This window comes from Algoriphagus sp. 10J20-15, assembly GCF_055809615.1.
In genome coordinates, this window is record NZ_JBVVUG010000013.1 from 1 (window position 1) to 57671 (window position 57671).

The 57671-nt window shown below is 40.6% G+C and carries 49 protein-coding genes and 3 pseudogenes (1 of these 52 running past the window's edge); 23 read left to right on the forward strand and 29 right to left on the reverse strand.

The features are described 5' to 3' along the window. Positions 1 to 152: 152 nt before the first annotated feature. The 14 genes and pseudogenes from AC0L6R_RS06560 to AC0L6R_RS06625 all read right to left on the reverse strand — a co-directional run bounded on the left by AC0L6R_RS06560 (position 153) and on the right by AC0L6R_RS06625 (position 14440). The gene (locus tag AC0L6R_RS06560; protein WP_473270478.1) at positions 153 to 428 is read right to left on the reverse strand and encodes a hypothetical protein; all 276 of its coding nucleotides are present in this window, start codon (positions 426 to 428) and stop codon (positions 153 to 155) included. Then, on the reverse strand, positions 385 to 798 hold the full coding sequence (locus AC0L6R_RS06565) for a hypothetical protein (RefSeq protein ID WP_473270479.1): 414 nt from the start codon (positions 796 to 798) through the stop codon (positions 385 to 387). The genes AC0L6R_RS06560 and AC0L6R_RS06565 overlap by 44 nt, the downstream gene beginning before the upstream one ends. A gap of 192 nt (positions 799 to 990) precedes the next feature. Then, positions 991 to 1587, reverse strand: a complete 597-nt coding sequence (ruvA, locus tag AC0L6R_RS06570; protein WP_283412858.1) for a Holliday junction branch migration protein RuvA — start codon at positions 1585 to 1587, stop codon at positions 991 to 993. Then, positions 1584 to 3855, reverse strand: a pseudogene (locus tag AC0L6R_RS06575) (NADP-dependent malic enzyme). The gene ruvA and the pseudogene AC0L6R_RS06575 overlap by 4 nt, the downstream one beginning before the upstream one ends. 22 nt (positions 3856 to 3877) lie before the next feature. Then, the gene (locus tag AC0L6R_RS06580; RefSeq protein ID WP_473270480.1) at positions 3878 to 4771 is read right to left on the reverse strand and encodes a DUF4837 family protein; all 894 of its coding nucleotides are present in this window, start codon (positions 4769 to 4771) and stop codon (positions 3878 to 3880) included. Beyond that, positions 4725 to 4976 carry a hypothetical protein gene (locus AC0L6R_RS06585; RefSeq protein WP_473270481.1) on the reverse strand — a complete coding sequence of 84 codons (252 nt, stop codon included), beginning with the start codon at positions 4974 to 4976 and terminating at the stop codon, positions 4725 to 4727. Before AC0L6R_RS06585 ends, AC0L6R_RS06580 begins: the two co-directional genes overlap by 47 nt. A 122-nt stretch (positions 4977 to 5098) precedes the next feature. After that, positions 5099 to 6487 carry a LysM peptidoglycan-binding domain-containing protein gene (locus AC0L6R_RS06590; protein WP_473270482.1) on the reverse strand — a complete coding sequence of 463 codons (1389 nt, stop codon included), beginning with the start codon at positions 6485 to 6487 and terminating at the stop codon, positions 5099 to 5101. A 14-nt stretch (positions 6488 to 6501) separates the two neighbouring features. Beyond that, positions 6502 to 7929 carry an Asp-tRNA(Asn)/Glu-tRNA(Gln) amidotransferase subunit GatA gene (gatA, locus tag AC0L6R_RS06595; protein WP_473270483.1) on the reverse strand — a complete coding sequence of 476 codons (1428 nt, stop codon included), beginning with the start codon at positions 7927 to 7929 and terminating at the stop codon, positions 6502 to 6504. 18 nt (positions 7930 to 7947) lie between these two features. Beyond that, positions 7948 to 8148, reverse strand: coding sequence for a Sec-independent protein translocase subunit TatA/TatB (locus AC0L6R_RS06600; protein ID WP_111322719.1), 201 nt, complete (start codon positions 8146 to 8148; stop codon positions 7948 to 7950). Positions 8149 to 8259: 111 nt separating this feature from the next. Continuing rightward, positions 8260 to 9507, reverse strand: coding sequence for a murein hydrolase activator EnvC family protein (locus AC0L6R_RS06605; RefSeq protein WP_473270485.1), 1248 nt, complete (start codon positions 9505 to 9507; stop codon positions 8260 to 8262). A 5-nt stretch (positions 9508 to 9512) separates the two neighbouring features. Further along, positions 9513 to 10253 (reverse strand): lipoprotein insertase outer membrane protein LolB1, encoded by a 741-nt coding sequence (gene lolB1, locus AC0L6R_RS06610; RefSeq protein ID WP_473270486.1) that lies wholly within the window; start codon positions 10251 to 10253, stop codon positions 9513 to 9515. Next, positions 10246 to 11973, reverse strand: coding sequence for a tetratricopeptide repeat protein (locus tag AC0L6R_RS06615; RefSeq protein WP_473270488.1), 1728 nt, complete (start codon positions 11971 to 11973; stop codon positions 10246 to 10248). Before AC0L6R_RS06615 ends, lolB1 begins: the two co-directional genes overlap by 8 nt. A gap of 160 nt (positions 11974 to 12133) precedes the next feature. Continuing rightward, positions 12134 to 13639 (reverse strand): oligosaccharide flippase family protein, encoded by a 1506-nt coding sequence (locus AC0L6R_RS06620; protein ID WP_473270489.1) that lies wholly within the window; start codon positions 13637 to 13639, stop codon positions 12134 to 12136. 15 nt (positions 13640 to 13654) lie between these two features. Beyond that, positions 13655 to 14440 (reverse strand): enoyl-CoA hydratase/isomerase family protein, encoded by a 786-nt coding sequence (locus tag AC0L6R_RS06625; protein WP_283412849.1) that lies wholly within the window; start codon positions 14438 to 14440, stop codon positions 13655 to 13657. 212 nt (positions 14441 to 14652) lie between these two features. Here AC0L6R_RS06625 and AC0L6R_RS06630 point away from each other — a divergent pair, with 212 nt between their 5' ends. The 16 genes and pseudogenes from AC0L6R_RS06630 (at position 14653) to AC0L6R_RS06705 (ending at position 33422) form a co-directional block, all read left to right on the forward strand. Continuing rightward, complete coding sequence (locus AC0L6R_RS06630) at positions 14653 to 16104, forward strand: NADP-dependent isocitrate dehydrogenase (protein WP_283412848.1); 1452 nt, start codon at positions 14653 to 14655, stop codon at positions 16102 to 16104. 353 nt (positions 16105 to 16457) lie between these two features. After that, on the forward strand, positions 16458 to 16784 hold the full coding sequence (locus AC0L6R_RS06635; protein ID WP_473270491.1) for a hypothetical protein: 327 nt from the start codon (positions 16458 to 16460) through the stop codon (positions 16782 to 16784). A gap of 216 nt (positions 16785 to 17000) precedes the next feature. Continuing rightward, a complete protein-coding gene (locus AC0L6R_RS06640; protein WP_473270492.1) occupies positions 17001 to 17342 on the forward strand; it encodes a hypothetical protein in 342 nt (113 codons plus the stop codon). A gap of 5 nt (positions 17343 to 17347) precedes the next feature. Continuing rightward, on the forward strand, positions 17348 to 17749 hold the full coding sequence (locus tag AC0L6R_RS06645) for a glycosyltransferase (protein WP_473270493.1): 402 nt from the start codon (positions 17348 to 17350) through the stop codon (positions 17747 to 17749). After that, a complete protein-coding gene (locus AC0L6R_RS06650) occupies positions 17730 to 18827 on the forward strand; it encodes a DegT/DnrJ/EryC1/StrS family aminotransferase (protein ID WP_473270494.1) in 1098 nt (365 codons plus the stop codon). Before AC0L6R_RS06645 ends, AC0L6R_RS06650 begins: the two co-directional genes overlap by 20 nt. Before the next feature lie 431 nt (positions 18828 to 19258). After that, positions 19259 to 20398 (forward strand): DUF819 family protein, encoded by a 1140-nt coding sequence (locus tag AC0L6R_RS06655; RefSeq protein ID WP_473270495.1) that lies wholly within the window; start codon positions 19259 to 19261, stop codon positions 20396 to 20398. 119 nt (positions 20399 to 20517) lie between these two features. Further along, entirely contained in the window at positions 20518 to 20748 is a 231-nt protein-coding gene (locus tag AC0L6R_RS06660; protein WP_473270532.1) for an RNA polymerase sigma factor, read from the forward strand. Positions 20749 to 20767: 19 nt separating this feature from the next. Then, the gene (locus AC0L6R_RS06665) at positions 20768 to 21151 is read left to right on the forward strand and encodes an RNA polymerase sigma factor (protein ID WP_473270529.1); all 384 of its coding nucleotides are present in this window, start codon (positions 20768 to 20770) and stop codon (positions 21149 to 21151) included. A gap of 87 nt (positions 21152 to 21238) precedes the next feature. Then, positions 21239 to 22258, forward strand: a complete 1020-nt coding sequence (locus AC0L6R_RS06670) for a FecR family protein (protein ID WP_473270496.1) — start codon at positions 21239 to 21241, stop codon at positions 22256 to 22258. Positions 22259 to 22756: 498 nt separating this feature from the next. Beyond that, positions 22757 to 25831, forward strand: a pseudogene (locus AC0L6R_RS06675) (SusC/RagA family TonB-linked outer membrane protein). A gap of 11 nt (positions 25832 to 25842) precedes the next feature. Beyond that, positions 25843 to 27360: a SusD/RagB family nutrient-binding outer membrane lipoprotein gene (locus AC0L6R_RS06680; RefSeq protein WP_283412840.1), complete on the forward strand. Its 1518-nt coding sequence runs from the start codon at positions 25843 to 25845 to the stop codon at positions 27358 to 27360. 61 nt (positions 27361 to 27421) lie between these two features. Further along, the gene (locus AC0L6R_RS06685) at positions 27422 to 28354 is read left to right on the forward strand and encodes an RraA family protein (protein ID WP_473270497.1); all 933 of its coding nucleotides are present in this window, start codon (positions 27422 to 27424) and stop codon (positions 28352 to 28354) included. A gap of 24 nt (positions 28355 to 28378) precedes the next feature. Further along, on the forward strand, positions 28379 to 29653 hold the full coding sequence (locus AC0L6R_RS06690) for a mandelate racemase/muconate lactonizing enzyme family protein (protein ID WP_283412838.1): 1275 nt from the start codon (positions 28379 to 28381) through the stop codon (positions 29651 to 29653). 100 nt (positions 29654 to 29753) lie between these two features. After that, positions 29754 to 30692, forward strand: a complete 939-nt coding sequence (locus tag AC0L6R_RS06695; RefSeq protein WP_473270498.1) for an RraA family protein — start codon at positions 29754 to 29756, stop codon at positions 30690 to 30692. Between the two features lie 53 nt (positions 30693 to 30745). Beyond that, positions 30746 to 32230, forward strand: coding sequence for a mandelate racemase/muconate lactonizing enzyme family protein (locus AC0L6R_RS06700; protein WP_283412837.1), 1485 nt, complete (start codon positions 30746 to 30748; stop codon positions 32228 to 32230). Positions 32231 to 32324: 94 nt separating this feature from the next. Continuing rightward, entirely contained in the window at positions 32325 to 33422 is a 1098-nt protein-coding gene (locus AC0L6R_RS06705) for a bile acid:sodium symporter family protein (RefSeq protein ID WP_473270530.1), read from the forward strand. A 4-nt stretch (positions 33423 to 33426) separates the two neighbouring features. On the opposite strand, the gene AC0L6R_RS06710 is transcribed toward AC0L6R_RS06705, so the two are convergent. From AC0L6R_RS06710 to AC0L6R_RS06725, 4 genes are all read right to left on the reverse strand, one after another. Further along, positions 33427 to 33846 carry a nuclear transport factor 2 family protein gene (locus tag AC0L6R_RS06710; RefSeq protein ID WP_473270499.1) on the reverse strand — a complete coding sequence of 140 codons (420 nt, stop codon included), beginning with the start codon at positions 33844 to 33846 and terminating at the stop codon, positions 33427 to 33429. 116 nt (positions 33847 to 33962) lie between these two features. Next, positions 33963 to 34460: a hypothetical protein gene (locus AC0L6R_RS06715; protein ID WP_473270500.1), complete on the reverse strand. Its 498-nt coding sequence runs from the start codon at positions 34458 to 34460 to the stop codon at positions 33963 to 33965. 68 nt (positions 34461 to 34528) lie between these two features. Continuing rightward, the gene (locus AC0L6R_RS06720; protein ID WP_473270501.1) at positions 34529 to 34825 is read right to left on the reverse strand and encodes a cupin domain-containing protein; all 297 of its coding nucleotides are present in this window, start codon (positions 34823 to 34825) and stop codon (positions 34529 to 34531) included. A 255-nt stretch (positions 34826 to 35080) separates the two neighbouring features. Continuing rightward, positions 35081 to 35947, reverse strand: coding sequence for a cation diffusion facilitator family transporter (locus AC0L6R_RS06725; protein WP_283412832.1), 867 nt, complete (start codon positions 35945 to 35947; stop codon positions 35081 to 35083). A gap of 183 nt (positions 35948 to 36130) precedes the next feature. Here AC0L6R_RS06725 and AC0L6R_RS06730 point away from each other — a divergent pair, with 183 nt between their 5' ends. Beyond that, positions 36131 to 37540, forward strand: a complete 1410-nt coding sequence (locus AC0L6R_RS06730; RefSeq protein ID WP_473270502.1) for a cellulase family glycosylhydrolase — start codon at positions 36131 to 36133, stop codon at positions 37538 to 37540. A 51-nt stretch (positions 37541 to 37591) separates the two neighbouring features. On the opposite strand, the gene AC0L6R_RS06735 is transcribed toward AC0L6R_RS06730, so the two are convergent. The 5 genes and pseudogenes from AC0L6R_RS06735 to AC0L6R_RS06755 all read right to left on the reverse strand — a co-directional run bounded on the left by AC0L6R_RS06735 (position 37592) and on the right by AC0L6R_RS06755 (position 42942). Continuing rightward, positions 37592 to 38827, reverse strand: coding sequence for a multidrug effflux MFS transporter (locus AC0L6R_RS06735; protein WP_473270503.1), 1236 nt, complete (start codon positions 38825 to 38827; stop codon positions 37592 to 37594). Positions 38828 to 39186: 359 nt separating this feature from the next. Further along, positions 39187 to 40941, reverse strand: coding sequence for an arylsulfatase (locus tag AC0L6R_RS06740; protein WP_473270505.1), 1755 nt, complete (start codon positions 40939 to 40941; stop codon positions 39187 to 39189). Between the two features lie 401 nt (positions 40942 to 41342). After that, positions 41343 to 41528, reverse strand: a complete 186-nt coding sequence (locus AC0L6R_RS06745) for a helicase-related protein (RefSeq protein WP_473270531.1) — start codon at positions 41526 to 41528, stop codon at positions 41343 to 41345. A 74-nt stretch (positions 41529 to 41602) separates the two neighbouring features. Next, a pseudogene (locus tag AC0L6R_RS06750) lies at positions 41603 to 42475 on the reverse strand (DEAD/DEAH box helicase); the annotation flags it as partial. A gap of 38 nt (positions 42476 to 42513) precedes the next feature. Further along, entirely contained in the window at positions 42514 to 42942 is a 429-nt protein-coding gene (locus tag AC0L6R_RS06755; protein WP_473270506.1) for a cupin domain-containing protein, read from the reverse strand. Positions 42943 to 43157: 215 nt separating this feature from the next. On the opposite strand from AC0L6R_RS06755, the gene AC0L6R_RS06760 reads away from it, so the two are divergent. The 5 genes from AC0L6R_RS06760 (at position 43158) to AC0L6R_RS06780 (ending at position 48466) form a co-directional block, all read left to right on the forward strand. Then, positions 43158 to 43739, forward strand: coding sequence for a DUF7133 domain-containing protein (locus AC0L6R_RS06760; protein WP_473270507.1), 582 nt, complete (start codon positions 43158 to 43160; stop codon positions 43737 to 43739). Next, a complete protein-coding gene (locus AC0L6R_RS06765) occupies positions 43678 to 45711 on the forward strand; it encodes a DUF7133 domain-containing protein (protein WP_473270508.1) in 2034 nt (677 codons plus the stop codon). Before AC0L6R_RS06760 ends, AC0L6R_RS06765 begins: the two co-directional genes overlap by 62 nt. A gap of 3 nt (positions 45712 to 45714) precedes the next feature. Continuing rightward, positions 45715 to 46815 carry a sugar phosphate isomerase/epimerase family protein gene (locus AC0L6R_RS06770; RefSeq protein WP_473270509.1) on the forward strand — a complete coding sequence of 367 codons (1101 nt, stop codon included), beginning with the start codon at positions 45715 to 45717 and terminating at the stop codon, positions 46813 to 46815. A gap of 68 nt (positions 46816 to 46883) precedes the next feature. Next, positions 46884 to 47666: an SDR family NAD(P)-dependent oxidoreductase gene (locus tag AC0L6R_RS06775; protein WP_283412825.1), complete on the forward strand. Its 783-nt coding sequence runs from the start codon at positions 46884 to 46886 to the stop codon at positions 47664 to 47666. A gap of 257 nt (positions 47667 to 47923) precedes the next feature. Further along, positions 47924 to 48466, forward strand: a complete 543-nt coding sequence (locus AC0L6R_RS06780) for a DUF6705 family protein (protein ID WP_283412824.1) — start codon at positions 47924 to 47926, stop codon at positions 48464 to 48466. 544 nt (positions 48467 to 49010) lie between these two features. Here AC0L6R_RS06780 and AC0L6R_RS06785 read toward each other — a convergent pair. From AC0L6R_RS06785 to AC0L6R_RS06795, 3 genes are all read right to left on the reverse strand, one after another. Continuing rightward, on the reverse strand, positions 49011 to 49544 hold the full coding sequence (locus AC0L6R_RS06785) for a dihydrofolate reductase family protein (RefSeq protein ID WP_473270510.1): 534 nt from the start codon (positions 49542 to 49544) through the stop codon (positions 49011 to 49013). Between the two features lie 12 nt (positions 49545 to 49556). Next, positions 49557 to 51239: a DUF2207 domain-containing protein gene (locus AC0L6R_RS06790; protein WP_473270511.1), complete on the reverse strand. Its 1683-nt coding sequence runs from the start codon at positions 51237 to 51239 to the stop codon at positions 49557 to 49559. A 220-nt stretch (positions 51240 to 51459) separates the two neighbouring features. After that, positions 51460 to 52020, reverse strand: a complete 561-nt coding sequence (locus AC0L6R_RS06795) for a LemA family protein (RefSeq protein WP_473270512.1) — start codon at positions 52018 to 52020, stop codon at positions 51460 to 51462. Between the two features lie 325 nt (positions 52021 to 52345). Between AC0L6R_RS06795 and katG the strand changes: the two genes are divergently transcribed. After that, entirely contained in the window at positions 52346 to 54610 is a 2265-nt protein-coding gene (gene katG, locus AC0L6R_RS06800) for a catalase/peroxidase HPI (protein ID WP_473270513.1), read from the forward strand. Between the two features lie 472 nt (positions 54611 to 55082). On the opposite strand, the gene AC0L6R_RS06805 is transcribed toward katG, so the two are convergent. The 3 genes in view from AC0L6R_RS06805 to AC0L6R_RS06815 are tightly spaced (at most 40 nt apart) and all read right to left on the reverse strand, a layout consistent with a single transcriptional unit that may run on beyond the window. Further along, on the reverse strand, positions 55083 to 55874 hold the full coding sequence (locus tag AC0L6R_RS06805) for a polysaccharide deacetylase family protein (protein ID WP_473270514.1): 792 nt from the start codon (positions 55872 to 55874) through the stop codon (positions 55083 to 55085). Between the two features lie 9 nt (positions 55875 to 55883). Next, the gene (locus AC0L6R_RS06810) at positions 55884 to 56633 is read right to left on the reverse strand and encodes an HNH endonuclease (RefSeq protein ID WP_473270515.1); all 750 of its coding nucleotides are present in this window, start codon (positions 56631 to 56633) and stop codon (positions 55884 to 55886) included. 40 nt (positions 56634 to 56673) lie between these two features. After that, positions 56674 to 57671 carry the 3' portion of a GntP family permease gene (locus tag AC0L6R_RS06815; protein ID WP_473270516.1) on the reverse strand. Its footprint extends 334 nt past the window's final position, so 998 of the gene's 1332 nt are visible here — the last part of the coding sequence; its start codon lies beyond the right edge, outside the window; it ends in the stop codon at positions 56674 to 56676.

Genomic DNA, 57671 nt, shown 5'->3' on the forward strand with positions numbered 1-57671 from the left:
GAAGCTTGAATGTCAAAGGATCTTCCTTGGCCATTGGCATCTATGGTCAAATTATCTCTACGGCCACGCTGCAGTAGAAGCAACCGCTGTGACTCCCAATTTACCAAACTGAAGTTGTGTCTTGACTCCAAAAAGATTTTGGGCACCTTGAATCAGGCGATTTTGGACAGGCATCTCACGTTCCCTATTTCAATGGACTGGATGATATCTTCTTCAAATCCATCAAATTCCAGTTTCATTTGGTTCTGAAAATCAAATGAATTATTGGAATCAAAGTTGGCGCCGATTTTAACTTTTTCTCCCAAAGAACCATTTACCGCCATTTGGATCTGCTGGTCAAAATTGAATCCGCCATTTTGCTGCTGCCTAATGGGTAGCGTAGGATTATCTACTCTTCGAAAGATTGCTCCGAAGTCTAGATCTGACATAGCCTGATGGCACAATATTGATTTCACTCCCTCCAAAAAGTCGGTCAAATGAAGGGCTTACTGTGAGCGGAGGAATTAATCCTCTTCCTTCTACTGCACTTTCTCCATCGCCACCCCGTGAACGGCTTCGCCAATAATCCTGCCTGACTTTATATTCTTGAATCTTAGAAAATTGCTCGAAATCGTATTCTTGCTCATTCCCTACACGGACTGTATCAATCTGTTCAACCACATTGTACCGAAGTGCAGAGTCAATTTTCACTTCTACATTTTGGGTAATAGGACTAGCCTGTAAAAATGGTATTTGGGACTGTAGGAAAGGATTCCGCGTTGGGAATAGAGGATTTGTCCTCAGGTTTTGCCAAAGCAAATACGAGGGGGTTAGTCTCCTTCGATTCAATGAATCAATCCGGGACTGAACGCTGTCAGGATTGGTTTGTTGAGCCTCAGAAGTGGAATAGGCGAGTAGAAGACCAAATAGGATGAATAATTCAGGCCAACTACCGAGAAACCTCCTCCCGAAAAAAGTCAGTACACTCAAAAAGGTCAATACAACTTAATATTATGATGTCTTTAAAGATGCTTTAATTAAATCTTCTAACGAAATTTCTCCAGTGGTTTTTTTCAGCACAGCAGCTATATTTTTCTCAGCAGCTGCTTTTGGAAAACCTAGCGTAATGAGTGCTTGTAACGCTTCTTCGCGGATTTTATTGCTGGATTTCAAAAATCCTAATGAGGTAGATGAAGCATCAGTTCCACCTTTTCCTACCTTGTCTTTAAGTTCTAATATGATACGTTGCGCGGTTTTTGCACCTATCCCTTTAACATGTTGGATGGTAGCTACATCCCCCGCCAAAATTGCCTGCTCTATTTCTAGGGAGCTAAGTGATGAAAGAATCATGAGGCCTGTACTTGGACCTACTCCATTAATTGAGAGCAATAATAAAAAAAGTCGCTTTTCATCCTCTTTTTTGAATCCAAAAAGGGTATGAGCATCTTCTTTGATATGAAGGAAGGTGAGGAGCTTAATCTGCTCCTCATCCTTGATTTCTGTATAGGTTTGAAGGGATATTTTTACATGATATCCAATCCCGTTCACATCAATAATGACATAAGTGGGGTCTTTGTATACCAGTTTTCCACTTAGATAATCGATCATAAGCTACTGCTGGATTGTGCATCTACTACTGCCACAGCTACCATGTTAACAATCTCACGTATTGAACTTCCCAGCTGTAGGATATGTACTGGTTTGTTCATACCGAGCAGAATAGGACCAATCGCTTCAGAGTTTCCAAGTTCAGCTAAAAGCTTGTAGGCAATGTTACCTGAACTTAAATCAGGGAAAATTAGCGTGTTTGCTCTTTTGTGTATGAGTTTAGAGAATGGATACATTTCACGTTGGATATCTTCATTAATCGCAACATTGGCCTGCATTTCTCCTTCGATGACTAAGTCTGGATATTTTTTCTGAGCTATGGCTGTCGCCTTTGCCATTTTTCCCGGTATATCTCCTTTAGCAGATCCAAAGTTGGAATAAGAAAGGACTGCTATTCGAGGTTCCATGTTGAAAAATCTCACCGCATCTGCCGTCAGACCGATAATCTCAACCAATTCTTCAGCAGTAGGATTGAGATTTACCGTTGCGTCAGCAAAGAAATACGGGCCCTTCGGCGTATTCATTATATACATACCCGCCACACGATTCACACCAGGTTTTACACCGATAGTTTGCAGTGATGGCAAGATGGTTTTTGGATAATCACGCGTAAGACCTGAGATAAAAGCATCTGCAGCTCCAGATTCTACCATTAATGCCCCGAAGTAATTTCTCTGAGTAACAAGTCTCGCTGCATCTCCCACAGTCATTCCCTTTCTATTTCGCTTTTGAAAGAGCATTTCAGCGAATTTGATCAGCATCTCCTTTTCCTCCATAGGATCTATGATGGTTACATTGCTCAGATCTAAGGAATTATCGGCTATAAGTGATAAGATTTTTTCTCTATTGCCTAGGAGTATAGGTTCACCAATTTTTTCGTCACGGATGATTTGAGCTGCTTTGAGTATTTTCCTGTTATCTGCTTCCGCAAATACAACGCGCTTAGGATCTTTTTTTGCTCTTGCGATTACCACAGACATCAATCGTTGATCAATGCCGATTCGCTCTTGAAGCTCAAGCTCGTAAGCGTCCCAGTCCTTGATAAGGATATTTAGCAACACCGGTTTCCATAGCAGCTTTTGCTACAGCTGGAGCAATCGTAGTAATCAATCGTGGATCTAGTGGCTTTGGTATCAGGTATAATCGTCCAAAACCCAGTTTATCTTCTCCGTAAGCTTTGTTTACAATATCTGGAACAGGTTCTTTCGCCAATTTTGCGATAGCGTGAGCTGCTGCCAATTTCATGGATTCATTGATAGCTGTAGCTCTCACGTCTAATGCTCCCCTGAATATGTAAGGAAATCCTAATACGTTATTCACTTGGTTTGGATGATCAGAACGTCCGGTTGCCATGATTAGGTCGGGACGAGTAGCCACGGCCAGCTCATAGGAAATTTCGGGATCTGGATTTGCTAAAGCGAAAACGATCGGATTTGGGGCCATCAGCTTCAATTGATCCTGAGAAACAATATTTCCTGCAGAAAGGCCTAAGAAAACATCCGCGTCTTTCAAGGCATCAGAAAGAGTATTTAGGTCTCTATCCGTGGCAAATTCTTTTCTGATTTCATCCAGATCGGTTCTATCTGACCTCAAGATTCCGACGATGTCACATAAAACTATATTTTCCTTTTTAATACCTAAAGAAATATAGAATCGAGTACAGGAAATTGCCGCAGCTCCAGCACCGTTTACCACCAATTTGATTGTTGAGATATCTTTCTCTACAATTTCCAGTGCATTAAGTAAAGCTGCTCCAGAGATAATTGCTGTGCCATGCTGATCATCATGCATGACAGGGATTTTCATTTCCCGCTTAAGTTCAGTTTCTATTTCAAAGCATTCAGGTGCTTTAATGTCTTCCAGATTAATCCCGCCAAAAGTTGGTTCAAGAGACTTGATTATTTGGATTAACTTTTTGGGGTCTTTTTCATTGATCTCAATGTCGAAAACGTCTATTCCTGCAAATTTCTTGAAAAGAACACCTTTTCCCTCCATCACAGGCTTCGATGCTTCGGGACCTATATCTCCAAGTCCAAGAACGGCTGTACCGTTTGAAATAACACCTACCAAATTGCCTTTGGCAGTGTATTTATAGACGTTTTCAACATCCGCTTCGATTTCTTTGCAGGGTTCTGCAACTCCCGGCGAATAAGCCAGCGCAAGATCCATCTGGCTAGAAAGTGGTTTTGTGGGGTTTACTTCAATTTTGCCAGGCGAGCCTTGCGTATGATAATTTAGTGCGTCTTCCTTGCGGATTTTGATTGCCATAAAAGCTAGTATAATTTGGGTTTTAGGCCCCTTGGTCCTCCTTCCAACTCACATTAGTGTTCAGAAGAATAGTCTCTATTTCTCTGAGGGCATCTCTGTGTATTTCATTAGGATAAAATACGAACCCTTCAATGTAATAAAGTTTTCCTTTTTTCTGATCAATCATGAGGTAACCAAGATAGGATCCACCCATACTTGTGTTGTTGGTTTTCCAAGCGCCTCTTATTTCTGTGGTAAAATTATCATTAATCACCATGTTTCTAAAAGCAGGCGGAATTTGTTTTTCAGAAACCACATAGGAAGTTGTGTCTTCTGGATCTCCAAAAATGTGTTGTTTTGTTATTGAGTCTCTGAGTTTGAGGATGTTTGCTGGGAAAGTTTGCTCTTCCGAAGTATAATCGGTCTCGTAGAAAAATAAACTTATATCAGCTCGATTTCCACTTGGGGTAATCTGTCTCACCCATAGAAAATCATCTTCTGATTTCGCTACCTGATAGGAGGCAGGTACATTGATCTCAATTCCAAGGTTCTCTCTCGCTTCCACTGCGGCGGCAGAATTTTTTCTAGCAAGTATGATTTTTTCCAATCTTCCTCTTTCTCTTACTTCAAAAAGATTCTGAAGTCTACTTCCGTTTTTCTTTAAATTCTCTACTAATTGTTCCTCTGTATTGCCAAACAAGTAAAGTACTTCTTGGCCAATAGCATATTCATCCTCCATTCGCAATGAATAAATGTTAGGATCATTCATTGCCTTTTCTTTTGATTCCTTGGAAAACTGAGCATTGATCACCTGACTAGCGGATCCTTTGTCGTCGAAAGTTGTGACGTATACTAAGTTGGTGGACATTTTGAGCATGCGTGTCATGGCTCTAGGGTCTACTGTGTTTACTTTGAACTTTGCTTCTGATCGAATCATTCCTGGGATGTCGGATTCGCAAAATTTCTTTCAGTTGATCTCCAACTGGGCCAGCCCATTTTACTGAGTCTATTACTAAGATAATTTCCCCTATGGAGCCTCTTGCTTTTGGCTTAGAGCTGTCTGCTCCTGTTCCCTCAGATTCACAGGAAGTAAATACAATGCCCATGATTAGGGCTATGAGAATGGATGAAATGGTCTTCATTTTTGGTTGTTTGATTCTTGGATAGGTCAAATTAAGTACATCGTAACATTTATCCTTATTTAGGATTGAATATTACCATTACTTAAAAAAAATTAACAAACTATAGGAAAATCTGGCGCGAATTAGCCGATAATAAGTTTCTGACCTGGCTTAATGTTATTTGAATTCAGATTGTTCAGACGCTTAATCTGGTCCACGGTAAGGCCTTCATGTTTTCTTGAAATAATCCAAAGTGAATCTCCGGGCTGAACAATGTATGTGGTTTGTCCTGAGGCATTTGTTTGTGTCGTAGCAATGTTTCCAGACATTCCTGAATTTATTCTTAAAGTCTGTCCAACACGAATCAGATTTGAAGAAAGATTATTCCACGATTTTAATTGAGTTACGGTGACTCCGTGCCGCTGAGCAATGGAACCTAAAACATCACCTGATCTAACTTTATATACTGTGCCATTTTGCCTGATGTCTTGAGCTAGCGCTTCCACAGATTGAACCTTTACGTTAGAAGCTAGCAGCACAGTCGGAGCATTATTCAGCGAATCATTTAACCATGCAAGGTTTTCTTTGATATAAGGGGCTTTGGTTCGAGGAATTCGAAGAGCCATGTTCTTATTGCTTTCTGGTATCCTGCTATTCTTAATCGCGGGGTTTAATGTTTTTAAGTCTGCTACACAGAGATTTGTTAACTCGGCAAGCTTATCTAAGCTTAGTGCCCTATCAAAACGGATTTTCTCATATTCCACTACATAGGTAGGGTCTTCTGGATAAAAATTATGCTCTTCTAGGTGATTTAAAATATATAACATTGCTTGTACCTGAGGTACGTAGCTGCGGGTTTCTCGAGGTAAATAGTTATAAATCCCCCAAAAAGTTTTCTTTCCACCAGATCTACGGATTGCTTTTCTCACGTTGCCAGGCCCACAATTGTATGCAGCCATTGCTACTTCCCAATCACCAAACATTCGATAAAGTGATTTTAAATATTTCGCAGCTGCTTCGGTAGAAAGTTCTGGATCCATTCTGTCATCTACCTCATTGTTGGTGTTCATTCCGTACATTCTGCCAGTCGCTGGCATAAACTGCCAAAGACCCATAGCACCTACTCGAGATCGGATCTGAGGATCAAGCCCAGATTCAATGATTGATAAATATTTGATTTCCAAAGGCATATCATGTTTTCGCATCATTTCATCAAACATTGGAAAAAACAACTCTTTACGAGCCAAGACCATTTTGGTGTAGTCTCTATTTCTTACAGTGAAGTATTGGATGAAAGAAAAAATACGATCATTCAGCTCAAATGCCATTTCATGATCCATCGCTCTTACTCTACGATCGATCTCATCATAAGTGAAATCTGGAATGTATTCGTAATGGTAATTAGGTAAAACCTCCTCATCGAGTAGGGGAGCAGCGGCAATAGATTCATCATCCTGAGAATATGCTTTGGACAGTGGAATCATACATGTGATAAGCGCAAGTGTGAAAATTCTGAACAAAGGGTTTTTCATAGGGATAATGGGTTTTAGGACGTCAATTCTGTTAAATAATTACTAAAAGCATAGAGCTCTGCCTCTTTAAAAGAGTTACAAATCACCTGCAAACCAATCGGCATTCCATTCTCATCTTTCCCATTAGGAAGAGAAATGGCTGGGACTCCAGACACTGAAGCTTGCACTGTAAAGAGATCTTCCAAATACATTGCTACCGGATCACCACTATGCTCACCAAACTTAAACGCTGTAGATGGCGTAGTCGGCATAATAATATAGTCAAAATCATTTAAAAGATTTTCAGTAAAGTCTTTTATTAATCTTCTGACTTTCTGCGCTTTAGTGAAATACGCATCGTAATAGCTGGCACTTAGCACAAACGTACCCAGCATAATTCTTCGCTTTACTTCCTCTCCAAATCCTTCACTTCTAGTCAGCTTATACATGCTTTCCAAGTTATGAGCATTGGGAGTTCTGTATCCATACTTTACCCCGTCAAACCTTGATAGATTGGAGCTAGCTTCTGCAGTAGTAAGAATATAATAAGTCGGTAGGATGAAATCAAGTAAGGGGAATTCTACTTCCTCTACCGTATGACCTTCGGATTTTAATTTATCTAAGACTGCCAACGTATTAGTTTTGATCTTAGACTGAAGGGCTTGAGACTCGATGGTTTCTTTAAGAAAGGCAACTTTAGCTTTTTTATCAAAGTGTAAAAGTTGACTATATGGTAAAACAGGTTTTCTAGATGAAGTACTATCGTATTCATCATGACCGGCCATAATTTCCATGACCATTGCATTATCTTTTACTGTTCTAGAAAAAACCCCAATGCAGTCAAACGAGGAGGCATAGGCAATCAAGCCCCATCGAGAAACCCTTGAATAGGTAGGTTTCATTCCAATCACTCCTGTAAATGCCGCCGGTTGCCTTACAGAACCACCTGTGTCAGTTCCCAAAGAAATGGTGCAGAGATTTGCTTGAACAGCCACTGCTGATCCTCCAGAGGAACCTCCAGGGACGCGTGATTCATCTGTTGCATTCAATACCTTTCCATGGGCAGAATTTTCATTCGAACTTCCCATTCCAAATTCATCACAATTGAGTCTGCCGATAACAATAGCGTCTTGGTCTAGCAGTCGTTGGATAGCTGTGGTGGTGAATTGGGATTCAAAACCATTTAGAATTTTGGAAGAGGCGTTGGATTCGTGGCCAGAATAGCAGAGTACATCTTTGATACCGATGACCATTCCGGCAAGTTTACCGGCATTTCCATTAGCTAATTTCTGATCAATAAGATCAGCTTGGGCTAAAGCGGATTGCTCATAAACTTCGACGAAGGCGTTTAAATGCGCCTTCGTCTCAATGTTTTTTAAATAATATTGGACTATCGCGCGACAGTCACTTTCCTTCTTTTCGAGCGATTTTTTAATTTCGTCGAATGAGATGAATTTTTCCAATTTCCTTGGCTTAAGAGATTACTTTTTCTTGTCGTCTTTCAGACCTTCCTCTAGGTCGTTCTGAATGTCCTTGGTAGCATCTTTAAATTCTCTGATACCACGTCCAAGGCCACGAGCCAATTCAGGTATTCTTTTAGCACCAAACAATAGAAGGACGACCAATACGATCAATACGATCGAGCCACCGCCCATGTTTTGAATGAAACCTAATGTAGTCATGATGGTGTGTGTTTAAGGGTAAATGTGGATACAAAGATATAATTGTGATCCGCTTACACAAAGTTCAGCGTCAAGCAATCTATCTTTTTTATGAATATACGCAATTAAGTTCTACTTGGATGTTAGCCATGTCGAAGGATTCATCACAGAGAGACCTTTCCAAGTTTGGAAATGTACTTCTGCTTCCCCGCCAGGACCTGTAGCAACTTGTCCAATTACGTCTTTTGCACTTACAGTCTGACCTGTTTTTACAGTAATGGTTTTCAACTTACTATACATGGTATAATACTCACCATGTTTTATGATCACTGTACCGCCAAAACCAGGCATAGTTGTGATTTTAGTTACTGTGCCATCAAATACAGCCCTTACATTAGAATTAGGCTGGGTGCGGATGTCTATCCCATCACTTTCCATGGTGATTCCTTTAAGAGTAGGGTGTGGATAGGTACCATATCCCTGCGATACAAAACCTGTTTCTACTGGCCAAGGAAGCCTGCCTTGATTCCCAGCAAATGATTTTGACAAAGCAGCGACCTCTGGGGTCATCGGCATGCTACTGCCAGTCGATTTGGTAGCAGTGCTATTTTCTTTTTTAGCGGCTGCTTCAGCGCGGCGTATCTCATCTTCGATCACCTGCTTGATCATTTTGTTTAGTTGATCCTGTTGTTTTTTAGTTGCAGTGATCTGTTTTTTAATGTCTTGCTCTTTTGAGGTAAGCGTGTTCACAAGGCCTTGCTGAGTACGCTTCATCTTATCGAGTTCTGCTCGTTCTTTTTGCTCTTCTGCAAGCACTTTTTCTTTTTCAGCTTTTTTATTATCCAATAAGGCCCGCTGATCTATAAGCTCTAAGCTTAATTTTTCAATTTGAGCAGCCTGTTGTTTCCGGCTATCTGTGTATTGTTTCAAATACATCAATCTAGAATAGAGCTGATTGAAATTTGCTGAACTGAAAACAAAAGAAACAATAGAAAGTCCTCTATTGAGCTTTGAGGCATTATAAATCATTCTACCATATTCAGCTTTTAAATCTTTCAGCTGTACTTCCAGGCTCTCTATTTTATCTTCCGTCTCACTTATCTCCTGGTTGATCAGCTTCACTTCTCGATCAAGTGTATTAACTAAACGAGTTTGGGTTTGAAACTGACGCGTTACTGCATTTAGCTCTCCTATGGAATTTTTCTTTGTTGCAGTAGTTTGCTTCAAGATTTTATCAAATTCCAATAGCCTAGCCTGTACTTCTGCTTTCTGCTTTTCTAATTCTTCCCGTGTTTTTTTCGTTTGGGCTGATAGATCTACAGCTGTAAAAAGCATCAATCCAATCAGAATGCTAAATGGAATTAGAAAGTTGCGATACATGCAATTCAAAATTTGAAAGGAAAGCTAAGAGGTGCTGAGAAAGGATCAACAGAGGTCCATTCTACATTAATAATGGTGTTTTGTCCACCTTCTGGTAGTTGATAGGCTAGTTTGTAGAGAACTTCAAACGGAAAAGGTTTTGCGTCTATGTCCTGGAAAGTGGAATAGCTGGCAAGCAATGATCCACGATCATCGAGCGAATTACTAACTAACTCTGAGACTTTTCTGTAATTGACATCAACTTTGGAAAAGTACCTTACTTTATCTCGAACTTGAGTAAGCTCAAATGATTTACCTACTCGTACCAATCTGTCTTTGTAATCCACTTGATGGGGCGGATTCGCAAAAAGCACGTTTTGGAAAATATCCAAAGATAATTTCAAACCGTAAACTGCTTCAAATTCGGTGAAAGTTAAGTTGATGTCTTCCTTTCCAATTCTGTCTTTAATCTGAATTTTATCCTGAGTGATCAGTCCTCTCACAGCTTCCATGCCCATTCCAGGAGAAATGATAAACCAGAGAACTGAATCCTTTTTTGAACGGAGGTTTAAACTTCCTCGAGTGATTTTCCCGGATTCTTCCTCTATCACTACTTTGGCTTTAGCACTCAGGTAGTCATATTCAGTATAAATAGGGGAGAAGTCTTCCATTTTTCCATCTGCCTGATAGACTATCGTTTTTTTGGAGCAGGAGAAAAGAAGGCCTAAGCCGATAACGAGCACAAATCCTGCAAAAAGTTTATTCATGGTATTTTCCTTCTTTAATTTTCTGTGAAAGTTTGTCAGAGGCCTCAGGACTTCCTTCGGCTTTTTTCCAATAACTCAAGGCTTCATTCTTTTTACCAAGATGAAATAAAATATCTCCGTAATGCTCAAGCATGACACCACTTGGCTGTGTTTCATGCATCAGCGCTAAGTCCATATATTTCTTAGCACCTTCGTAATCTTTCATCTGAAAAAGAACCCATGCATGTGTATCAAGGAAAGTGCCATTATCTGGAAATCTGCGAACAACTTTATCAGACATTGACTTTGCCTTCTCCAAATTCTTCTTTTCCAACGAAAGGAAATAGGAATAATTATTCAAGACCTGCTCGTCATTTGGGTTGAGCTCCAGTGCTTTATCAAAATTTCGGAATGCCTCTTCTTTTTCTCCCAAGTTATACAGAGAATTACCAAGAGAACCGAAGGCTACCTGATCTAGCTGAGGGTTTTTATTAGCGTTTAATTCGATTGCTTTGTTCAGTGATACGACAGCTTCTTCATCTTGCTTTTGAGCGGATTTTACTACACCATCATAAAACCAGAATTCTGGATTTTGCGGGAATTCATCTACGGCTAAAACCGTAAATTTTTCAAGTTCATCGAAGTCAGCATTTTCACCGAAAGACCCTAGAATCACTTGCTCCACTAATTTGGAATTCTTCGGATTGATCAAAAGTGACTTTTTGAAATATTCTATCCCTTCTTCATTCTTTTGATCCAGCATCCGCCGCTGACCCAATGCAGCGTAGATTTCCGCATTTTCAAGCGTAGATTTAGCGATTAAAGTTTCCAAACTATCTAGGAGTTTCTCTCTTTCCTCAGTTTTAATTTCAGTGAGAATACTAGAAAATGCCTGGGATTTAACCTCTGGATCAAGATCGCTACTGGCAAAAGCAGAATACAGATAGTGGTTAGACTGTTCGATATCACCAATATCCTTTAGGAGCGTATGCGCTGCCATTTGTAATTCCGGTTGATTTGGATACTTCTTGATCTCTTCAAAAACTAAGTCTAATGCCTGATCTACCCGATTATTATTGTATAAAATCTCAATCAAATTCATGACATAGGCAGGGTTACCTGGTCGTGCCTCGACTAATTTTTCACCTTCTTCTATTGCTTTGCCAAGGTTGTTTTTGTTCAAATAGATCCGTTGCTTCTGAACCGTAATTGGCTCCATTACACCATAAAACTCTTCTGCTCGATCCAAAACTATCAGCGCTTTATCCAGCTCTTTTTCGTTGAGATAAATTGAAGCTAAGTCCAAATTGTATTGTTGATTGCTTTCTCCGTCAGCAGTTAATCGCTCTAAAATTTCTGCAGCTTTTAAGGGCTGCTTTAAATTGGTGTAGATCTCAGCAACCATTAAGGAGTAGTACTTATTTTCAGGTGCAAGTTCGGCGGCTCTACTTGCATAAGGCATAGCTTTTTCAGGTTGATTTGCCTTCACTAAGATCTCTGCGATTTTATAGTGAATAGCAGGTGCATCTGGTGAAAACTCCATTGCTTTCTGAAAGTAGAAAAAGGCTTTTTCCAGATCATTAAGCACTAGGTTTTTCTCACCTTCGATAAAATAACGTGTGCCTTGGGATTCATTCAATTGTGCCTTACGCTCTTTTTTGGAGAGCTTTTCTTGCGCAAAACTTGCTGAAGAGCCTAGTGCGACAAGTAGAAGTATGAGGATTGTTCTTTTGAAATTCACGGGAAATAGGGACTGCAGCTTAATTTCACAAACATAATGCCTTTTATGCAATTCGACTTTGTTTGTAAATATTAATGAAATGTGAGAAAGGTCTTTGTGACTTATCGGTTGGTTAACGCGCATGAACCCAAAAATGATCCCAGGATTATAAAAATTAATGTTAATGCTTTTTACTTTTTGGTAAATAAGCCATGATTTGTTCCTTCTCCATGAAAAAGATAAGTCCCATGTAGAGTAAGATCAGGCTGTTTTTCATTAAGAAATTCAGTGCTGGATTCCCAAAATCTAAGTAGAATCCAAGATAACTTATAGTAAAGGAGAGAATTAGGTAAAAAATACCTTTTCCCGTTTGATAGGGGATGGGATAATACTTTTGACCATATATGTAGCAAAGCAAACACATCACAAAATAACAGGAGATCGTGCTGAGCGCTCCGCCCATGTATCCCCAAATAGGAACGAAAATGAATATTATGGCCATAGTGAGAATCGCTCCAACCAAAGTGATCCAAAAACTATATTTTGTCTGATCAGTGATCTTGAACCAAATCGAAAGATTGAAATAGATTCCAAGAAGTAGGTAACCCATCAAAAGGGTAGGTACTATATAGAGTCCTTCAGCATAATCTGCACCTTTCAGGAAAAATGGTCCTATCCATTCGAGATTTACAGAAATAGCAATCATCAATACGGTGCAAAAAAGGATAAAAGCATGCATCACCTTTGAATAAAGCAACGGAGAATTTTTGTCCTGTGATTGCTTGAAAAAGAATGGTTCAGCAGCGTATTTAAATGCCTGAATTACCAAGTTCATTAAGATTGCAAGCTTGAAATTCGCTCCAAAAACTCCGCCTGCTTCTCGAGCTGAAAGTCCCGCGTAGAAATTTGGAGGAAGTACATATTCAAATAAAAATCTTGAAAATAGCTCATTCGTAACTCCTGCTAATCCCATAAATAAGAGTGGGATAGAATACCCCCACATAGGATTGATGATGGATTGCTCCAGCTCGAATTTGAAGAAGCCAGCCTTCCACCATACAAATGGAATGATCAATCCATTCGCAAAGAGGTTTGAAAGAAGAATATATTCCACTCCCCAATCTGATCTATAGCCAAGAAATCCTTCTGGAATAATACCATTTGAAATCAGATACGGAAATCCTACGATTAGAAGGAGGTTGAAAAAGATATTCAATAGAATATTGAAGATTTTCGATCCTGCAAAAATCAGCGCTTTGTTTTCCAGACGTAGCTTTGCAAAAGGAATTGCGAGAATGGCGTCAAAAGAAAGTATTAATGCTGTCCATCTAAATAAATACTCCTGACCTGGGTAATCTAATAATTCAGCTAACCAGGGTGCAAGCAAGTATAGACCTGATCCAAGTAATAAAGTACTGGAGATTAATAAGGACTGAGTGGAATTATATACTTTGGTTGGATCAAGGTTTTTTCCAGTGGCAAATCTGAAAAATGTAGTCTCCATCCCATAGGTGAACACTATATTCATAAAACCTACCAGTGCATAGATGCTCGTGAATGACCCCATTGCCTCTTTTGTGAGGTATTCGGTGTACACGATGATCATTAAAAAATTAATTGATCGGCCGAGAATGCTGCTTAGGCCATAAACTGCGGTTTGTCCAGCTAGTTTTTTAAAATTACTCATCCAGTGTCAAGGAGCTTATTCTCCTTTGAAATGCGGCTGTCTTTTTTCGAGAAATGCGGACGTTCCTTCTTTGTAGTCTCCGGATTTTACACATCTGGCAAAGCTGTTTGCCTCTGTTTGAAAACCATTTTCATCCGGTACATAAGCAGAATTGACGCAATCGATAATCATACCAATGGCAAGAGGTGCTTTGCTAAGTATTTTGGCTATGATTTCTTCAGCTTTTGCCAGTGCTTCTTCTTTGGTAGGAAGTATGTGATTGACTAGTCCTAAAGCTTTGGCTTCTTCGGCTCCAATCATGTCCCCAGTCATCATGAGTTCGTTGGCTTTTCCTCTTCCAATTAAAATGGTGAGACGCTGCGTACCACCATAACCTGGGATAATTCCAAGATTAACTTCCGGTTGACCGAATTTCGCATTTGCCGTGGCAATTCTCATGTGACAAGCCATAGCTAATTCGCATCCTCCACCTAGGGTATACCCATTGGTTACTGCGATTACAGGCTTGTGACAGTTCTCAATCATACTGAATATTTCTTGTCCATTTTCAGCGAATTTTCTGGCATTTACTTCATTTAGCGAAGCGATTTCGCTGATGTCAGCTCCAGCTACAAACGCTTTTTCGCCTGAGCCGGTGATGATCACTGCTTTGATTTCTTTGGTATCAGATACCTCTTCAAAAATCGACCTTAACTCCTCTAAAGTTTCAAAATTCAGCGCGTTCATTTTGTCTTCTCTGTTGATGGTCAAGTGGAGTACTCCGTTCTTTACATCAGTAAGGATATTTTTGAAATCAGCCATAGTTTATCGTTGAGTATAAAACAAATATACAAGCAGGGTAGTCATTCCCAAACTGGGGCATGGGAAAATGCTTAACCTAAGGTAAAGGATTATTACCCCTTTTGTAATTAAAGCCGAGATAATGTGGATTTTGTCCTAGGTCAAAAACCTGCTTCCACATTTTTATTTACTTTTGTTCAAAATCAAATTTTAACTAAATCCACTATATTAATATGTCTTCCAAAAGAAAAATTACAGTTGCCTATGGTGATGGGATAGGTCCCGAAATCATGAAGGCTACACTGGCGATCCTCGAAGCTGCTGGAGCTCAACTTGAATACGATGTTATAGAAATTGGAGAACAGGTTTATCTAAAAGGAATCAGTTCCGGAATGGAACCGAATGCATTCGAATCGCTTAGAGAAACGAAAATTTTCTTGAAGGCACCCATTACCACTCCTCAGGGAGGTGGTTTTAAGTCGCTAAATGTAACCACTAGAACTTCTTTTGGTCTCTATGCGAACGTGAGACCATGTAAAGCTTTTTCCCCATTCATCAAGACACATTTCCCAAAGACAGACTTGGTGATTATTCGTGAAAACGAAGAGGATTTGTATGCAGGAATTGAGCACAGACAGACTCAGGAAGTTTTTCAGTCTTTGAAGCTGATCTCCAAGCCTGGTTCGGAGAAAATTATCCGTTATGCTTTTGAATACGCTAAGAAATACGGTCGCAAAAAAGTGACTTGTATGACGAAGGACAACATCATGAAACTGGCTGATGGTCTTTTCCATAAGACTTTCGATGAGATTGCTAAGGAGTATCCAGATATTCAAAATGATCACAAGATCATCGATATCGGAACAGCCTTGATCGCAGATAGACCTGAGACTTTTGATGTAATCGTTACACTTAACCTTTATGGAGATATTATTTCTGACGTAGCTGCACAGGTGACTGGTTCTGTAGGGCTTGGCGGCTCTGCCAATGTGGGCGAAGAAGTAGCAATGTTTGAAGCTATTCACGGTTCTGCTCCTGATATCACAGGAATGGGAATTGCAAACCCATCAGGCTTGCTAAATGGAGCAATTATGATGTTGGTTCACATCGGTCAGCCAGAGATAGCGGAGAAAATCTCTAATGCTTGGATGAAGACATTGGAAGACGGAATCCATACAGGAGATATTTACCAAGAGGGTCTTTCTACTAAGAAAGTTGGTACTGAGGAGTTTGCAAATGCAGTAATTGAGAGATTAGGACAACTACCGTCTTCTATGGTTCCTGCTGAATTCGATAAGGATACTACTCCGATGAATGTATTTGTTTCACCTGTGGTGAAAGCCAAGAAGGAATTGATTGGTGTGGATGTATTCGTGGATTGGGATGAAGCTGGAAGAGATCCTCAAGTGTTAGGAGAGAAGCTACGTGCTGCCAATGCGGATGGCTTGCAACTGACTTTGATTACGAATAGAGGCATCAAAGTATTCCCAGGTGGGATGAAAGAATCCTTTTGCACAGACCATTGGAGATGTAGATTCCAGACTCCTGAGCAGTCCAGCATTTCTCATGCTCAAATCCGCGAATTACTGAAGCAAGTTGAAGAACTTGGATTTGACTTTATCAAAACTGAGAATTTATATTCTTTTGACGGCGTAAGAGGTTATTCTCTTGCACAGGGAGAGTAGTAGAATTTGAGATTTGGAATTTAAAATTTCAGATGGAAAGGGAGTGGGGTGACCTGCTCCCTTTTTTTAACCTCCGAGGTCGCAGCGAGTAACTCAGAGGAACAGCCTATTAAGACTAAGTTTTGTTTAAGTCTCAAAAGGTGGACTCACAAAAATGAAGTCTTTACTCTTCTAAAAGTGGTGTAGTCAGAGGCTATTTAAAGATTAGGATTTACTAGACTCTATTCGAGAGACTTTATACAATGAATTACTGAAAACTGTGACTGAGACTGAATACTGCGACTTATTCTTTTCATCATTGTTGATTTTATGGCCAGCTACTTGGTACTTTAGACTTAGGACATAGTACAATTATGAAAAAACGAGTTCTAATCATCACCTATTATTGGCCACCAAGTGGAGGTTCTGGCGTGCAGCGTTGGCTGAAATTCGCTAAATACCTGCCTGAAGCAGGCTGGGAACCTGTGATTTTTACACCTGAAAATCCCGACTTTGACCTGAAAGATGTAAGTCTGGAAAAGGAAATCTCCAAAGATCTGGAGGTAATGAAATTCCCGATTTGGGAACCCTATCAACTTTTGGATAAAATTCGCGGCAAAAAAGAATCACATTCAGGGAAGAGTGCTGGAGCAAAAAGAACATGGTTTCATAGAAAAAGCCGCCATCTGGCTTCGTGCTAATTTGATGGTCCCTGATCCACGGGTTTTCTGGGTGAAGCCTTCGGTAAAATTCTTAACTGAATTGATTGAGAAGGGTCAGTTTCAGGCAATCATTACGACAGGTCCACCGCATTCTATGCATTTGATCGGAAGGGATTTGAAGCGAAAAACAGGAGTTTTCTGGTTGGCTGATTTTAGGACCCCTGGTCTCAATGGGAGTTTTTGGACAAGCTTCCTATGCAGAATCTTGTGAGAGACAAACACAAGAAGCTGGAGCAGGAGGTATTGAGCGAGGCGGATGTGGTGACCACTATTTCTCCGACCTTTCAGGATGATTTGAAGCAGCTTTCCACTCGAAAAATTGATTTGCTTACCAATGGTTTTGATCCAGCCGATATGCCAGATGGATTTTCTATAGGAGAGAAAAAAGCTGGAAGTTTACATCTTGTTTATACGGGGATAATTGATTCTATCAGGAATCCTATGCCTTTACTCAAAGCAATGAAGGAAGAGTTTTTGAAAGAAATGGGAGCAGTGAAATTTACTTTTGTAGGGAGGGTGAGCGGACCAGGTTCGTAGGGAAATTGCAGCGGATTCGCTGGCTTTCTGCGCATGTACATTTTGCTGGCTATGTATCTCATCAGGAGGTTTTTGAATTTTATGCTAATGCTGATGCGTTGGCTTTGATCCTCACGAATACCAAAAATGCAAAAGGAAATATTCCTGGAAAACTCTTTGAATACATGGCTACGACTTTGCCGGTACTCGCTTTAGGTGATCCTGCTGGAGATTCAGCGAAGATCTTGAAAGAATCTGAAGCGGGGGAGGTTTTTTCGCATTCGGATCATGTTGCTATTCAAGTGAGCTTGAGGAAATTGTATGAGCGCAGCGGGAAACCTCAAGCAGCGACAGCGATTGATCAGTATTCCCGACGAAATTTAAGTATTCAATTAGCCAACTTATTGGATGAAGATCCCCTTTCTTGATCTCAAAAAAATGGACGGAGAGCTGAAAAATGCTTTGAAATCCAAATTTGAAGCAATGCTGGAGATAGGGATTTTTTCCGGAGGAGAGGAAGTACAGGCTTTCGAATCTAACATTACAAACTACCTCCATTCTCCATTTTCCATCTCATGTGCCAATGGCACAGATGCTTTGGAACTTGCTTTGCGAGCATTAGAAATTGGTGCAGGAGATGAGGTGATCATTCCGGCAATAACTTGGGTTTCTACAGCGGAAGTTGTAGTAATGGTTGGGGCAACTCCAATTTTTTGGGATACAGATGAAAATGGACTTTTGGCTGCAGATTGGGAAGAGGCTATTTCGCCTAAAACCAAAGCGGTGATCCCGGTTCACTTGTATGGAAAGATGGTGGATATGGAAAAGTTGATGAAGAAGGCGAGACACCACAAGCTTTTAGTCATAGAAGATGGAGCTCAGTCCTTTGGTTCTTTTCAACATGGTAAAGCAGCGGGGACTTTTGGTGATGTCGGATGCCTGAGTTTTTATCCTACTAAAAACCTTGGGGCTTTGGGAGAGGCGGGGATGTGCTTATGCAAAGATCAACAAGTGAATGACCGGTTAAAATTATTATTGAATCATGGGCAGGTGGTTCGTGATAATCATGAAATTGTAGGGAAAAACAGTCGTATTGATTCTATTCAAGCTGGGTTTTTAAATGTGTTTTTTGATCAATTTCCGTCAAATCAAGCAATTAGAAAAAAGTATGCAAAAATGTATATCGACGGTTTGTCAGTAATCGATGAAATGAAACTTCCATTAGATATTTTGGACGAAGATCATAATGCACATCTTTTAGTGATTCGTACAGATCGAAGAAATGAATTGAAAAATTTCCTTTTACAAAGTGGGATTGGTACGGCAATCCATTATCCGCATATTTTACCGGATATGAAGCCTTTTCGAAGCAAAGGAGAATTTAAAAATTCTCGTAATCTCAGCCAAAGAGGACTTTCCCTACCTCTAAATCCTTGGATGAAGGAAGAGGAAATTGAGTTTGTGATAGCTAAAATCAAGAAGTTTTTCCTGACTGGAGATTTATAACCTACAAGGAAAATGGTCAAGGTTGCAATTTCCATGACCCTTGTTTTTGACTATTGATTAGTGAGTTGTTTTACCAACGCATTCTACCGCCATACATTCCTACATTGATACGCGGCGATACACATTTTGAGAGGTAAAAGGGATTGGAAGGTATGAAGTTGGTCAATTTTTAAAAATAGTATGTAGATCCGCTTTAGTGCCTGTATGGAGTTAAAAGCTAAAAGGGATCTGATAAACTTAAGAATTGAGACCGCTTCAGCCTGTCCCGCCACTGCGGGAGTATTCGGTCTTCCTACTAGATAAGCAAAGAATCTAAGGAGACTGGCATCTTTGCGGATAATCATGAAAAATATAATAGCCGAGAGATATTGCAGCTAGTAATTCAAGAAGCTTTGATAAAGCGATAAGTTAATTTTTACCTAATTTCCCCAATGACTTGGATTCATGACCCTATGTATGTCAGTGGCATGCTGTGTATAATTGTGTTACTGTCTGTTTGGCTAGCAAAATTCAAAGTATGGAAGACACTGGGAACTCCTATTTTGGTGATCTTATTTGCGGCTTTGGCAGCTAATGTTGGTATCATTCCAACTGCTGCAACTGGAAATCCTGTTTATACTGGTGTTTTTATATACTTTGCCCCCATGGGGATTTTTATCGCTTTGTTGGAAGTAGACCTTAAAAGCCTTAGAAAAGCAGGTGCTACGATGTTGTTAATGTTTGGTTTGGGGGGGCTAGGAACCATCATTGGAGTGCTCGTTGCTTGGTTTTTAGTAAGACCGGCTGAGGCAATTGGACCAATGGCGAATGCTGTGGCGGGAATGTTTACAGGTACCTACATCGGTGGAAGTATTAATTTCAATGCCATAGCACTTAGCTATCATGTAAATGAAAATGCGGATTTGTATGCAGCTACCACTGTAGTGGATAGCCTGATTGGAACAGTTTGGATTATTGCTACACTAATTTTACCCAAATATTTGCAATCCTTTTTTCCCAGAAAAAAACTCTCACCTACAACAGGTGAAACTCAAAAGATCAAGCAAGCAGAGTCTATTAGCATTGCGGGCTTAGCGTCAGTGCTGGGGATTGCATTTTTAGCTATGGCAGTATCAAAGCTTGTGAGTCAGTTTTTTCCTGAAATGCCGGAGATCATTACCTTGACTAGTATAGCTTTGATGTTGGCACAAATACCCTTTGTGAAAAGACTATCCGGGACGCATACCCTCGGTTTTTTTCTCATTTTACTTTTTCTAGCTGCTATCGGGACCCTGTGTGACTTGAGCACACTTTATGAGCTAGGCGACTTGGCTGGCACTCTCTTTCTATTTGTCGGGTTACTTGTACTGGTCCACGGGGCAGTGATCTTTGGTATCGGTGCGCTTTTCAAAGTAGATTGGGATGTGATTGCCGTAGCTTCTCAAGCAAATGTTGGGGGTAATACTACCGCACTTGCTTCAGCAGAGAGTCTCAATCGTCCGGACTTATTAATTCCTGGTGTTCTGGTAGGAAGCCTTGGTAATGCTTTAGGTACCTATGCTGGTTTTTTTATAGCTGGGGTACTTATGTAATTGTAAACTGGCTATTAGTTGGTTTTTTAATCATTTTGCAATACAAAAAGTAAGTTTTTGATATATGATAAAAAACTTATTACCTTGATTCGGAGTTTTACAGAAATAAAATTTCGAACATGAGTAGTCCGGTTAACTTATTTATTTCCAGAAGCCCAAAAACCGACCGAAAAACTCAATCTGACGATAGAGCCTTGTGGCAAAGTGTCAGAAAGGGCAATGACCTCGCTTTTTCTAATCTCTATCAGAGGTTTTCTAACTTGCTTTTTAATTACGGCATGCATTTTTGCTATAACCGTGAGCTGGTTAAAGACTGTACTCCAGGAGCTTTTTACAAACATCTGGAATAGGCGCGAAGGCCTTTCTGAGGTGGACTCTGTTAAATATTACCTTTTTAAATCATTTCGAAATTTACTCATACAGCACATTACACGCGATCGAAAACTTTATTCAGACATGAATGAAGATTGCCAATTAAGTGAATGTGAATCATCCGTCGAAGAAGAGTTGATTTCCCAAGATTATTTGAAGGATAATAAAAGCAAGGTTACTACTGCATTAACTAAAATCTCAAAAAGGCAGCGAGAAATCATTGTTCTCAAATATTTCAATGACCTCAGTTATGCTGAAATATCCAGTATAATGTCTATCACGCCTGCTTCTGCCCATAATCTACTTTCAAAGGCCTTGCAATGCTTGAGAGTTGTGCTCAAAGCACTATTATTTGGCTCATACTTAAACTACCTAGCATAGTTTTTTTTGTTTTTGAATTTTTTTTATAAAAAATGATGAGGTTTTATCACTTCTACACTCTTATAGGTATCAACCAAAAGAGACATAGTGAATCATCAGCTTTCAGATTACTCCAATTTTTCAGTAAATGACTTTGTCATAGACCCATTTTTTAAGGAATGGGTGCTTTATTCTGACCCTATACACGATGAGTTTTGGATGGATTGGAAGGATTCCAATCCATCCAAAACAGAGTTGATTGAGGAAGCGAGAAGGTTGGTTTTGAGTTTGGAGCATTCAAAGATTGAGATGAATCCAAGTGAAATGGTATTGGTGTGGGGCGCCATTCAAAGCGAGGTCAAACAGCCCCCAAAGTTTTCTAAGCCAACTCCAGACAGGAGTTTTTTCTGGCCTTTTGCCTATGCTGTTGCATCTTTTGCATTGGTCTTTCTAGCTTGGTATTGGTATGATTTGCCACAAGAAATCGAATACCAAACAGCATTTGGAGAGACGAAAGAATTCATACTTCCAGATAGTTCCAAGGTGATTTTGAATTCAAATTCCAAACTGACATTTAAAGACAATTGGGAAGGTCAGATGTCTAGAGAAGTATGGATCGAGGGTGAGGCATTTTTTAACGTAGTCCACAAAAAAAATCATCAGCCTTTTAAAGTTCTTAGTTCCCAAAACGTGGCTATAGAAGTCTTAGGGACAGAATTTAATGTATATAACCGATCTCAAGAGACTGAGGTAGTATTGACCTCAGGAGCTGTAACGCTAAGTTTCCCTGTTAAGGATAAGGAGGGGAAAATCTTGATGAATCCGGGTGATTTGGTAGAGTTTAAACAGAGTAAGTTTCAACGTAAAAAAGTGAATACATCGCTCTATACCTCCTGGAAAGATAAGGTTCTAAACTTGGATGAAACCAGTTTAGGTGAAATCATCACCATGGCAAAAAATAACTATGGAATTGAGATTGAATTTGAAGATGAGGAAATACTGAAGCAAACAGCATCTGGCTCAATGCCACTAGGTAATGCTGCCAATTTCATGGATCAAATTTCCAGAATCTTCAACATTGAAATAGTAAACGAGAAAAATAAGTACCTGATTAAAAACCCAAAATGAAGTATTCCCCAAATAACCTGAAACCTGTTTACAATGAGAAAGTTTGTACTATTATTATGTATGAGCTATTCGATTTCTTGGTTTGCATCAGCGCAAGTCGAGGGTTTGATAGCTTCGGAAAAGAACCTAGATACCTTTTCGTCTAGGAGTGAAAACAGATACCTCAAAGAGGTACTGACACAGTTCGAGAATAAGTTTAAAGTCTCGATAGCGTATAAGGATGAGCTGGTTCAATCAAAAAGAATCAAATCGTCAAAATCTTCATTTAGTTCTGTAGAAGAGGGATTGAAAGTAATCCTGAGAGAAACAGGACTCAGCTATGAAAAAGCTGGTGAGAATTTTTATGTGATATTCCAAAGCAGATCAAGCCCAAGCGCTAAAGGAGCGGATTTGAAGAATATCCTCACATCAACCCAGTCACCCTCATCAGCAGGCAGAGGGTCCGATTTAAATTCAAGAATTTCAAGAAACTCCATTTCAACAATCGAGCGACGGAGGATAGAAATTACCGGTAGAGTGACTGATGAAAATGGTATGGGTTTTCCCGGTGTTAATATTCTTCTTAAAGGAACCTCCACAGGTACCGTTTCTGGGAACAATGGAAACTATACCATTAATGTAGAAAGCGAAACATCTGTTCTAGTTTTTTCTTTTGTAGGGTATCTCAATCAAGAAGAAGTGGTTGGCAATCGGTCTGTAGTCAACATCAGCATGCAAGTGGATGCTAGCGACTTGGAAGAAGTAGTAGTAACTGCCTTGGGAATCGAGAAATCAGCAAAAAGTCTTGGGTATGCTACCTCAACAGTTAAATCTGATGAGTTGACTATTAACAGAACTCCTAACGTTATGAACGCGCTACAAGGCAAAGTAGCGGGTGTAAGTATTTCAGCACTAGGCTCTGGTCCTGGAGGCACATCTAAAATCCGTATTCGTGGTCAGTCCTCAATATCCGGACAAAATAATCCGCTGATTGTAGTAAATGGTGTCCCTATCGACAATACAAACTTCGGTTCAAATCCCGGGAATAATGCTTCGGATAGTAGTATCGGCGTACGTGGAGGAGGTAACACTTCTGATGGAGGTGATGGATTGTCCAGTATTAACCCAGATGATGTGCAATCTATGACCATCCTCAAAGGAGCTGCAGCTGCAGCCTTGTACGGTTCTCGAGCCAAAGACGGGGTAGTGATGATTACCACCAAAACAAAAAATGATAGTCGCGGCATGGGAGTTACTTATAACCTGAACTATACGAACGAAGCCCCGCTAGATTTCACTGACTACCAATATGAATATGGGCAAGGCGAGCAAGGTATTCGGCCTACTACCCCAAACCCAACCTCTGGACAATGGTCATTCGGAGAGAAATTTGCTCCTGGCATGACCCAAATGCTTTTTGACGGAATTACAGTTCCTTATGAACCAGTAAAAGGCATTATCAATGATTTCTTTCGCAATGGTCAGAATGTGACTAATTCTATTACCCTCGCTACTTCTACCGAAAAGGGTGGAATGAGTTTGTCTTTTTCAGATCTGAATAGTAAGGGTATTGTGCCAAACAATGTTTACAATCGAAAGACTATCAATTTGGGCTTTGCTTATGATTTGAGTCCAAAGTTCAGTTTCCGGGGAAACTTTAATTATTCTCATGAAGAGAATGAAAATCCACCAAACATTGGTCAGCAGGATAATACGATTCCAGTAGCGCTTTACAATATGGCTAACTCCATGCCACTGGATGTCCTTCGTGACAACCGGTATGATGCAAATGGAAACGAGGCGGTTTATTCAAGATTTAGAAATCGTACCAATCCATATTTCACACTTTCTGATCAGTTTCAGAACATCCGCAGAGATAGGATATTTGGGAATATAGCAGTTAAATATCAATTTACTGACTGGTTATTTGTCCAAGGTAGAGTTGGTCAGGACTTCTGGACTAGAGAGCCAGGATTACAACAACTTTCCGACGGGACAAGCGTCGAGGGCACCAGCGCCAGCAGGATTCGTAAATGGAGTGTATACGCAAGAGCAAAGAAGATTCCGTGAGATAAATACAGACTTTTTAATCAATGCGAATAAGGAATTTGGCGACTTCGGAATCAATGCAAATATTGGAGGTAATCATATGCAGAGAAGGTCAGACCTAAATAGTGTACAGGTCACTGACTTCGTGGTTAGAGACCTCTATACCGTTCAAAATGGTAGAGCTAAAGATCCAATATATGATTTGAATGAGCGTGCAGTTAATTCATTGTATGGTTCTGCAGAAGTATCCTATAAGGATATGCTATTCCTTACAGGTACTATTAGAAACGATTGGTTTTCAACTCTTTCTAGAGAAAATAGGAGCATCCTTTATCCTTCTTTGTCAGCTAGCTGGGTATTCACTGAGAATTTTGCACAAAACAGCTGGTTGAATTTTGGAAAATTAAGAGTAGCATACGCTGAAGTGGGTAGTGATGCTGACGTAGGAGCGTATTCCAATGTGCTATTTTATGGCATAAACAACAACTTGTTTGGAGGTCAGCCAGTAGGAGGGCCTAACGGAACCAATCTTCCAAATCCAAATTTGAGACCAATGCGAATTGGTGAAGCAGAAGTTGGATTTGAGCTGAGAATGTTTCAAGGCAAAGTGAGTTTGGATATGGCAGCTTATAGAAAACTCACTACTGATCAGATTGTAAGCGCTCAGATTTCAGACGCTTCTGGTTTTGTCAATACTTCTATTAACAGTGGTCAAAGTGAAAATAAGGGGATTGAAATGCTCTTAACGATTGTCCCTATTGAGAACAAGAATTTCACTTGGGAATTTTCAGCAAACTCTGCCTACAATAAAACAAAAGTTCTAAGCCTACTGACTGATAATCCCGGTGAACGGATTACTGTCGGAACCCACGTATTCAATGGTGAATTGAGACAAATCGTTGGAATGGAAATGGGACAGGTTGCAGGATTTGGCTACAGAAGGAATGGTCGGGGAGAAAAATCTTTGGAGCAAATGGTCTTCCACTCAGAACCACTGATCTAGTTAATTTCGGAAGTGCGCTACCAAATTGGGTTGGAGGATTTAATAACTCACTCAATTATAAAGGAGTAATGCTTTCTTTCTTGATTGACTACAAGTTGGGCAATATTATGCTTTCGGGTACGAATTTTAACGCTACCAGACATGGTTTACATAAGATGACCTTGGAAGGAAGAGAAGGTGGGGTCGTAGGAGTTGGTGTGAACGAAGCTGGTGAGATAAACACCGCAGTAGCTCCGGTGCAGTCCTACTGGGAAGTGGTTAGATCACAAGCTTTAGTAGAGCCCATAATCTACGATGGAGGATATGTCAAACTTCGGCAAATCACTTTAGGGTATGATTTCACCAAACATTTACCTGAAAACCAACCATTCAAATCAGTGAAGCTGAATTTCGTAGCAAACAACGTATTCATGATAAAGAAATGGGTTGATAATATTGATCCAGAATCATTCGGGTATTCTTCTGATAATTTGGTTGGTATGGAGTCCACTGGTCTTCCTTCTACCAGAGGTTTAGGTTTCAATCTTAACGTCAAATTCTAAGTTTTATACACATGAAAAAGATCTTAAATTATATATTCTTAGCGTCCATTCTGATGTATGCATCAGCATGTGACAATAACTTCGACGAGCTCAATACTAATAAAGTCAGTGCCACAGCTATTGACCCTGCGTTTCAACTGAATGCAGCCATAGTAGGCTGTGCCTATCCCAACGGTACCTTGGTTTATGACATAGGGATTGTTCAGCAGATAATTTCGCCAAATTCAGGTGTCCTTACAGGAGCCAATTATAACCAGGATAATAGAAACTCAACTCAGGAACTTTGGCAGCGATACTATCGGGATGTGATTAAGAATACCAAGGATGTGATAAGTCAAGTTCAAGATGATCCGAGCAGAGCTAACCTGCTTAATATGACACGGATTCTTCAGGCATTTGCATTTATGGTTTTGACGGATGACTATGGAAGTATCCCGTATTTCGAAGGCGGAGTAGGCTATTCTCAACAGGTGTTTTTTCCAAAATATGATTCCCAAGAAGTCATTTATGAGGACATAATCAAAGAATTGACTGAGGCTACTGCAGCGTTGAATCTATCCGGAAAAATTGAAAGTGCAGATATTCTGTATGGGGGCGATTTGAATAAATGGAAAAGCTTTGGCAACTCGATATTGTTGAGAGCTGGAATGAGGCTGAGTGCAGTGAATGCAACGAAGGCACAACAGGTAGTTCAGGCAGCATTTCAAGGTGGAGTGATTCTTTCAAATGTTAATAATGCAAAAATTGCCCATGATGCTAACTATTTGAATACGATAGGAAACTTACTTAATTCCACAGAGGCGTCTAATTTTTATTTAACTGCTCCATTTGTGGATTATTTGCGAAGTAAAAATGACCCTCGTCTATCTGCAATAGCAATCACCTATGTAGATGCTAAATCAGGTCCTGAGCAAACAGTAGCCTCAGGGACATATGAAGCTAGTGTGCACGTGGGAATGCCAATGGGAAATGACAATGCGGGAGCTGTAAAAGCAGCTGCGGATTTAGGATTGACCAGCTTTTATGAATTTGCGCAAGCAGATAGAAGAAGACTTGCGAAAAATACAGCACCAACTTTCTTAGTTACAGCTTCCCAAAACTACCTCCTGTTAGCTGAGGCTAGACAGAGGGGGTGGATCAGCTCAGGAGACGTTGAAACGTATTATAACGCAGGAGTAAGAGCTCACATGGAGCAGTTGGGCACGGTAGATGCCGCCTCTTCAATACCACTAGCAGCTGTAGATGCCTATTTGTCAGCAAATCCACTTGATGCTTCAAAAGCAATAGAAATGATCAATACTCAATATTGGGTGTCATCCTTTATGAATGGACCAGAGGCATTTGCCAATTTCCGAAGATCTGGATTCCCTATGCTCACCACCAATCCATTCCCTGGAAAAGAAGTTGATTTTATTAATAGAATTACTTATCCGAATTCTGAGATATCAGTAAACTCTGAAAACGTGCAAGCGGCCATTTCAGCTAGTGGAGCTGATAATCTCGCAACGAAAGTTTGGTGGGATAAATAAGAATAGAACCGAGTTTGGAAAATCCAAACTCGGTTTAATTTGATTTTAGTTATATTCCAAAATGTACAAAACCTATATAACCCTATTGTTTCTATTCTTTTTTGGAATAGATTCTTTTGCGCAACAGATTTCCAAAGAGGAAATGCTCTTTCTTACCCAAGAATGGAAAGGAGAAAGATTTGAAGATGGTCGCCCTAAAGTGTCCGATGACCTATTGAGGCGTATGAAAATCGTGACCCATGATGAAGCCTGGGCCGTGATGAAAAATGCAGGCTACAAATATCAATATGCTGAAGGCTGGGAAATGATCAACCCGGATAGCATTATGGTCGGAAGAGCACTTACGGCTACTTTTATGCCGGGTAGACCTGATATCCACGGAGCGATAGATGCCCGCGGGAAAGCTGAAGGAAAGAAAGGACAGAATGTTTGGCCGGTGGATTTACTGGTAAAAGGGGATGTCTATGTCGCCGACCAATTCGGAATCCACGATGGGGGGCCTACCATTGGCGATAATGTTGGAAATGCGATTTTTGCCAATTCAGGTAATGGAATCGTTTACAATGGTGCGATCAGAGACATCGCCGGTCTGAAGGAAATCGGTGGTTTTACCTCCTACTACCGAAGCTATCACCCATCACACCATAATCAACCTAGAGATTTGAATACCATGCTGATCGGTATCAATAAACCTACAAAAATCGGCCAAGCTACAGTGATGGCAGGTGATGTAGTATTGGGACGTGACGGTGCAGTGTCATTTATTCCTGCCCATTTAGTAGAGCAGGTGGTAGTTACTTCAGAAGTAGTAAGGTTGAGAGATATGTTTGGCCATGAGCGAATCCGGGAGGGGAAATACACAGCTGGTGATATAGATACTAGATGGTCTGATGACATAGAAAAAGACTTTTCCCAGTGGCTCGAATCCCATATCGATGAATTACCAATAGCTCGAGAACAAATCCAAGAAATTCTAAAAAACAGAACTTGGTAATTATACATACAACCCTTAAAACCTATGAAATCTAAGAATTCAAGAAGATCATTTTTACAAAAAAGTGCTGTTGCTGGTTTGACAGGAGCTGGCTTAATGGGCGGCTTTGGCGGCTTAAATGAAGCTGTAGCAAGGCAAAACCCCCACTCAAATCCCTCAGATCTGAAAATAACAGATGTAAAATGCGGTTATGTACGTGGGGCAGTTTATGTAAAAATATATACTAATCAGGATGTTTGGGGCTGTGGAGAAGCAGTTGATGCGATTCAAGGCACGTATTACATGATCCAGAGGATGGGTAATCAGCTAAAAGGGCAAAATCCATTAAATCCCAATCGTCTGGCAGAACAAATACGTAAGGGAGCATTTTTTGGTGGTGCTCAGTCTGGAGTTTTTGTGGCCGTTCTCACAGCCATTGAGACTGCACTTTGGGATATCACTGGAAAAGTCTTTAACGTTCCCGTTTACCAATTATTGGGAGGCAAATTCAGAGATAAAATCCGGGTCTATTGTGATACAGCCCTATATACATCCACAAATCCTACTCCAAATGATTATGCTTTAGCGGCAAGAAATGCAGTGTCCAAAGGTTATAATGCGGTGAAATTTGATGTGGATGATGCAAGAGATCCAAATAAATATGATCGTTTTAACTGGACTGCAAGCCCCGCTGAAATAGAGAGAATGTACAATGCCATCGCCGCAGTGCGGGAAGAAGTGGGCCCCAACATTGATATCTGTGTGGATATGCACGGACGATATGATGCAATCACAGGTATGAAGATGGCCAAAGCCTACGAGCCGTTAAACCTGATGTTTCTGGAGGAACCAATTCCAGCGGATAATCCAGAAATGTATAAGCACATCACCCAAGAAACAAGTACGCCCATCTGTGCCGGTGAAAATATCTACTTAGCCTACGGTTTTACAAAACTACTTTCTGATGGTGCTTTAAATATCATTATGCCTGATCTGCAAAAAGCGGGTGGACTGGGGGAAGCCCAACGAATAGCAAACTTGGCAAATCTTTATTACGTGCCTTTTTCTCCTCACATGGTTGCCTCTTTTCTAGGAGCGATGGCGAGTTGTCATGTCTGCGCTTCCGTACCCAACTTTCAGATTATGGAATGGCAAATCTATATGGATACAGATGACTTATGGAAAGACATAGTTACCTATGACGGTCCTAGAACAGAAAATAGCTTTATCACACTATCCGAAAAACCTGGAATAGGTGTGGAAATCAATGAGGAAGGTATGAGAAAACATGCCGTTCCTGGAATCCCATTCTTCGAATAATCAGCAATTAGGTTTTTTCTTCACGCTTATCAAGTGAAGAAAAAACCCTAACCCCTATATACCAATGAACCCAATTTCAACACCCCAAAGAAAGATCAGGATGTCCATCTTGATTGGCGCTTTTTCATGCTTCTTATTATTGCCAAAAATAGAAGCACAAGCCCAAAACGTTGGCGCTTCCCCTGAATATATCAAAGCCCTTACTGTCGATTGGCAGGGAGAACGCTTTGCAGATGGGAGACCGAAAGTTTCTGATTCTATTTTAGAACGCCTGAAAAAAATCTCCATTGAAGAGGCATGGGGCGTTCTGCGCAATAAGGGTTACCAAAACCAATATGAAGGTGAGTGGCAAATCATGCTGCCAGATGAAGCCATGACAGGGCGGGTGGTGACGGCTCAATACATGCCACTACGTCCTGATCTCGAAAAGCAGGTGAAGGACCAAGGCGTAGGTAAAGAAGGAAGATCTGATAAAGGAGGCACAAACTCCTGGCCTATCGATATTCTTACAAACGGAGATGTTTATGTAGCAGATGGCTATGGGAAAATCGTGGATGGAACGCTGATCGGAGATAATCTCGGAAATGCCATCTATGCCAAATCCCAACGTGGAGTGATCTTCAATGGATCTGTGAGGGATCAGGAAGGACTCTCCGAGATCGAAGGCTTCAATGCCTGGATGAAAGGGCAAGATCCATCTTATATTCAGCAAATGATGCTGACCTCTATCAATGCACCAATTCGAGTTGGACGTGCTACTGTACTTTCAGGTGATGTGGTCTTAGCAAAGAAATATGGGGTGATTTTCATTCCAGCATACTTAGTGGAAGAGCTTGTTTTGACTTCTGAGGTCACTGGATTGCGAGATGAATTTGGCCACCAAAGATTGCGAGAAGGTAAATATCTAGCTGGACAGATTGATAGCCAGTGGACAGAAGAGATCAAAAAGGATTTCTTGGATTGGCTAAACAATTATTCAGGAAAGCTTCCGATGACCAAGACTGAGCTGGATAATTACCTTAAAGAACGTAATTACTAATTCTGGATCAGGCTAAAGACAAATTACACAATAACCCAAAAACCCTATTTAAGATGAAAAGCACATTACAACACCTTATTCAAAAGAGTAAGGAGCAGGAGCGGACTTATACAGCCCAACGTCAAGCAGAAATCGATAATCCCTTTACAAAAGATAACAGAAGAGATTTCTTGAAAAAAACTGCCTTAGGCGGGTTAAGTTTGACAGCACTCATGGGACTTAGTATAGAAGATACCATGGCTGAAACGACTAAGAATGTACGTCGGGCGTCAGCTCCTTCAGACTTGAAAATCACGGATCTCCGCTATGCTCATACCAATGTAATGGGGGGAACCGCAATCCTTAGAATCGATACAAACCAAGGTATTTATGGTTTGGGTGAGGTAAGGGATGGGGCTGATCCTAGGTATGCATTGATGCTGAAAAGTAGGATTCTAGGCGAAAACCCCTGCAATGTTGAAAAACTGTTTAAAATCATCAAACAATTCGGTGGGCAATCCCGACAGGCTGGTGGTGTTTGTGGGGTTGAAATGGCACTCTGGGACCTATGTGGCAAAGCTTACAATGTACCGGCCTGGCAACTACTTGGCGGAAGGTATCGTGATTCTGTACGTCTGTACGCCGATACTCCGGAGGCCAAATCTCCTGAAGAGCAGCTGAAGCTCATCAAATACCGAACTGAGGAGCAGGGGTATACTTGGCTGAAAATGGATGTTTCAATTGGAGAAATCATGGATATCCCGGGTTGTATTGTGAATCCAGAGATTTTCAAAATGGGTAAAAGTCAGTGGCAGGGCGGATACATGTCTTATGCCAACACAGCCCATCCATTTACGGGAGTACAGATCACTGAGAAGGGACTGGATGAGCTCGCCAAAATCGTAGATCATGTGCGTAGTATGGTGGGTTATGATATTCCTATTTCGACGGACCATTATGGCCATTTTGATTTGAATAACTGCATCAGGCTGGGGCAGGCACTCGATAAATATAGATTGGCTTGGTTAGAAGATATGGTGCCGTGGCAGATGTGGCAGCAGCATAAGACAATCACCGATTCTCTGAATACTCCTACCACCACAGGCGAGGATATTTATTTATTGGAATATTTCAAAGACCTGATAGATAATCATGCCGTGGACATTGTGCATCCTGATTTGGCATCCTCGGGTGGACTTTTGGAAACCAAAAGAATTGCAGATTATGCAGAAGAAAAGGGGATAGGGATGGCCATGCATCAGGCTGGCACTCCTGTTTCATTTATGGCAAATGTACATTGCGCGGCAGCTACGCAAAATTTCCTGGCACTGGAACATCACTCAGTGGATGTGCCTTGGTGGGAGGATTTGGTTACTATGACCGGCGGAGGCAAAATGATAGACAAAGGTTATGCGCCGGTACCTTTGGAGGCACCGGGCTTAGGAATTGAGCTGAATGAAGAAGTAGTAAAGGCACATTTACATCCATCGGACAGCTCATTTTTTGCACCTACGGATATGTGGAATGAAAAGCGTTCGCACGATAGAATCTATAGTTAAGAACACCTTTTTACTTATTGCCAAAAGACCCGAAGACTTACTTTATAACTGGTTTTCGGGTCATTTTCAAAAAGCTCTCACCTAAAAATATTTTATTTTGAACCCAAAAATCACCAAAGCTCTTTCTATTCTCAGCGGCTTATTATTGTTAGCAGCAATCGCTATCACGCTCTTTACGGGCATTGCAAAGGCAGGCTTTCTATGGATTGGCTTTTTCTTTATCTGTGCGATAGCATTTTTAGGTATTCCCAAACTTCGTGGATACGCCTACTCCATGATGATCTTCGGATCGGTTGCAATTGCCCTGTATTTTCCACAATACTTCATCGAATACAAAGGTTATAAGTTCAGTGCATCGATTGTCCCGCTGATTCAGATAATTATGTTTGGAATGGGGACTTCCATGAGCATCAAAGACTTTTTGGGTGTGGTCAAAATGCCCAAAGGAGTGCTGATTGGCGTTCTATGCCAATTTTCAATTATGCCTTTCATAGGCTATACACTAGCAAAAACAAGTGGTTTTCCTCCTGAAATAGCTGCCGGGATGATTTTAATCGGTTGTTCTCCAAGTGGTATGGCTTCGAATGTGATGGCATTCCTTGCCAGAGCTAATCTCGCATTATCAATTACTGTTACTTCGGTTACGACTTTATTAGCTCCTTTCGTTACCCCGTTTTTGATGGGCTGGTTAGCTGGCGAATTTGTAGCAATCGATGTTGTCGAAATGATGTTCAGCATTGTGAAAATGGTCATTATCCCAATTGGAGCAGGACTACTCTTTAATTATTTCCTTCGTGGAAAAGCCAAGTGGCTGGATGATCTTATGCCAATAATTTCTATGGCTGCCATAGCGTTGATTTTGGTGGTGATCGTAGCTGCGGGAAGAGACAGTTTGCTGGATATTGGACCTCTTCTAATAATCCTTGTTGTGGTTCATAATCTCTTCGGATATGTGCTGGGCTATTGGGCGAGTAGATTGTTTAGACTCAGCGAAAAAGATTGTAGAACCATTGCAATAGAAGTGGGAATGCAAAATGGAGGTCTTGCCTCTGGTATAGCAAAGGAAATGGGAAAGATGGCCACAGTTGGTCTTGCACCCGCGGTATTTGGGCCTTTTATGAATGTGAGTGGTTCTATACTAGCTTCTTATTGGCATAAAAAGCCGATAGAACCTGAGGAAGAAAATTCTTGATGATTTAAGGCAATTTATATGCCTGTCGGGCCAGTAATTTCCACTGGCCCTTTTCTTTCTGCCAAACTAGAATAACGCCGATTTTTATGGAGTTTGATTTTCCTCCGTCTAAGACATCAGCTACTAAATTATGGCGAACTATCGCTACGTCTTTTTCTACGTGTATAGTTTGGTCTTCAAAGGAAACCTTGGCAAAATCTGAAGCTCCACTTACTAAAGCATCTATAAACTGAGCTTGGTTTTCGAGTTTGCCGCTAGAGTGACCGTAGCTTAAATGAATGGAACTTAGCTCGCTCAGATTAGCTGCTGTAGGATCAATCAAGGCTAATCGCAGTTTTTCTACTTGAGATGCTACGTCCTTATCAGCTTGCGCAAAAGCTAAAGTTACTGTGAGAAAAAGGGCAAAGGTTAATAGGGTTTTCATGGGTTTTTGAGTTAATCTTATTTTTGATAATTAATGATTAAGTAATCATTAATCGATGGTGTTAAGGTACAAAAAATGGTTTTTGGATTGGTTTTTAGATTAGTAATATATGGACATCAAACCGCAGAAATATAGGCGTAGTACAGCTTGCATGCGTAAGCTGAATAGATGGCCAATTCTTCCATAGGTATATTCTCATTATGGACAAATACATCAAAGTTCAATTTATTAAATGAGTTTGTTGGGCTTAATGTCATTACACTCTCTCCGGCTTCTAAAGCAAGGTCAAATTTTAATTTCCATTTCCCCGAATTTTTTAGGATATAAGTTTCTTCAATCCCATCCTCATTTTCTCTCGATATTTTCAAATGAAGTTTTGAATTATGACTGATTTCGCCAACTTTTCTACGATTCTTTAGAATCTCAATTTTACCTGACCACCAGTTTTTAGGTTTGAGTTGTATTTTCTCACGATCTAGGTAGGTTTCAGCGACTCCGGAATACCAATTTTTGTATTTCAAGTCCACTAGTTTTCTCCCGTTAACACTCAGTTTAAAGCAACCTCTCATCGAAGTGGATTCTATTTTGAAGGTAGGTTTCTGTAATGTTTGCATACTCCTAGAGCTAATTTTGAGGTGAAATCTGATCAATTTGAGTGTAGATCCAGGTTTATATTGGCCTGCTATTTTTCCTGAACTATCGTAAAAATGTTTTTGTCCCTTATACCTTTTACTTCATGCTCTACCAATACAGGAATGTCATACGTGTCAAATTCCTTGAGATGAATGACTTTTCCGTTAATGTAGAATTCAAGTTCACCCTTCAGTACTGTAAGTAACGATGGACTATTTGCAGTGTGCTTTTTCAGAATTTGGTCGTGGAGCAATCCAATTGCGAAATAATTAGTTTTCTCGGTCCTCTGAATAGGACAGACGGAGGGTCTCTCATGGCCAAAGGCCAGATTTTCATAGATATTCATAGGAAAATGGGTTTATTGAAAAAGTTATAATACTCTATAATTTAGGTATTATTTCCCGGAATGACCCAACTTCCTTGTTCAGTCCCTTTTAGTTGGGAATGAATTTCCATCCTTAGATAAAGCGGCTGTACAGGCTTTGTTCAAGAGAATAGGCTAGCAATAGTGTACCGAAATAAGTTACTTTATGTATTGTGCTTTTGTTGAATTCTACCACATTTTCTAGTCCAATCAATTTGAAACCAAGAGTGTGAAGTATTAAAAAGGCTCGATATGGATTAGCACATTACCCAATTCAGGTATCTCAGCACATAGTTTGTCTTTGAGCAGATGAGAAATTTTGTGCCCTTCTGTTACCGTCAAATCACCGATTACTAGGGCATGAAGATCTACATGATATTCCATTCCTGCCTTCCTGATAAAACATTTTTCGGTCCCTTTTACACCCGGAACAGTCAAGGATACAGTGCGGATATGCTCGGTCAATTCTTCGTAGTTGTTTTCATCCATCACCTCACCAAGTGCCGGCCGGAAGATTTTGTAGCAGTTGAAAAGGATAAAAGCCACAGCAAAAAGCGCAGCGTAGTCATCAGCGACTTCATAGCCATCTCCTCCGAACAGCGCTATTGTAATTCCGATAAATGCCGCAACAGAAGTTATCGCATCGCTTCGATGATGCCAAGCCTCAGCTTTGAGCGAACTACTTTTCAATCTTTTACTCCTTCTCATCACTACATGAAAAGAGGATTCTTTCCAGATAATAATTCCTGCCAACACGAAGAGTGTAAAGGTTTCGGGCGACTGGTGCGGAGTGATGATATGCTGATAGGCCTGCCAGGCGATTGTACCTGCAGAAACAATCAGAAAAACTACAACCAAAAACGTAATCAGGGGTTCAGCTTTTCCATGTCCATAGGGATGATTTTCATCTGCTGGTCTTGAAGAGTACTTTAACCCAAAAAGGACTAGTATAGAAGAAAATACATCAACTACTGACTCTATTCCATCAGCTATCAGCGCATAGGAGTTTCCAAAGATGCCAGCCAGAAATTTTATTGCAGCCAGAGCAATATTTCCAAGCATACTAAAAATTACTGTTCTTACTGCAAGGTTTGAGTTGCTCATGAGGTGTACTGGTAATAGAATCGCAAAAGTAGGGATTATTCCTTTGCTTAAAGAATAGGAATAAACAAGGTTTTCAATATGCTAGTGCAAGCGTTAATAACAAATGAATCCCTTTTCGCTAACATTTACCCCCCTTCGTAAAGTACAGGATTGAATAGTTTTGGAAGGATGAAACTAAACCCTATGAATAACCCATTTAAGTTTTTGGCAAGACTGTTCGTTCTTTCACTTATACTTTTCTCCTGCGGGGAGAAAGAAAACCCCGTCACTTTTCTAGTATCTACCACTGAGCTCCAATTTGGGCCGGCTGAAGAAACTTTGGAGGTTACTTTGACAAGTAATCAACAATGGCAAGTGGAGATGAATGCATCATGGATTACCGTAATCCCAAACCAGGGCAACGGAAATGCTAAAATTTCCATAACAACAGCAGCAAACTATGCGAATGAAATACGAACGACGGTCCTAAATATAAGGTCTGGAGTCATCATCCAGCCAATTAAAATAACACAGGAGGCAGGTGAACCTCAATTTCCTGATTATTACATCCCGGCAGATAATACAGGCATGCGTGAAATTTCCAGTTTGGAATTGGCAGCTGAAATGGGAAAAGGATGGAATTTGGGTAATTCCCTCGAAGCAATAGGAGGGGAAACAGCGTGGGGAAATCCAAAAGTGACTAAAGAATTAATAGATGCTGTAAAAGCAGCTGGCTTTAATTCTGTAAGAATTCCAGTGGCTTGGAGTAAATTTTCAAATGCTACGGAATTTACAATTGATCCGGAATGGATGGCTAGAGTGCAGGAAGTGGTCGATTATGTGATAGATAATGATATGTACGCCTTGATGAATATCCACTGGGACGAAGGCTGGATGCAGCCGACTTTTGCGCAGCAGGAATATGTGAATAATCGCTTGGAGAAAATGTGGGTTCAGATTGCGCTGAATTTCAGAGATTATGACGATTACTTATTATTTGCAGGCACCAATGAGGTGATGATAGAAGGAGATTATGGTTCTCCAAAACCTGAATATTATCAAGTGCAAAATTCCTTCAATCAGACTTTTGTGGATGCCGTACGATCCACTGGCGGTAGAAATGCTTACAGAAATTTAGTCGTTCAGACGTTCAATACGAACATTGACCATGGGGTAAATTTCTTTGAATTGCCAATAGATGAAACTGAGGATCGTTTGATGGTCGAAGCACATTATTACGACCCGTATGAGTTTGCCTTGAGAGAGGATGAAATCATCACCCAATGGGGAGCCAACGCCACTGACCCTTCAAAAACCGCACCTTGGGGTGGTGAGGCACATGTCGACGCACAGTTTCAAAAGATGAAAATCAAATTCATCGACCAAGGCATTCCTGTTTTGATAGGAGAATATGGGGCTATCCAGAAGAAAGCTGCGGAGAATTACAGCTTTCTGATTGATTATCATAGCTACGTGACTAAAAGTATGACAGCCCATGGATTGGTGCCCTTCTATTGGGATAATGGATATGCTGGCGATTATGGGTTTGCACTATTTGACCGGAATAGCAGAGAGCAGATTTATCCTGATTTGATAAAAGCTATAACAAACTAGAAGTAAAAAGCCGGAATTCATTACGAACACCGGCTTTAGGTTTTATAGGCTTCAAGATGCAAAAGCTTCTTTATTGCGTTCCCTACTTATTGTTCCTGGAATAGTTTGGTCCATTTTTAAAACTATGAATCCGCCAACTGCACAAATTGCCATGCCCATCACCATGGGGAATGCTGTGCTAGCATGAAATAGGCTTACTATCGCCGTCACAATTCCACCTATTGCCATTCGCATACTTCCCAGCATCGCCGAAGCAGAGCCTGCAGCCTTAGCAAATGGAGCCATAGAAAGTGCGGTAGTATTTGGGCCATTTAATCCGTGGGCTGTTAGGAATACAAACATTAGAGCGATCAGCGTAAAGACGTTAAACCAATTAAAATAGACACCTGTTACTAAAATCAGCCCCACTGTCACTTGATAATGTAAAGAGAAATTAATGATCTGCTGACTCGAGTATTTTCGAAGCAAAATATGGTTTAGCTGAGTAGACCCTATCATTGCAAAAGCCAGAATAGCGAAAATCCAACCGAATTGATGCTCGCTCAAGCCGTATAAATTCATAAATACATCTGCTGAACTAGCGATGTAGGCAAAAGGTGCAGCTCCGGCTATCCCGCCTGCAAGCATGTACACCAAGAACTGGCGGTTTTCAAGAACTTTTATGTAGCCTTTCCAGACCTGCTTAGGTTTTAGAGAGATCTCTTTGTCCGGAAGGGCACCCGCAGGAAGTACTACTACAGTTGCAATCCAAATAATAGCTGTAAGTACTGCAAGAATGATAAATACCCAGTGCCAATCGTAGGCTGCCGTCACAAAGCCTCCCAAGGTAGGTGCGATCATAGGAGAAACTGCGATCACCAAAACGAGCAAAGACATCGCTTGTGCAATTTTCTTCACTGGGAATATGTCTCGCACAATTGCCTGTGCTGATACCATTCCTGCACAACCGCCGATAGCCTGGAGAAAGCGCATGAAAATCAAGTTTTCTACAGACTGGGACATAGCACATCCGATAGAGGCTAAAATATAAATAGCCAAACCTGCATAAAGAGGTTTTTTGCGTCCGTATTTATCCAATAAAGGGCCATAAAACAACTGGCCAATTGCGATACCTACAAGGTATGCGGTTAAGGAAAGCTGAATATTTGAAATAGGGGTATTCAGATCCCTCGCCATTTCAGGAAACCCCGGAAGGTACATGTCAATAGAAAATGGGCTGATTGTACACAAGGCACCTAGTACCAAGACAATTTTAAAGTATTCCGTTTTGCTATATTTCTTTTCCACCCTAAAAATTATTTGATCTTAAAACTCGGAGTATCTGAGGTAAACAGGGGTAGATGTTAATGAGTTCGTAAATATCTGGTTATTTTTTTATGGAATAATCAGGGTAAATTGTAGTGTGTTGAAAAATCATTAATCTGAATAGATTTTGTTAACATGTAACTGGATTCAATTGGATTATTCTGAATGTTTACAAATTCACCAAAGAATGCATGTTGAGTTAATTTGATCCTTTTCTGTAATTTTCATTTTTTCTATGCTAAACTGAGAAATAAATCAACTCAAGGCTAAGGAGATAAAGCAGCGGAGATAGCTAATCTTTAATGTTCTTGCAAGTAGGCCTCTTATTGTATTTGGGTTAGTTATTTTTTCTCAAGTTCAACCCAAAAAGGGAAATATCGTTGCCCATCCACTTCATAAAAAGGCAGTAACTGCCCTTCGGTAGCTTGGAGAGAGACTCCTTTCATTTCAAATATGTCCACGTCTTCTCTTGATTTATCAATAGCGATGTTGGCATAGTTGGAAGTTTCAATGGTCATTCTTCCTTGGGGAGGAACTGGTTTGATAAATTTCACGCGTATGTCATATACGCCAGGCTCGACCTTTACATTCCAATAACCAAATACATCCTCCTGCGCCCAAATTCCCCGCTCACCTGCAGCATCATTTCTATTTAGAAAAATTGGGTTTTCGGCTGTACTTCCAACATGTATGAGTGGAGGATTTTTTTGGTTTTTCTCATTGATTAGCTCCAAGTAGAGCGCATCCATTTCGGATTTCAATTCCTTTGCTTTTGATGAATTTTTTGAAGAAAGATTATTTAGCTCATAGGGGTCTTCATACAGGTTGTATAAGTTGAATTTTTCGCTTTCTGAGTTGTATTCCGTATTCCCCACTAACTTCCAGCCCGCTTTTTGGATGGAAATATTTTGGTAAAGCTCAGGATATTTTCTAGTCCAATACGTAAAATAACTTCGGTCGTTGATTGAAGTATTTTCGCCATTAATCAAGGGCACCATACTTTGACCATCTATTTTCCGGTCTTTTGGCAACTCAAATCCACAGAGATCCGCTAGAGTCGGTAACACGTCCAAATGTGCTGAAAGGTTAGTGACTTCTTTGTTGCCACTAAATCCTTCAGGATATCGGATGAAAAAAGGAGCTTTCACACCACCTTGAAAAACACTGCCTTTACGGCCTTTAAGTCCTGCTACATATCGCTGCTGCTGTGGGCCATTATCAGTCATAAAAATGACAATAGTATTTTTCTCAATTCCCAGATCCTCTAGCTTTTGAAAAAGCTTTTTTAGATTATCATCGATATTTTCCACCATAGCATAGACCTTTCGAGCATCCTCTTTGTCTTTTTCAGACATGGGATAGAAGGGCTTGCCGTCAGTACCAAAGCCAGCTGAAGGATCGACGTCCATATACTTTTGATAATACTCATCAGGGACCTGGAGTGGGGTATGTGGGGCGTTAAAGGCCAAATAGGTGAAAAAGGGAGTATCCTTATTTTTCTCAATAAACTTGATCGCTTCGGCTGCGAAAATATCTGAGCAGTAACCTACATAACTTTCTTGCTCGTTATTATGCCAAAGCACCGGATCAAAATAGCTTCGATCGTCTTGGTAATAAGTGGTAAAATCTCCGACTTGCCCCATTCCGCCCGAAAGATGAATCAAGGATTCATCAAAGCCCTGGTCGCTCGGTCGCATAGGATAATTATCTCCCAAATGCCATTTTCCAAAGATTCCAGTTTTATAATTATTTGATTTCAACAGCTCCGCAATGGTGATTTCACTGCTTGCCATCATCGCACCACCATTATATGTGTCCCGAACACCGGTTCGCAAGGAATATCTTCCAGTCATCAAGCTCGCCCGGGTAGGAGCACAAACTGGAGAAACATAGAAATTGGTAAACCTTACACTCTCAGCCGCAAAAGCATCAATTGCAGGTGTATTGATATGTGGATTGCCATTTACCGCCAAATCCCCATAGCCCTGATCATCGGTGATAATTAGGATGACATTTGGAGCTTGCGAGTTTTGCTGGGCAAAGCTGAACTGTGAAGCGAAAAGTAAAAGTATAAAAAAGGTGCGTTGGACATTCATTAGACTATAGTTAATGCTTGATGATAGTCTAAAGTAGCTTATCTAAGTCGAAAAGCTATGCTGTGAATCGAATTCGTTTAAAATATGGATCGTGCCTTAGACACAAATGATCATGGAAAAATTGGGCATCACACCTACTGACTGACAGGTTTGAAGTGATCATTGCCCAAAAATAGATAAGGCACCAGTAAATGATGAGCCATTTTTTTGAGTTGGTACTCTCAAATAAGTTGAGCCCCTTGCCATCGGCAAGGTCAATAGAAGCCCAGAATGAAATTCTGGGTTGAAATAGAGTTGGATGATTTTATGAGTGCCAAAGGCACGATCAATAACCCTAAAACTCTACGATTCTACGACGACCTTCAAATCTTCCTACGTCATTGCTAGGGGAAATTGTCAGCCTAAAAATCAATCTCATCTATACTTCTCAGCTGCACATGTTTCTTCATCTTCTTTTGGATGATTTTGAAGTGGTGCAAATCTTCTTCAGCTATCAAGGAAATAGCCTCTCCAGTTGCTCCGGCACGACCTGTTCTCCCGATTCTATGCACATAATCCTTCGGTGACCGCGGTAATTCATAATTGATGACCGGGGCAAAAACTTGATATCAATTCCCCTGGCTGCCAAATCTGTCGCAACAGAGATCCTGGTTTTTCCGGATTTGAAACGGTGCAAAGCTTCAGTTCTAGCGCCTTGGCTTTTGTCTCCATGAAAAGCCAATGCATCGATTCCGTTTTTGTTGAGTTTGGTGACGATGTTATTCGCTGCTCTGATGGAGGAAGCAAAAACCAAAATCTGTGACCAATCACCAGAATTGATCAAATATCGGAGAAAAGGGCCTTTTTGCTCCATCGGAACTCGGTAAGCATACTGCTCGATAAGATCAGGAGAAACGGTATCTGGCTCAGCAGCAATCCGAACAGGATCATGAAGCATTTCGTCGATCAGTCCTTCTACAGATTCTTCAGTAGTTGCAGAGAAAAGTATGTTCTGGCGCTTCTTTGGTAGTTTTTCTAAAATCATATCCACTTCCTCTTTGAATCCCATATTCAACACCTTGTCCGCTTCATCCAATACCAGAATTTCAACTTGATTCAGATTTAGAGAATTTTTAGAAAGCAAATCAAGCAATCGTCCGGGAGTAGCAACCAGGATATCTGTTCCGTAGATTTTCATCATCTGCGGATTGATAGAAACACCTCCGAAAACGGCCAGTGCCTTGACAGGTCGAGATAAAAATCTAGCGAAATTCTCAGTCACTTCTGCCACCTGACTTGCTAGTTCACGGGTTGGGACAAGCACTAAAATCGGGATCATTCTACCCTTGTTAATAGGCTTTTCCTGAAGTCTTTGGAGAATGGGGAGGATGTAAGAAGCTGTCTTTCCAGATCCTGTTGGGGCTATTCCTAGTACATCCTTTTTTTGCAAAATAGCCGGAATAGCTTCTATCTGAATAGGATAGGGGCTATCATAGTTGGCTTTAGTGATTGCTTCAAGTATCTGCTTGGAAAGTCCTAAATCTGAAAAGTTCATGAATTTATATTTTGGTCAAAGTTAAGGCTTGGAAGTTACTATTGCACTTTTTCAGTAATCTTCATCCCTGCACTTCCAGCATAAAAGACAATTATCTCTGCATCTTCATCGCCTAGATTTCTACCTAAATGCTTTTTGTTCACTACTTCCACAATTGGGTCGCCTGCTTTCATTGTCAGCTCATTTCCATCTTCATCGATTACAAAAAGCTCTCCTTTCAGAAGTACACCCGCATTGATGACTGGATGATAATGAAGAGGAAGTTCAGAATGTGCTGGAATGGTGATTTTTAGAATAGAAATTTCTGGCTTAGAGGTTGGGTATTGGGGTAAGGAATCTCCATTCCAAGAAAGTTCTGATTTGATGAGTGTTACCGAAGTTGGAGCGCGCTTTTCCCAAACTTCTTTTTTGATAACATAAAATGAAAACAGAAATAGGATTGCAACTAGTAGTATGTTTTTCTTCATTTTGACGTTTTAAAAGTTGAAAATGAATATACCCATTATGTCTGTTAAAATTTTCATTGGGTCAGCAATGAATAATCAAGCCATTGAATTAATTCTTTCTTGCGTAAGTAAGTAATATGTTTAAAATTGTATCTGTCTTAAGTTGACTAGCCAAGATATTAGAGGTTAGCGACTTTAAGCGCTCTCAGCTCAAACCCAAAATACCAATTTGTAGTATGTCGATTATTCGTATTGCTTCGTCTTTTTTGATAGCAATAACCTTATTTTCTTGTTCCAAATCAGTACAAGAAGACCCTTCAAACCCTTCTCCTGCCCAGTCTGCTGAAGAAGAATTAGAGACTTTCCAATTAGAAGAGGGATTTCAAATCCAGTTAGTTGCCGCCGAACCTATGGTTGAGGATCCGGTTTTTATCACATTTGATGAAGATTCGCGTCTTTGGGTAATTGAGATGCGTGGATTCATGACTGACACGCTTGGATCGGAGGAAGATAAACCTATCGGGAGGATTTCGGTGCTGGAAGATGAGGATGGAGATGGGGTGATGGATAAAAGCACAATTTATCTTGATAGTTTGATCATGCCTCGTGCACTCGGTTTTTTTGCAGATGGGGTTTTGGTGTCTGAAAACACAGCACTTTGGGTTACCAAAGATCTGGATGGAGACCTGAAAGCTGATACAAAAGTTTTACTGGATTCAACTTATGCATCTTCTGGTAATCCTGAGCATTCGGATAATGGCTTGCTTAGAAATGTTGATAATTGGTATTACAACGCTAAAATCCAGGCTGAGATATAAATACCAGGATGGCGATTGGATTAGAGATACTACGGAGTTTCGTGGTCAGTGGGGCATCAGTCATGACGATCAAGGCCGCTTATTTTATAATTACAATTGGTCGCCGTTACATGTGGATCTGGTTCCACCAAACTACCTTTCTCGCAATCCCAATCATTCTCCAACTATAGGAATTGATTACGGCGTCAGCATGGAGCGTAGTGTTTTCCCTATTCGTCAGACGCCAGCAGTCAATCGAGGCTATATTCCTGGAGTCCTAAGCGATGACCAGCGCTTGATGGAGTTTACTGCAGCCTGTTCTCCATGGATTTATAGAGCGGGACTTTTTCCTCAGGAGTATTACGGAAATGCCTTCGTTGCTGAACCTGCCGGTAATTTGGTGAAGCGAAACATCATCAGCCAAACCGGCAATGTTTTGGAAGGAAAAGATCCACACTCGGGAGTTGAATTTTTAGCATCAACTGATGAGCGTTTTAGACCTGTTGACTTTGCAACTGGGCCGGATGGTGCACTATACATCGCAGATATGTACCGTGGTTTGATTCAGCACGGTGAATATTTGACGCCTTATTTACGGGAGCAAACAATCGGGAGAGGATTGGAGATGCCAGTTCATCTAGGTCGAATTTGGAAAATAGTGCCCAAGGGTAAAAGTAAAGTAGTACAGCCAAAGCTTTCAAAGAATAGCAATGATGAATTGATCGCATTTCTTTCAAATAGTGATGGCTGGTATAGAGATATGGCTCAGAGACTTTTGGTGGAGCGGAGTGATACAAGTGTAAAAGCGAAGTTAATGGAGCTCGTTGCTGATTCAAAGTCCACCGAACTAGGAAGATTTCATGCATTGTGGACCTTGGAAGGACTAAACCTGCTCTCAGCAGATTTCCTTTTATCAATCTTCGAAAATTCTTCAGGATTGATTCAAAGTACAGCTCTTAGATTATTGGAGCCATTTGCATTGCAGTCTAATGCAACCAAAGTTAGACTTACTGAGGCTATGGAAAAGGTAGCTGATTCTTTCACCTCACAGGAAGCACTGCAACTTTCGCTGAGTAGTTATGTATTGGAGTCTTCGGAATATGAACATGTGCTTTCTGTTATTTTCACCAAATACGGTGATGATCCTTTAATTCGCGATGCGATGATGAGTAGTTTGGGCGGAAGGGAATATGATTTCCTACATAAGCTTTGGCAATCCGAAGACTGGAAAGTTAAAGGTCAGACCAAAGAGATTTTTCTTGAAACACTAGCCAGTGCAATTATCAAAAATGGAGATCAAAAAGAAGTAAAAGGTTTATTGGCTTTGGCAGACGAAAAAGAACTAGGCTGGAAGGAAAATATCCTGATCTCAGGAATGTCCATTCAGGCGGCCAGCCTCAAAGATCGGAAGCCTATTCTGTTATCTTCAGAGCCGTCATTTTTCAAAAGAACTGATCTGCCGATTGATGAAAGTCGAGTGGAGATGCTGAAGCGAATGTTTGCTTGGCCTGGCTATACTCCTTCCGAAGTGAAGCTTGTAGCCAATCAGTTGGATGAGAAAGCACTTGAGCAATTTGCTGATGGTCGACAGAAATTCCTGGTGACTTGCGCAGGATGCCATGGTTCAGATGGAGCAGGTGCTCCTAGAATGGGACCTCCTTTAGTTGGATCTGAGTGGGTTTTAGGTAACGAAACTAGGCTCGCGATGATCTTGTTACATGGGTTGGAAGGTCCAGTGGAAGTAGCTGGCAAAACCTATGATGCTCCGGATATTCTCCCAGTTATGCCTGCACATTCCACCATGGATGATGGAAGTATTGCAGCGATTTTGACTTATATTAGAAATGAGTGGGGCAACAAAGCTTCACCCATTTCGAGTCGTACCATTGGTAAAACCCGGGTGTCTACTCAAGGAAGAGTTTACCCGTGGAAAGCGGACGAACTAGATGAGTACATAGAGTCATTACCTCCTGTGGAAGCTCCAAATCCGTAAGTTATGATCAGTTCTAACCCCAGTCTTTCGAGCTACAATTCAGACCGAAGGAATTTCATAAAGACTGCTGGGCTTGGGGCAATGGCACTGACTTTTTCTCTACCAGCTATGCCAGATGACTTAAAGGTTGTACCAATGGGAGTGGTAGTGCATTCCTATGGAGCTAGGTGGCATTCGAAGGATGGCAGTCAAAAGTATCCGGGTTTTGCCGATGCGATAGAAATGATGGAGCATTGTAAGCAAATCGGTGCTGGTGGCGTACAAGTTATAGTAAGTGGTTGGGCACAGGATTTTGCAAAAAAAGTAAGAGATAGAAGAGAAAAGCTAGACTTATATCTGGAAGGAAGTATTGGGCTTCCTAAGTCAGGTGATGAAATTTCAGAATTTGAGTCTGATGTATTAGCTGCCAAAGAAGCTGGAGCTACTGTTCTTCGTACGGCATGCCTTAGTGGTAGGAGATATGTGGATTTTAAAACTGCTGAGGAGTTTATAGCCTTCAAAGAAAAGGCGCTGAATTCTATAGAATTAGCTGAACCCATTGTGCGAAAGCATAAAATGAAGCTAGCTATAGAAAATCATAAGGACTGGCATGCTAAGGAACTCGAAGCGATCATCCTAACTCTTGGCAGCGCATGGGTGGGAGTTACCTTAGATTTTGGAAATAACATATCTTTTCTGGAAGATCCGATGGAAGTTATCAAGACCTTGGCTCCTTATACCTTTTCCACTCATGTGAAAGATATGGGGGTGAAAAACTATAAGGATGGATTTCTACTTTCCGAAGTGCCACTTGGCGAAGGAATTGTTAATTTGAAAGCTGGAGTCGACTGGTGCAGGAAATTCAATCCTTCGCTTACCTTTTCATTGGAGATGATTACCAGAAACCCTTTGGAAATCCCTTATTTGACTGATGAGTATTGGGCTACTTTTGAAGATGTTTCTGCAAAGAATACTGCAAAAGTACTTCGTAAGATAAATGAAAACCTCTATTCTGGAGAGCTTCCAAATGTAAGGGGCCTAAGTGCCGAAGAGAAGTTGGCCTACGAAGAACAAAACGTGGTGTCTTGTCTGAATTATAGCCGAAATATCTTAGGCTTGGTTTAGTGAATTAGAATTTATGAGTGAAAGTATAATCGATAATTGACCGTTAACCTATATGCCACATCAAAATCATGTCACAGAAATTACCCGGAATTAAGCTTTTTGACCTAAGTGGAAAAGCTGCCATCATCACCGGCGGATCCAAAGGACTCGGCTTAGCCATGGCAGAGGGACTTGCCTCGGCTGGCGCAAATGTGATGTTGGTCAGTAGAACGCTGAAAGAGGGAGAGGAATCAGCTCAGAGGATTGCCGAACTCTATGGCGTGAAGGCTATAGCTTTTGAAGCAGATGTAGTGAATAAAGAGCAGACAGAAGCGATGGCTAAAGCTGCCTTTGATGCTTTTGGGAAAATAGATGTCTTGATTAACTCCGCTGGAATCAATATTCGAGGTGCAATAGATGAATTAACCTTGGAGGATTTTCAGAAAGTGATGGACATCAATGTGACCGGAACTTGGCTTTGCTGTAGGGCTGTAACACCTCACATGAAAAAAGCCGGTAAGGGAAGTATTATCAACCTAGCAAGTACTTTGGGATTGGTCGGTTTATCAAATAGAACTCCCTATACTTCCAGCAAAGGCGCAGTGGTTCAGATGACCCGGGCGCTTGGATTGGAGTTTGCCCCATTCAATATCAATGTGAATGCAATTTGTCCTGGACCATTTTTGACAGAAATGAATTTGCCAATTGCAGATACTGAAGAAGGAAAGAAGTTCGTCGTCGGAGCTACAGCACTAGGTAGATGGGGTAAGTTGGAAGAAATTCAGGGTGCTGCGATTTACTTGGCTTCAGATGCAGCGAGCTACATGGTGGGTTCCATGCTGACTGTGGATGGAGGCTGGACGGCGAGGTGATTTTATCTTAACCTGACGTAATGGTTCTGCACGACTTTGTCTAATAAGGTTATTGATTTGATGCATTCAAAAACCAGTTGCTCTGTTAACTCTACAAATTCTACTTTACAGAATGAATTAGGATTAATTAATTTTCTTAATGCAACAGGTTGTGGACTTACCTTATCTAAAGGTGAGTTATCAAATTTTAACTCCTGGAACAAAATTGGAACTAATCGACAAGGAACCAATATCGTAACACTAAATTGCAATTAATTATGAAAGTACTAAATTATATTACAATCTATTTAACAATAGTTTTTACACTAGCTGCTAGCCCAATATTCGCTCAAAATCCCAAAAATGAAGAAAAGCTAACAGATTTAGAAGGGACTTGGTTTTATAAAGATGAGAGAATTGACTTTACAGTTACTCTAGTGTTTAAAGAAGTAAAAGTTTCAGAAACAGAGAAACAATTTGTGCTTGGCTACATCAAATTGATTGTGGACGGCAACCTTGTTCATAATGATCTAGAATTTGTTGAATTCCTACATTCCAAGGATAAGTTTGATTTCAATGAAATATTTCTCACAAAAAACCCTGTTAGAACTCCACCAGTTATTTTCTCTTCCAATGGAAAAGGAATAATTGGAGGTTTTCAAATTTATGAGAAAACAAAAGGTGTTACCATTGAACCAGTCTTTCAAGGGGGAAATCTAATTTGGAATTTCCCAAGTTTTGTGGGTCCAAAACGAATTATTGATCCTGATCACATTCCGGCAGTACCATCCACTTGGGTATTAAAAAGAGTGGAAGAATAGGAATCTATAATCTAGCAAGAAGAGGCTGTTTCATAAGCGGGAACAGCCTCTGCTAGGTATAGAGATAGGCGTTCAGCAAGGGATTGTTTGCTACTTGGCTTACCTAATTAAAAGAATTATTCACTTTAGTCAAGATCGTGTCATCATCAAAGTTCTTGGTTCTACCCTTAAGTTGGTGTAACACATGGTTCTTAATAGGCTCAAATACAGATGGACAAGCAACGATGATAATTTTAAGGCTGAATATCTGTGCCCTATATAGGGGATTCAACTATTAGCTAGGTCATCCTTGAAAGACGTCCACTAAATTCTTGATAGAAACACTTTTTGGAATTGTACTCTATTCATATGAACTAGTTTACTTGGAAGGAATCTAATCACAAAATTTGATCAGGTTAATTTTTGGTTTGTGGTAAATACTTCTTCGTAACTATAGATGAGGGATGGACGACGAGGTGATTTGAGGAGGTTTTATGTCTCGCGTCGGCGCTCCCGACAGCTGTAAAGGATGCACTACGGTTTATTCGGTATAGTGCACTTTGAATTACTTGACTCTAACGAAATGGTTTTGCACGACTTTGTCCATAAACAGCGTTGATTTGACGCATTTAAAAATCAATTGCTTGGGTAAATCAGCAAACAGAGGAACTCCGGATCCTAGTAAAACTGGAATTGTTGTAATAATCATTTCGTCGATTAAGTCTTCTTTCAGAAAGCTCTGAATGGTCTTTCCTCCATCGATGTAAAGGTTTTGAAAGCCTTTGCCGCGTAGTTCTGAAAGTACTTCTGTGATACTTCCCTTGACAAGAAAAGCTTTCCCTTTAAATTTTTCTGGAATCTCGGTCATGGAACTGCTCCACACAAAAACAGGCTTGGTGTAAAACCATTCTCCCTCAAAGTCTGAAACCACCTTAAAAGTATTTCTTCCCATTAAAAGCGCATCCATGCGGGAAGTGAAGTCATTAAAACCTGTGTCGATTTGGTCGATTTCCGGAAAAGTAGAAAGCCAGTCCAACTCATCATTTTTTCCTGCGATGAAGCCATCCAGACTAGTGGCTATAAATACACTGTTTTTCATAATATGAGTTGATTACCAGCTTCCGCCTCCACCTCCACCAAATCCTCCGCCAGATGAACCACCGCCACCAGAACCTCCAGAGCTAGATGGGGAACTGACCATAGTAGATTGAGTGGATTTTATGGAATTGTTAAATGACTTTGAAAAGTGATTCATAGACATCATTCTTCCTGTGGAGGAATAATACCAAGTGGGAGGTTGGAGATTTAGTCCGTCAAATTTTTTAGCCCATTTATCAAACATTCCAAATGCTAAGGCATAACTCATCGTAGTTTCGAAATAGGTGGGATCTTCTTGGAGTAGCATTTTGAGCTTGTTTTCCTCAGCTACTTTGATGAACTGCTTGAAGCCTTTCAGCTCAGACAAAATCATAGTTCCTTCTTTGTTTTTCTTGATCAAAAACTGGCTCATGATTAATAGAAATAAACCAGACACACCCATTGCTATGGCTGCAAGTATTCCCCAGAAAAATAAGAAAGCGGGGACTAGAATGAACATCAATAGTATCAATCCGATAATGGTGTAATTTTTGATTTTACGGGATTTATTGACATAATATAATTGAGCGGCATCTTTCAAACTCCCATTTGCGGTACTCATGGTAGTGTAGAATTTTTCCTTGAGGCTGCTGACGAGAACTTCTGTTTTGCTGGCAAATAGACCATTAAATAATTGGCGCTGATATAATGGCGCATCTGCTTCAATTTCCTTCAACTTGGTGAGCTTGGTGTCATCTTTTGCAAACCAACCCTTTTCATCAATCTCCTCAATAGTCAGGTAGCCATGAGATGCCCAGAATGGAATCAAAGAGATCAAGTCAACAGTATCTCCAGAGTCATCGATCAAGAAACCCACCATAGCTGGATCCATGCCTGGAGGTGGATAATAACTAGTTGTGGTTGTTACATGATCGTCTTTTCCATGTTTTTTCCAGATGGAATAGAACCCAAAATAGACAAAAGGAAGAATCAGAGTCCAGCCGTAGTCTGTCCAGAAAGGCCAGAGTGGCTTGATTTCTTTAATGCTTCCCAGTGGTAATTTCAGCAAAACCGTCACTGCTTCTCCTCCCGAGGAAACTATGCCTTCCTTGCTGCTACCCGAGTAAATTCCATTTGCATAGCTGGTCTCAAAGTCATTTGTGGGAACATTCGATCCAATGGTACCTGAATACAAGAAATAATCATCTTTCTGAAGAGAAACTCCATTGGGAAGGTGAACCTGAAAATCTATTTTATTAAAAGGAGCATACCAGTCACTCGGCTTGATATTCCAATAGAATTGGATTGCTTCTGATTCAAAAAGGAAAGCATTCTCCACTCTATACCGGATTTCATATTGCTGAGGACCTTCCAAGGTCACATTTGCATCACCGATTTTAATTCGGGCGTTATCAGAATATTTCTGTCCAAATGCTGAAGGTGCATCAAATTTGTATCCAGGGACCTCGATTTGACTGAGTTTTAGTTGACGTTTTTCCAGCTCGCCTTCTTCAGTTTGCAAGTCATAAGCCAACTGAATATCCCTAAAAATTCCATGCTTTGGCACTTCGAAATTAAGGTTGTATTTCTCTACCACATCGAAGTATCCTTCCTCGTGAATAGTAATATCCACTGAATAGGAAGTGACACTAAAATCTTGTGAAAAGGCTTCTAGCTGCGCAAAAAATAAGAGAAATAGAAAGGCGGTTTTTTTCATACTAATGCTCATGAACTTGTAAGAATCTCATGGAAAATGGGAAGGAAAGTTGATCAATAATCAATGATTTGGCGCTCCTTCGAATTTGAAAATCTATTGCCAATAGCATAAAAACAAAGCTACAAACTGGATTTTGGTGTGCATCGGTCACCCTACTTCGGGCATTTAGCCTGAATAGCAAAGAAAGCAATGCAACTTGAATGATTGAGAAAAATATTGGTTAATTAAAACTCACTTTCACATTTTCCCGGCTTTCTGGCTCAGCTTCGAAATAGTCAAAATGCTTGTAATTAAACATGCCTGCTACAAGTACTGCAGGAAAGCTTTCGCCATAGGTATTATTCTCACGGACTGTACCATTATAATAGCGTCTGGATCTCTCCAGATTTTCTTCGATTTCATTGAGTTTATCCTGTAGCTGCAGAAAGTTGGTGTTGGCTTTCAGGTCCGGATAAGCTTCACTTAAAGCAAAGATGCTTCTGAGTGTTTTTTGAAGCTGATTTTCAGCTTGAATTTGCTTATTAATATCATCTGAAGGAACAGCCATAGCTGCATTTCTTGCTTGGATCACTGCTTCAAGGGTGTCCTTTTCATGGCTTGCATAGCCTTTTACCGTTTCTACTAAATTTGGAATTAGATCATATCTTCTTTTGAGAGCTACATCTATGTTGCTCCATGCATCCTTCACAGTGTTTTTGTTTTTTACAAAACGGTTGAAAATTCCGACGAGAATAACTCCCAGCAGTAAGACGATTCCTATAATAATGAGCGGTGTTACCATATTAGATTGAATTTAAAATAAATTGAGACAAGAAGACTTAAAAAACTACAAACTGTCAAATCCCAAAGATTTAACATTTTCAAAATACTACCTTTTAGCGAAAACTCAACAAAATCGGCAAATTGAAGCGGGCTTCAATCACGTTAAAAGTAGCTTGTTTCCAGAATATTTGATAATTTGAAAAGGCACTAACTATGTAAATGTTGAGGGCTTTTATAATAGTCCTCATAAGAGTCATAGTTTTTATCAATTGAATTTTTTATTACATAAAGAAACCATTGTCTAAATTAGCTCTCGATAAAAATTAAAAACAAACCCTAATAATATGGATAACAAAGAAAACGGACATAACTATACAGACCCTGTTTGGGATGTCAATGATAGCGAGGTAAAATGTCCTTTTACCAGCGGAGCAATCCACAAAACTGCTGGAGGCGGAACTAAAAATCGCGACTGGTGGCCAAATCAATTGAACCTGAATATACTTCGACAGCATTCTTCGAAGTCTAATCCCATGGATCCTGACTTCAACTATGCAGAAGAGTTTAAGAACTTGGATTTGGCAGCAGTAAAAAAAGATTTGGCTGATTTGATGACTGATTCTCAGGACTGGTGGCCAGCTGATTTCGGGCATTACGGTCCTTTTTTTATTCGAATGGCGTGGCACAGTGCAGGTACCTATCGAATAGCTGACGGTAGAGGTGGTGCAGGATCTGGATCTCAGCGGTTTGCGCCACTTAATAGCTGGCCAGATAATGCTAATTTGGATAAGGCACGCTACTTACTTTGGCCAATTAAGCAGAAATATGGTAATAAGCTTCCTTGGGCAGATTTGTTGATTCTAGCGGGTAATGTCTCGTTGGAAACGATGGGATTGAAAACTTTTGGTTTTGCAGGTGGACGTGTGGATGTATGGGAGCCAGAAGAGGATATTTACTGGGGTTCTGAGGGAGAATGGCTCGGGGATCAAGACAGGTATGCAGGTAGTACTGATGGAGAAAGAAACCTGGAAAATCCACTCGGAGCTTCTCACATGGGATTGATCTATGTGAATCCAGAAGGGCCGAAAGGACAACCTGATCCTATCGGGGCAGCACACGATATCCGTGAGACTTTTGGCCGTATGGCTATGAATGACGAAGAAACAGTCGCTTTAATTGCAGGTGGACACACTTTTGGCAAGACTCATGGTGCTGCAGACCCAGGTGAGTACGTAGGGCACGAGCCTGAAGGAGCAAGTATTGAAGAGATGGGCTTAGGTTGGAAAAATAGCTTTGGAAAAGGTCATTCAGGCGATACCATTACCTCAGGGATTGAAGTGACGTGGACTACCACTCCTACTCAATGGAGCAACAATTTCTTCGAGAACCTATTTGGTTTTGAATGGGAATTGACCAAAAGCCCGGCTGGCGCACATCAATGGAAGCCAAAGGGTGATGCTGGTGCTGGAACTGTTCCAGATGCGCACGATCCGGCTAAGAAGCATGCACCAAATATGTTGACAACTGATTTGGCTTTGAGGGAAGATCCTGCTTATGAGAAGATATCAAGAAGATTCCTTGAAAATCCTGATGAGTTTGCTGATGCGTTCTCCAGAGCTTGGTTCAAATTGACTCATAGAGATATGGGACCAATTCAGCGTTACTTGGGGCCAGAAGTACCAACTGAAGAGTTGATCTGGCAAGATCCAATCCCAGCCGTAAATCACGAGTTGGTCAATGATGCAGACATAACTTCTTTGAAAGCTAAGGTGTTGGCTTCAGGTCTTTCGGTTTCTGAATTAGTTTCTACTGCTTGGGCTTCTGCTTCAACATTCCGTGGATCAGATATGCGTGGGGGTGCAAATGGTGCTAGAATAAGACTTTCTCCTCAGAAGGACTGGGCGGTAAATAACCCTTCACAACTCGGTAAAGTAATTGATAAATTGGAAGCTATTCAGAAGGAATTCAACTCTAATCAAGTTGGAGGAAAGCAGATTTCTTTAGCAGATATGATTGTATTGGCTGGATGTGCAGGCGTGGAGCAAGCAGCTAAAAATGCAGGAAAGTCAATTTCTGTTCCTTTCACACCTGGGCGGGGAGATGCTTCTCAGGAGCAAACAGATGTTGCCTCTTTTGCTGCAATGGAGCCTGCAGCTGATGGTTTCAGAAATTATTTCCGACCTACACATAAAGCTTCTGCTGAAGAAATGCTCGTAGATCGTGCACAGTTGCTGAAACTTACTCCTCCTGAAATGACCGTATTACTTGGTGGTATGCGTGTGATAGGGACGAATTTTGATAATTCTAAGCATGGTGTGTTTACATCCACTCCAGGTGCTTTGACCAATGATTTCTTTGTGAATGTCTTGGATATGGGAACTTCTTGGAAAGCTGCGGATTCAGGACAACACGCATTCTTGGGTACTGATCGCAAGACTGGTCAAGTGAAGTGGACAGGAACTCGAGCAGATTTGATATTTGGATCCAACTCTGAGCTACGTGCTTTGTCTGAAGTGTATGCTGCTTCTGATTCTTCTGACAAATTCTTAAAAGACTTTGTCGCTGCATGGGATAAAGTGATGATGCTTGATCGATACGATCTAGCTTAAGATGAAATCCTAGGAAAAAGTTAAAGGTGATCTGGAAACGGATCACCTTTTTAATTTTAACCGCGTGGTACGCAGAGAATTTCGCAGAGGGCGGAATTAATTTATTTTAGCCGCCCAGGGCACGGAGTTTCGCAAGGATTATATCTTATAATTCGACTACTGTCAGGTTTCGGTCCCAAATAGCTATCAGGACCGAAACTTTTTCACTATGAGCAATTTAGCCGAAATCAAAGTTTGACATGTTTAGCATTTTGTCCCAGCGGGACAGTTGGCCGGTATCTAAATTTCATAAGGTTAGGTTTCTTCGTTCCGTAGGAACGTATGGTGTCAATTCTTGACCAGTCGTTCCTACAGAACGAATCTCGTTGAAAATATTTTCTTGCTACCATCCACTGGTTCCTACGGAACGGAATTTACTAGAAATCGCTTATTTCAATTCAAGAGATTAAAGCCATTTCTTATGTAGGCTACTTTAATTACTAAGCTTTTTCGACAAATCAGGCTTGATTAAGCGCTTTGCTTCTTTCACATCAATATATTCCTCCAAATCCTTTAGAGAAATCACTGTGAATCCATTTTCTTTTAGATATTCCAAATACTCCTTGAAAAGTTCAGGTGGAGTGTTCACCCAAGGATGCTCGATGTCCGGAACTCCATGAATTGTCATAACAACGATCTTTCCTTCTTTGGCTTGTTCAAAGGCTTTCATGATCTCCACTTTGTTCTTTTCATCAGTTGCCCAACTAGGTATCAAATAGGGATGATCACTCAACGGATCGTAAGCTCTGCTTCCTCCAGCCCGGGCAAAGACATAGTTTTTTGCTTCCAAATATTCGAGCGCATCAGTATTTAATCCATAACCTGGATAGGCAAAATTGGTGGGCGTGGGAACTCCTAGTGAGTCACATTTCTGTTCTATGTACCCAAGTTGCTGATTGAATTCTGCTTGGGATAATTTACTGACATTGGCGTGGGTATGCGTATGATTTGCGATTTCAAAGCCCATTCTATCTATTTCCCGAATTTGACGCAAATTCATATATAAGGTGCTGTCTGCATAATTCGGTTGAAACTCACAGACAAAGAATGTCCCTCCAAATCCAAATTCCTTTAGCAAAGGAGCGACAATGGAATACTGACTTGCCGGCGCATCATCAAAAGTCAAAACGACTAGTTTATCAGGGATTGGCTTTTTGAGAATTTGGGCGCTAACAAAATATGTTTTAGTGGTGACTAAAAGAAATATACAGATAATCTTTTTCATAAACCTACTTCATGGCTGAAGAGAATAGCCTTTTAAAAGGTTTTTAAGTTCTTCAATTGTTAGTGGAGGGTTTTTCTTATGCAACATTGAATGACAATTGGGGCAAACAGGTCTTAAATCTTTAATTGGATCTATTTGATAAATTTCACCAACATCAGAGACTGGAATTAAATGATGAACGTGGATAAATCCTTTTCCTAATTCACCATATTTTTTCTCAAAATCAAATTCACAAACAATGCAAACGGTACTCCAATGTTCAATACATTTTTTTCTAGCTTCCCGATTTCTTTCAAATGCATTTACAATTATTGTCTTTTTTAACCCTTCATATAGGGTATATGATTCCTTGGGTAATTCTTCTGAATGTTGCTCAAGATCAGTTAATTCCATTTGCTCCATAGCCTTAGCTAATTCAGATTTTAGTTTCCAAATAAATATGTTTGAATTTTGATAACCATCGAAAAATATATCCCATTTTCGTTCAGACCCATCTTCCCTTCTACTAAATCTAATTGGAATTTTTTTTGCAAGTCTTTTGCCCCAATTACCCATTTCTAAGTTTATGGGACTAGAAGTGTTTGTTCCACTATACCCTAAAATCAACCCTATCTGGCCTGCCGATGTTTTATGATCTTCAAATGAATACATTATTTGAAGGATAGAGATGTTTCTTGAAGTGGTAATCTCCTTGTCATGAAGAACTTCTATCCATTGCATCTCACTCAATGTTGTACCAGAATGATAGTCTTCTCTCATAATTCATGCATGTATGCCATTTTTAAACAAAAGTACGTTATCACCCTACCATCAATGTAATCAGGTATATGACGCTTATTGCCGTCACAGACATAATTAATGTACCTAGGCTATGTGTTTGATTCCCTTGCTTGATAGATAGTCCGGAGAGTTGGGTTACAGCCCAAAAGAAACTGTCATTGGCGTGGGAAATCGCCATAGCACCGGCTCCGGTGGCCAAAACTGCAAATACGCGCATGGTTTCAGAGTCTAGCCCAAGAGAACCAAGCAACGGAGCAATAATTGAAGCGGTTGTGATCATTGCCACAGTTGAGGAGCCTTGGGCTGTCTTTAATGCAAAGGCAATCAGGAATGGAAGAAAAATTCCCCAGCTTGCTCCACTCATACTTGAGCTCACCAGATCACCGATTCCTGAGTTTTGCAGCATTTTCCCGAATACTCCTCCTGCGCCCGTAATCAGAATCACAGGCGCTGCGATCAGAATTGCTTCACCGATCCAGCCAGAAGAGGAAAGTAACTTCGCGTCAAATTTCTTTGGAAGGGTAAAGGCCATAAAAGATCCCAGAAGCAAGGCGATGACTGGACTTCCAGCGAATTGGATAAATGTGTAAAAACCACCTTCCCCCAAAGGTTTGGTTGGATACTTTGCGATGGAAGCGATTATAATAAGAATCAGAGGAACGATGATGGGCAGGAAAGATGCAAATGCTGAAGGTCTTTCTTTTTTATCAATCTCCTCAGTTTTGACAGCCATTTTTGGGATTAAAGGAATTTTGTAGGCTACTTTTTTGATGAAAATATAGCTTGGAATCAGCGTAGATAGACTCACGATCAGCCCATAAAAAATAATCATTCCCAGATCCGCCTCATAGATTCCTGCAGTGGCAATTGGCCCGGGAGTCGGTGGGACCAACGAGTGAGAAGCGGTGGCACCGAGAGCCAAAGCTATGGTAGTCGCGGCATAAGGTACTTTTCCTTTCAGTGAAAGAGATTTACTGATGGGGTTCATCATGATGAAGGTACTATCTCCGAATACTG

What these genes read in the sequence shown, in the direction of transcription:
- AC0L6R_RS06715 (WP_473270500.1), bottom strand. Translation starts at nt 34,460, where the DNA reads ATGCAAACATTACAGAAACCTACCTTCAAAATAGAATCCACTTCGATG.
- AC0L6R_RS06790 (WP_473270511.1), bottom strand. Translation starts at nt 51,239, where the DNA reads ATGAAAAAAACCGCCTTTCTATTTCTCTTATTTTTTGCGCAGCTAGAA.
- AC0L6R_RS06785 (WP_473270510.1), bottom strand. Translation starts at nt 49,544, where the DNA reads ATGAAAAACAGTGTATTTATAGCCACTAGTCTGGATGGCTTCATCGCA.
- AC0L6R_RS06585 (WP_473270481.1), bottom strand. Translation starts at nt 4,976, where the DNA reads ATGAAGACCATTTCATCCATTCTCATAGCCCTAATCATGGGCATTGTA.
- AC0L6R_RS06625 (WP_283412849.1), bottom strand. Translation starts at nt 14,440, where the DNA reads ATGGCTGATTTCAAAAATATCCTTACTGATGTAAAGAACGGAGTACTC.
- AC0L6R_RS06795 (WP_473270512.1), bottom strand. Translation starts at nt 52,020, where the DNA reads ATGGTAACACCGCTCATTATTATAGGAATCGTCTTACTGCTGGGAGTT.
- AC0L6R_RS06730 (WP_473270502.1), top strand. Translation starts at nt 36,131, where the DNA reads ATGAATAACCCATTTAAGTTTTTGGCAAGACTGTTCGTTCTTTCACTT.
- AC0L6R_RS06810 (WP_473270515.1), bottom strand. Translation starts at nt 56,633, where the DNA reads ATGAGAGAAGACTATCATTCTGGTACAACATTGAGTGAGATGCAATGG.
- AC0L6R_RS06775 (WP_283412825.1), top strand. Translation starts at nt 46,884, where the DNA reads ATGTCACAGAAATTACCCGGAATTAAGCTTTTTGACCTAAGTGGAAAA.
- AC0L6R_RS06710 (WP_473270499.1), bottom strand. Translation starts at nt 33,846, where the DNA reads ATGAAAACCCTATTAACCTTTGCCCTTTTTCTCACAGTAACTTTAGCT.
- AC0L6R_RS06760 (WP_473270507.1), top strand. Translation starts at nt 43,158, where the DNA reads ATGTCGATTATTCGTATTGCTTCGTCTTTTTTGATAGCAATAACCTTA.
- AC0L6R_RS06590 (WP_473270482.1), bottom strand. Translation starts at nt 6,487, where the DNA reads ATGAAAAACCCTTTGTTCAGAATTTTCACACTTGCGCTTATCACATGT.
- AC0L6R_RS06685 (WP_473270497.1), top strand. Translation starts at nt 27,422, where the DNA reads ATGTACAAAACCTATATAACCCTATTGTTTCTATTCTTTTTTGGAATA.
- AC0L6R_RS06755 (WP_473270506.1), bottom strand. Translation starts at nt 42,942, where the DNA reads ATGAAGAAAAACATACTACTAGTTGCAATCCTATTTCTGTTTTCATTT.
- AC0L6R_RS06805 (WP_473270514.1), bottom strand. Translation starts at nt 55,874, where the DNA reads ATGAAAAAGATTATCTGTATATTTCTTTTAGTCACCACTAAAACATAT.
- AC0L6R_RS06660 (WP_473270532.1), top strand. Translation starts at nt 20,518, where the DNA reads ATGAGTAGTCCGGTTAACTTATTTATTTCCAGAAGCCCAAAAACCGAC.
- AC0L6R_RS06640 (WP_473270492.1), top strand. Translation starts at nt 17,001, where the DNA reads ATGCAGAATCTTGTGAGAGACAAACACAAGAAGCTGGAGCAGGAGGTA.
- AC0L6R_RS06680 (WP_283412840.1), top strand. Translation starts at nt 25,843, where the DNA reads ATGAAAAAGATCTTAAATTATATATTCTTAGCGTCCATTCTGATGTAT.
- AC0L6R_RS06620 (WP_473270489.1), bottom strand. Translation starts at nt 13,639, where the DNA reads ATGAGTAATTTTAAAAAACTAGCTGGACAAACCGCAGTTTATGGCCTA.
- AC0L6R_RS06780 (WP_283412824.1), top strand. Translation starts at nt 47,924, where the DNA reads ATGAAAGTACTAAATTATATTACAATCTATTTAACAATAGTTTTTACA.
- AC0L6R_RS06695 (WP_473270498.1), top strand. Translation starts at nt 29,754, where the DNA reads ATGTCCATCTTGATTGGCGCTTTTTCATGCTTCTTATTATTGCCAAAA.
- ruvA (WP_283412858.1), bottom strand. Translation starts at nt 1,587, where the DNA reads ATGATCGATTATCTAAGTGGAAAACTGGTATACAAAGACCCCACTTAT.
- AC0L6R_RS06605 (WP_473270485.1), bottom strand. Translation starts at nt 9,507, where the DNA reads ATGTATCGCAACTTTCTAATTCCATTTAGCATTCTGATTGGATTGATG.
- AC0L6R_RS06630 (WP_283412848.1), top strand. Translation starts at nt 14,653, where the DNA reads ATGTCTTCCAAAAGAAAAATTACAGTTGCCTATGGTGATGGGATAGGT.
- AC0L6R_RS06690 (WP_283412838.1), top strand. Translation starts at nt 28,379, where the DNA reads ATGAAATCTAAGAATTCAAGAAGATCATTTTTACAAAAAAGTGCTGTT.
- AC0L6R_RS06700 (WP_283412837.1), top strand. Translation starts at nt 30,746, where the DNA reads ATGAAAAGCACATTACAACACCTTATTCAAAAGAGTAAGGAGCAGGAG.
- AC0L6R_RS06560 (WP_473270478.1), bottom strand. Translation starts at nt 428, where the DNA reads ATGTCAGATCTAGACTTCGGAGCAATCTTTCGAAGAGTAGATAATCCT.
- AC0L6R_RS06720 (WP_473270501.1), bottom strand. Translation starts at nt 34,825, where the DNA reads ATGAATATCTATGAAAATCTGGCCTTTGGCCATGAGAGACCCTCCGTC.
- AC0L6R_RS06770 (WP_473270509.1), top strand. Translation starts at nt 45,715, where the DNA reads ATGATCAGTTCTAACCCCAGTCTTTCGAGCTACAATTCAGACCGAAGG.
- AC0L6R_RS06725 (WP_283412832.1), bottom strand. Translation starts at nt 35,947, where the DNA reads ATGAGCAACTCAAACCTTGCAGTAAGAACAGTAATTTTTAGTATGCTT.
- AC0L6R_RS06765 (WP_473270508.1), top strand. Translation starts at nt 43,678, where the DNA reads ATGGCTTGCTTAGAAATGTTGATAATTGGTATTACAACGCTAAAATCC.
- AC0L6R_RS06655 (WP_473270495.1), top strand. Translation starts at nt 19,259, where the DNA reads ATGACTTGGATTCATGACCCTATGTATGTCAGTGGCATGCTGTGTATA.
- AC0L6R_RS06650 (WP_473270494.1), top strand. Translation starts at nt 17,730, where the DNA reads ATGAAGATCCCCTTTCTTGATCTCAAAAAAATGGACGGAGAGCTGAAA.
- AC0L6R_RS06580 (WP_473270480.1), bottom strand. Translation starts at nt 4,771, where the DNA reads ATGATTCGATCAGAAGCAAAGTTCAAAGTAAACACAGTAGACCCTAGA.
- AC0L6R_RS06600 (WP_111322719.1), bottom strand. Translation starts at nt 8,148, where the DNA reads ATGACTACATTAGGTTTCATTCAAAACATGGGCGGTGGCTCGATCGTA.
- AC0L6R_RS06740 (WP_473270505.1), bottom strand. Translation starts at nt 40,941, where the DNA reads ATGAATGTCCAACGCACCTTTTTTATACTTTTACTTTTCGCTTCACAG.
- katG (WP_473270513.1), top strand. Translation starts at nt 52,346, where the DNA reads ATGGATAACAAAGAAAACGGACATAACTATACAGACCCTGTTTGGGAT.
- lolB1 (WP_473270486.1), bottom strand. Translation starts at nt 10,253, where the DNA reads ATGAATAAACTTTTTGCAGGATTTGTGCTCGTTATCGGCTTAGGCCTT.
- AC0L6R_RS06635 (WP_473270491.1), top strand. Translation starts at nt 16,458, where the DNA reads ATGAAAAAACGAGTTCTAATCATCACCTATTATTGGCCACCAAGTGGA.